48 protein-coding genes and 2 tRNA genes (2 of these 50 running past the window's edge) are annotated in these 57,671 nt (G+C 49.9%); 15 read left to right on the top strand and 35 right to left on the bottom strand.

Going from position 1 to position 57,671, the window contains the following annotated elements; translation table 11 throughout:
- The 12 genes from DEV76_RS15190 to DEV76_RS15135 form a co-directional block, all read right to left on the bottom strand.
- Positions 1 to 922, bottom strand: partial view of a RagB/SusD family nutrient uptake outer membrane protein gene (locus DEV76_RS15190; protein ID WP_109698773.1) — the 5' portion only. Its footprint begins 599 nt before the window's first position; the window shows 922 of its 1,521 coding nt (coding positions 1-922); its start codon is at positions 920 to 922; its stop codon lies off the left edge, out of view.
- A gap of 10 nt (positions 923 to 932) precedes the next feature.
- On the bottom strand, positions 933 to 4,382 hold the full coding sequence (locus DEV76_RS15185; RefSeq protein ID WP_157962909.1) for a SusC/RagA family TonB-linked outer membrane protein: 3,450 nt from the start codon (positions 4,380 to 4,382) through the stop codon (positions 933 to 935).
- A 208-nt stretch (positions 4,383 to 4,590) separates the two neighbouring features.
- The gene (locus tag DEV76_RS15180) at positions 4,591 to 5,745 is read right to left on the bottom strand and encodes a FecR family protein (protein ID WP_109698771.1); all 1,155 of its coding nucleotides are present in this window, start codon (positions 5,743 to 5,745) and stop codon (positions 4,591 to 4,593) included.
- Positions 5,746 to 5,857: 112 nt separating this feature from the next.
- Positions 5,858 to 6,442 carry an RNA polymerase sigma factor gene (locus tag DEV76_RS15175; protein ID WP_109698770.1) on the bottom strand — a complete coding sequence of 195 codons (585 nt, stop codon included), beginning with the start codon at positions 6,440 to 6,442 and terminating at the stop codon, positions 5,858 to 5,860.
- A gap of 124 nt (positions 6,443 to 6,566) precedes the next feature.
- Positions 6,567 to 8,759 carry a S46 family peptidase gene (locus DEV76_RS15170; RefSeq protein ID WP_109698769.1) on the bottom strand — a complete coding sequence of 731 codons (2,193 nt, stop codon included), beginning with the start codon at positions 8,757 to 8,759 and terminating at the stop codon, positions 6,567 to 6,569.
- A 103-nt stretch (positions 8,760 to 8,862) separates the two neighbouring features.
- Entirely contained in the window at positions 8,863 to 10,269 is a 1,407-nt protein-coding gene (lpdA, locus tag DEV76_RS15165; protein WP_109698768.1) for a dihydrolipoyl dehydrogenase, read from the bottom strand.
- 158 nt (positions 10,270 to 10,427) lie between these two features.
- Positions 10,428 to 11,096: a LolA family protein gene (locus DEV76_RS15160; protein WP_109698767.1), complete on the bottom strand. Its 669-nt coding sequence runs from the start codon at positions 11,094 to 11,096 to the stop codon at positions 10,428 to 10,430.
- Positions 11,097 to 11,188: 92 nt separating this feature from the next.
- Positions 11,189 to 13,816 (bottom strand): DNA translocase FtsK, encoded by a 2,628-nt coding sequence (locus DEV76_RS15155; protein ID WP_109698766.1) that lies wholly within the window; start codon positions 13,814 to 13,816, stop codon positions 11,189 to 11,191.
- Positions 13,817 to 13,858: 42 nt separating this feature from the next.
- Positions 13,859 to 14,938, bottom strand: a complete 1,080-nt coding sequence (locus DEV76_RS15150; protein WP_109698765.1) for an alpha/beta hydrolase family protein — start codon at positions 14,936 to 14,938, stop codon at positions 13,859 to 13,861.
- Positions 14,939 to 15,110: 172 nt separating this feature from the next.
- Positions 15,111 to 15,497, bottom strand: a complete 387-nt coding sequence (locus DEV76_RS15145) for a DUF423 domain-containing protein (protein ID WP_109698764.1) — start codon at positions 15,495 to 15,497, stop codon at positions 15,111 to 15,113.
- Positions 15,490 to 15,996: a shikimate kinase gene (locus tag DEV76_RS15140; RefSeq protein ID WP_109698763.1), complete on the bottom strand. Its 507-nt coding sequence runs from the start codon at positions 15,994 to 15,996 to the stop codon at positions 15,490 to 15,492. The genes DEV76_RS15145 and DEV76_RS15140 overlap by 8 nt, the downstream gene beginning before the upstream one ends.
- Positions 15,993 to 16,634, bottom strand: coding sequence for a 4'-phosphopantetheinyl transferase family protein (locus DEV76_RS15135; RefSeq protein ID WP_109698762.1), 642 nt, complete (start codon positions 16,632 to 16,634; stop codon positions 15,993 to 15,995). Before DEV76_RS15135 ends, DEV76_RS15140 begins: the two co-directional genes overlap by 4 nt.
- Positions 16,635 to 16,701: 67 nt before the next feature.
- Between DEV76_RS15135 and dcd the strand changes: the two genes are divergently transcribed.
- The gene (dcd, locus tag DEV76_RS15130) at positions 16,702 to 17,238 is read left to right on the top strand and encodes a dCTP deaminase (protein ID WP_109698761.1); all 537 of its coding nucleotides are present in this window, start codon (positions 16,702 to 16,704) and stop codon (positions 17,236 to 17,238) included.
- A 475-nt stretch (positions 17,239 to 17,713) separates the two neighbouring features.
- Here the strand turns inward: dcd and DEV76_RS15125 are convergent, their stop codons facing one another.
- The 4 genes from DEV76_RS15125 to DEV76_RS15110 all read right to left on the bottom strand — a co-directional run bounded on the left by DEV76_RS15125 (position 17,714) and on the right by DEV76_RS15110 (position 21,226).
- A complete protein-coding gene (locus tag DEV76_RS15125) occupies positions 17,714 to 18,946 on the bottom strand; it encodes a serine hydrolase domain-containing protein (RefSeq protein WP_198652083.1) in 1,233 nt (410 codons plus the stop codon).
- Positions 18,947 to 18,997: 51 nt separating this feature from the next.
- A complete protein-coding gene (locus tag DEV76_RS15120) occupies positions 18,998 to 19,183 on the bottom strand; it encodes a hypothetical protein (protein ID WP_109698760.1) in 186 nt (61 codons plus the stop codon).
- Positions 19,184 to 19,345: 162 nt separating this feature from the next.
- Positions 19,346 to 20,575 (bottom strand): peroxiredoxin family protein, encoded by a 1,230-nt coding sequence (locus DEV76_RS15115; RefSeq protein WP_109698759.1) that lies wholly within the window; start codon positions 20,573 to 20,575, stop codon positions 19,346 to 19,348.
- Positions 20,576 to 20,584: 9 nt separating this feature from the next.
- Positions 20,585 to 21,226: a YggS family pyridoxal phosphate-dependent enzyme gene (locus tag DEV76_RS15110; RefSeq protein ID WP_232826958.1), complete on the bottom strand. Its 642-nt coding sequence runs from the start codon at positions 21,224 to 21,226 to the stop codon at positions 20,585 to 20,587.
- A gap of 234 nt (positions 21,227 to 21,460) precedes the next feature.
- Here DEV76_RS15110 and DEV76_RS15105 point away from each other — a divergent pair, with 234 nt between their 5' ends.
- Both DEV76_RS15105 and DEV76_RS15100 read left to right on the top strand, forming a co-directional pair.
- Entirely contained in the window at positions 21,461 to 22,600 is a 1,140-nt protein-coding gene (locus DEV76_RS15105; protein ID WP_109698758.1) for an acyl-CoA dehydrogenase, read from the top strand.
- Between the two features lie 32 nt (positions 22,601 to 22,632).
- Positions 22,633 to 23,580 carry an arginase gene (locus tag DEV76_RS15100; RefSeq protein ID WP_109698757.1) on the top strand — a complete coding sequence of 316 codons (948 nt, stop codon included), beginning with the start codon at positions 22,633 to 22,635 and terminating at the stop codon, positions 23,578 to 23,580.
- Positions 23,581 to 23,647: 67 nt separating this feature from the next.
- On the opposite strand, the gene DEV76_RS15095 is transcribed toward DEV76_RS15100, so the two are convergent.
- Positions 23,648 to 24,730 (bottom strand): DUF3810 domain-containing protein, encoded by a 1,083-nt coding sequence (locus tag DEV76_RS15095; RefSeq protein ID WP_109698756.1) that lies wholly within the window; start codon positions 24,728 to 24,730, stop codon positions 23,648 to 23,650.
- 23 nt (positions 24,731 to 24,753) lie between these two features.
- Between DEV76_RS15095 and DEV76_RS15090 the strand changes: the two genes are divergently transcribed.
- The gene (locus DEV76_RS15090; protein ID WP_109698755.1) at positions 24,754 to 25,641 is read left to right on the top strand and encodes a fructosamine kinase family protein; all 888 of its coding nucleotides are present in this window, start codon (positions 24,754 to 24,756) and stop codon (positions 25,639 to 25,641) included.
- On the opposite strand, the gene DEV76_RS15085 is transcribed toward DEV76_RS15090, so the two are convergent.
- Complete coding sequence (locus DEV76_RS15085) at positions 25,638 to 28,106, bottom strand: PAS domain S-box protein (RefSeq protein WP_109698754.1); 2,469 nt, start codon at positions 28,104 to 28,106, stop codon at positions 25,638 to 25,640. The genes DEV76_RS15090 and DEV76_RS15085 overlap by 4 nt on opposite strands.
- Positions 28,107 to 28,304: 198 nt before the next feature.
- Between DEV76_RS15085 and DEV76_RS15080 the strand changes: the two genes are divergently transcribed.
- The 3 genes from DEV76_RS15080 to plsX are packed head-to-tail and all read left to right on the top strand — an operon-like array spanning position 28,305 to position 30,080.
- Entirely contained in the window at positions 28,305 to 28,844 is a 540-nt protein-coding gene (locus tag DEV76_RS15080) for a YceD family protein (RefSeq protein WP_109698753.1), read from the top strand.
- Positions 28,845 to 28,874: 30 nt separating this feature from the next.
- On the top strand, positions 28,875 to 29,069 hold the full coding sequence (gene rpmF / locus DEV76_RS15075) for a 50S ribosomal protein L32 (protein WP_109698752.1): 195 nt from the start codon (positions 28,875 to 28,877) through the stop codon (positions 29,067 to 29,069).
- 48 nt (positions 29,070 to 29,117) lie between these two features.
- Positions 29,118 to 30,080 carry a phosphate acyltransferase PlsX gene (gene plsX / locus DEV76_RS15070; RefSeq protein WP_109698751.1) on the top strand — a complete coding sequence of 321 codons (963 nt, stop codon included), beginning with the start codon at positions 29,118 to 29,120 and terminating at the stop codon, positions 30,078 to 30,080.
- 70 nt (positions 30,081 to 30,150) lie between these two features.
- Here plsX and DEV76_RS15065 read toward each other — a convergent pair whose 3' ends face one another.
- From DEV76_RS15065 to mazG, 3 genes are all read right to left on the bottom strand, one after another.
- Positions 30,151 to 30,678: a phosphohydrolase gene (locus DEV76_RS15065; RefSeq protein ID WP_109698750.1), complete on the bottom strand. Its 528-nt coding sequence runs from the start codon at positions 30,676 to 30,678 to the stop codon at positions 30,151 to 30,153.
- Between the two features lie 62 nt (positions 30,679 to 30,740).
- Positions 30,741 to 34,502: a sensor histidine kinase gene (locus DEV76_RS15060; protein ID WP_109698749.1), complete on the bottom strand. Its 3,762-nt coding sequence runs from the start codon at positions 34,500 to 34,502 to the stop codon at positions 30,741 to 30,743.
- A 5-nt stretch (positions 34,503 to 34,507) separates the two neighbouring features.
- Positions 34,508 to 35,272: a nucleoside triphosphate pyrophosphohydrolase gene (gene mazG, locus DEV76_RS15055; protein ID WP_109698748.1), complete on the bottom strand. Its 765-nt coding sequence runs from the start codon at positions 35,270 to 35,272 to the stop codon at positions 34,508 to 34,510.
- Positions 35,273 to 35,431: 159 nt separating this feature from the next.
- Here mazG and DEV76_RS15050 point away from each other — a divergent pair, with 159 nt between their 5' ends.
- Complete coding sequence (locus tag DEV76_RS15050; RefSeq protein WP_109698747.1) at positions 35,432 to 37,690, top strand: Tex family protein; 2,259 nt, start codon at positions 35,432 to 35,434, stop codon at positions 37,688 to 37,690.
- A gap of 51 nt (positions 37,691 to 37,741) precedes the next feature.
- Here DEV76_RS15050 and DEV76_RS15045 read toward each other — a convergent pair whose 3' ends face one another.
- From DEV76_RS15045 to DEV76_RS15025, 5 genes are all read right to left on the bottom strand, one after another.
- The gene (locus DEV76_RS15045; RefSeq protein WP_109698746.1) at positions 37,742 to 38,257 is read right to left on the bottom strand and encodes a hypothetical protein; all 516 of its coding nucleotides are present in this window, start codon (positions 38,255 to 38,257) and stop codon (positions 37,742 to 37,744) included.
- Between the two features lie 11 nt (positions 38,258 to 38,268).
- Entirely contained in the window at positions 38,269 to 38,898 is a 630-nt protein-coding gene (gene can / locus DEV76_RS15040) for a carbonate dehydratase (RefSeq protein ID WP_109698745.1), read from the bottom strand.
- 20 nt (positions 38,899 to 38,918) lie between these two features.
- On the bottom strand, positions 38,919 to 39,698 hold the full coding sequence (locus DEV76_RS15035; RefSeq protein WP_109698744.1) for an enoyl-CoA hydratase-related protein: 780 nt from the start codon (positions 39,696 to 39,698) through the stop codon (positions 38,919 to 38,921).
- Between the two features lie 16 nt (positions 39,699 to 39,714).
- Positions 39,715 to 40,719, bottom strand: a complete 1,005-nt coding sequence (locus DEV76_RS15030) for a DUF3667 domain-containing protein (RefSeq protein ID WP_109698743.1) — start codon at positions 40,717 to 40,719, stop codon at positions 39,715 to 39,717.
- Positions 40,720 to 40,786: 67 nt separating this feature from the next.
- A complete protein-coding gene (locus DEV76_RS15025) occupies positions 40,787 to 41,791 on the bottom strand; it encodes a DUF3667 domain-containing protein (RefSeq protein ID WP_157962907.1) in 1,005 nt (334 codons plus the stop codon).
- Between the two features lie 116 nt (positions 41,792 to 41,907).
- On the opposite strand from DEV76_RS15025, the gene DEV76_RS15020 reads away from it, so the two are divergent.
- The 5 genes from DEV76_RS15020 (at position 41,908) to DEV76_RS15000 (ending at position 45,535) form a co-directional block, all read left to right on the top strand.
- Entirely contained in the window at positions 41,908 to 42,735 is an 828-nt protein-coding gene (locus DEV76_RS15020; RefSeq protein WP_109698741.1) for a hypothetical protein, read from the top strand.
- An 80-nt stretch (positions 42,736 to 42,815) separates the two neighbouring features.
- Positions 42,816 to 42,888, top strand: a tRNA-Gly gene (locus DEV76_RS15015).
- Between the two features lie 93 nt (positions 42,889 to 42,981).
- Positions 42,982 to 43,067, top strand: a tRNA-Leu gene (locus DEV76_RS15010).
- 251 nt (positions 43,068 to 43,318) lie between these two features.
- Complete coding sequence (locus DEV76_RS15005) at positions 43,319 to 44,533, top strand: cytochrome-c peroxidase (protein ID WP_198652082.1); 1,215 nt, start codon at positions 43,319 to 43,321, stop codon at positions 44,531 to 44,533.
- 207 nt (positions 44,534 to 44,740) lie between these two features.
- Positions 44,741 to 45,535: an alpha-1,2-fucosyltransferase gene (locus DEV76_RS15000; RefSeq protein ID WP_109698739.1), complete on the top strand. Its 795-nt coding sequence runs from the start codon at positions 44,741 to 44,743 to the stop codon at positions 45,533 to 45,535.
- A gap of 115 nt (positions 45,536 to 45,650) precedes the next feature.
- Here the strand turns inward: DEV76_RS15000 and DEV76_RS25940 are convergent, their stop codons facing one another.
- Entirely contained in the window at positions 45,651 to 46,325 is a 675-nt protein-coding gene (locus tag DEV76_RS25940; RefSeq protein WP_157962906.1) for an RICIN domain-containing protein, read from the bottom strand.
- Positions 46,326 to 47,108: 783 nt separating this feature from the next.
- On the opposite strand from DEV76_RS25940, the gene DEV76_RS14990 reads away from it, so the two are divergent.
- Complete coding sequence (locus tag DEV76_RS14990) at positions 47,109 to 47,885, top strand: hypothetical protein (protein ID WP_109698737.1); 777 nt, start codon at positions 47,109 to 47,111, stop codon at positions 47,883 to 47,885.
- A gap of 373 nt (positions 47,886 to 48,258) precedes the next feature.
- Here the strand turns inward: DEV76_RS14990 and DEV76_RS14985 are convergent, their stop codons facing one another.
- The 4 genes from DEV76_RS14985 to DEV76_RS14970 all read right to left on the bottom strand — a co-directional run bounded on the left by DEV76_RS14985 (position 48,259) and on the right by DEV76_RS14970 (position 52,367).
- Positions 48,259 to 48,813: a dihydrofolate reductase family protein gene (locus DEV76_RS14985; protein ID WP_109698736.1), complete on the bottom strand. Its 555-nt coding sequence runs from the start codon at positions 48,811 to 48,813 to the stop codon at positions 48,259 to 48,261.
- A 26-nt stretch (positions 48,814 to 48,839) separates the two neighbouring features.
- Positions 48,840 to 49,181, bottom strand: coding sequence for an iron chaperone (locus DEV76_RS14980; protein WP_109698735.1), 342 nt, complete (start codon positions 49,179 to 49,181; stop codon positions 48,840 to 48,842).
- A 50-nt stretch (positions 49,182 to 49,231) separates the two neighbouring features.
- Positions 49,232 to 50,329 carry an acyltransferase family protein gene (locus DEV76_RS14975; protein ID WP_109698734.1) on the bottom strand — a complete coding sequence of 366 codons (1,098 nt, stop codon included), beginning with the start codon at positions 50,327 to 50,329 and terminating at the stop codon, positions 49,232 to 49,234.
- 172 nt (positions 50,330 to 50,501) lie between these two features.
- A complete protein-coding gene (locus DEV76_RS14970; protein ID WP_109698733.1) occupies positions 50,502 to 52,367 on the bottom strand; it encodes a TonB-dependent receptor plug domain-containing protein in 1,866 nt (621 codons plus the stop codon).
- Positions 52,368 to 52,513: 146 nt separating this feature from the next.
- Between DEV76_RS14970 and DEV76_RS14965 the strand changes: the two genes are divergently transcribed.
- On the top strand, positions 52,514 to 53,929 hold the full coding sequence (locus DEV76_RS14965; RefSeq protein ID WP_198652081.1) for an aminotransferase-like domain-containing protein: 1,416 nt from the start codon (positions 52,514 to 52,516) through the stop codon (positions 53,927 to 53,929).
- 8 nt (positions 53,930 to 53,937) lie between these two features.
- Here the strand turns inward: DEV76_RS14965 and DEV76_RS14960 are convergent, their stop codons facing one another.
- The 4 genes from DEV76_RS14960 to DEV76_RS14945 form a co-directional block, all read right to left on the bottom strand.
- On the bottom strand, positions 53,938 to 55,038 hold the full coding sequence (locus tag DEV76_RS14960) for a Fic family protein (protein WP_109698731.1): 1,101 nt from the start codon (positions 55,036 to 55,038) through the stop codon (positions 53,938 to 53,940).
- Positions 55,039 to 55,497: 459 nt separating this feature from the next.
- On the bottom strand, positions 55,498 to 55,947 hold the full coding sequence (locus DEV76_RS14955; protein ID WP_109698730.1) for an SRPBCC family protein: 450 nt from the start codon (positions 55,945 to 55,947) through the stop codon (positions 55,498 to 55,500).
- A 164-nt stretch (positions 55,948 to 56,111) separates the two neighbouring features.
- Positions 56,112 to 56,516 (bottom strand): DUF3592 domain-containing protein, encoded by a 405-nt coding sequence (locus DEV76_RS14950; RefSeq protein ID WP_109698729.1) that lies wholly within the window; start codon positions 56,514 to 56,516, stop codon positions 56,112 to 56,114.
- A 119-nt stretch (positions 56,517 to 56,635) separates the two neighbouring features.
- Positions 56,636 to 57,671 carry the 3' portion of a tetratricopeptide repeat protein gene (locus DEV76_RS14945; RefSeq protein ID WP_109698728.1) on the bottom strand. Its footprint extends 698 nt past the window's final position, so only the last 1,036 of its 1,734 coding nucleotides appear in the window; its start codon lies off the right edge, out of view; the stop codon is at positions 56,636 to 56,638.

The raw sequence follows: 57,671 nt of genomic DNA, 5'->3' as shown, positions 1-57,671 counted from the left end.
ACCTGTACAGTAATATCTCACGGCTGTTAACGGCTTCAAGGAAGTTATCAGGTGCCTTGATGGTACTGCTGATGGTGTTGGCCGGGTTAGTCCAGCTGAAATCATTGAAATTGTAGATTACCTTATCCGGCCCCCCGCTTGCCGTGGCTCCCGTCCAGGCGAGGTTGGCATAATGAGCTGCACTGTCGTACTTACGGGTCCAGAGGTGATAGTAGGCCAGCATGGCCTGTACTGCGGTCTTATTCGCACGCGAAGGCCAGTTTGTAGCCACCGGAGCATCCGCGAGGGCAGCGTGGAGGTCTTTCCCGGCAAGCCGGAATACTTCTTCCTGCGTGGAGAGGTCTACCATCGGCGCATTGATGTCCGAATTGGTGACATACGGAATGGTACGGGCGTTGTTGGCTGCTCCGGGTTTGTAAACCGGGCCATACAGGAGGTTGTGCAGGAAATACTGGAAGCCTCTGCCTGCGAGGGCCTGCGCCAGTACGGTGCGGGCATACTGCCCGTCTTCCGCCCCAATAGATTTCAGGCTCCCGATACCATCGATCACATTGTTATAATAGGAAGCCGCGCGGTAGGTGCCCCAATCCCAGAAGTAATCCGAAGTGTTGGGGTTGCGGTAAGGCTTGCGGAAGGTATAAGCATAAAACCGGTCGATGTTGGGATGGTTATTGGCTTTATAGGCTACTTTCCCCATTCCTTCAGACAACTCGAGGTTATCGTTCAGATAACCGGCCATGCTGCCGCCGTTATTATCCAGGAAGATGTATTGCACCGTCCAGGTATGGTCGAGCAGATGATCGAAATCCGCTACTTCGGAAGGGATCAGTTTCCCTTTGGGCTTTACGTCGAGATATTTGTTGCAGGCGGTTGTTGCCAGGCCTGCGAATATGATAATGATATAGAATCGAATCTTTGTCATGCTGCCGGTTTTAAAGTGTGAACATGATGCCTACATACAATTCAGGACGCAGCGGCAGCGAGGTGAAGCCCTGCTCCGTAAAGGCGCCTGTTCCGCCGGAAGTATTGATCTCCGAAATCTCAGGATCGCGGCGGTCGCTGTTGGCAGTGATCATCACCAGGTTGCGCGACTGGAAATACACCTTGCTGTCTTTGATACCTGCGCGCTTCAGGATAGACTGTGGTAATGTATACGCGAAAGTAACATCGCGGAGCTTGGCGAAATTGGCGCTTTCCACCAGCACATCGCTGTAGGGGAAGTAGAACATATCCATATTCCAGGCAGTGAGCTTAGGATAGATGGTATGTGCTTCGTCGCCGGGTTTGCGCCAGCGTTCTGCCACATGCTTGTTGATGTAGTTGGAACCTGTAAAGGCATCTCTCCGCAATACGTTACCCGTGCGGGCAATAATCATGAATGAGAAGTCGAAGTTTTTGTAGGAGAAGGTATTCGTCATACTCATCACATACGGTGGCCGCAGGGTACCTGCGTATACGAGATCGCCTACTTTGGCATTTCCTCCCCCTGTTTTCTTCCCTTCACTGTCGTAGAACTGTGCCACACCGTTATTATCGAGCCCTGCATATCGGTACGCATACAGTGCATCCAGCGGGTCGCCTTCTTTACGGATAGCTGCGTTGGTAAGACTGGAAGGATATATGTATGCCACATTATATTCCTTCACGGTATTCTTGTTATACGCGAAAATAAACTGACTGTTCCAGATGAAATCCTTCTTCTTCACCACATCTCCTTCCAGTGAAATCTCAAATCCCTGGTTGAGGATCTTACCGGCATTCTTCACCTGGCTGGTGAAGCCTTTTGTGGGGTCCATGGCGTCGGAAGCAAGTACATCGGTACTCAACTTACGATAGTAGTCCAACGTGAGGCGCAGGCGGTTATTGAAAGCGCCAATATCAGTACCGGCATTGAACACATTCGTTTTTTCCCAGCGCAAACTGTTGTTGGGCGGAGAAGAAATGTTGTAGTTCACATCACCGGTAAGGATAGAAAATGAGGTGGGCGCGATGATGAGGAAGGGCCCACTGGTGAGGGAGATGTTCCCGTTTACACCATATGAACCACGGATATTGAGTTTATTGATCCAGGCTACGTCGAAGAATTTCTCTTTGCCGAGCTTGTAAGTACCGCCCGCGCTCCATAAGGGTTTGTAACGGAATTTGGGATCGGTGCCGAAGAAGTTGGTCTGGTCCAGCCTGATAGAACCACTCAGGATAAAACGCCCGTCGTATTCATACGATCCGTTGGCATACCAGCTTACGAAGCGGTTATCACCGAAGCTGATGGAACCGATGGAAGCAGAGGGCCTGTTGCCACCCAGCATATCACTGTTATACAACCCGGCATTGTAATCCGCATGGTTGAATGTGGCGAAAGTACCTGCCTGATCATTGTATCCGAAGCGGGTGGGATAAGTATTGTTATCGGTTTTAGCCTGACTGATCTCCATACCTGCAATGGCCGCCACATAGTGCTTCAGGCCAATGTTGCGGTTGTAGCCCAGCTGACCGCGCAACATGTAGTACTGCGTAGCACCACGGCTTTCATTCACCATGGCGCCATCCGGAATATAATGTTTGGCAGGATTGGCGATGGAAGTGGCATCGCTGAAGCCGAGGCGCATGCGGTAAGAATTCTTGTCGTAAACCGAGCGGGAATTGGTATACCCTCTGGACCAGTTACCACCCAGCTCAGCGGTAAGGCCATTTATAATCGTGGCCTGCACATTACCGCCGAAGCGTACAAGGAGGTTCTGCGTATTGGTGGTCTCCAGCATGAGATCCTCGAGGGGATTATAATACAATGGCTTAAGGCCGGGGATCAATGCATAACGCTCATCACGCTTCACGTTGCGGGTGAAGAGCTGTGAGGGATTACCATCTGCATCCACTACCGGACTGTAAGGCTGTACCAGCGATGTGGAAGTAAAGGCGAACAGATCGCTCCACTGCCGCACGGGCGCTTTGGTAGTAGCATAGTTCACGTTTGTGAAGAGGCTCACACCGAGGTTCTTCACCGGCCGCCAGTCGTTCTTGAAATCAAGGATCAGGCGGTTATCGCTGTTGCCGATGGTATTGTTATCGTTGGTAATGTAACGCAGGGCTGCATTGAGTGAATTCTTTTCATTACCGCCGGAAAGCGAAATATTATGCTGCTGGTTGAACTGATGGCGGAAGTAATTTTCTTCCAGCAGTTTGCCGGCATCGGTATTCTTCAGCTGGTTAATGCGGTCATCCACTTCTTTCTCCGTTTTCCAGCCCTGGTTCTTCGCCAGCAGGAGGTAATTCACTTCGCTGAGCGACCCGTAGGTATTGTAGGTATTGAGGTACGAGGAGGGATCCTGGTTAAAGAGGTCGGTTTCTGCATCGATGTAATCTGCAGGCGTAGCGCGGTTCAGGTAGCTTACCTGTGGTTTCAGGGTGATGCCGGTAGAACCCCTGTATTGTACGCGCATCGAACCAGGACGGCCCTTGCGGGTGGTGATCACGATCACCCCGTTGCTGGAACGCGCACCATAGATAGAAGCTGCCACTGCATCTTTCAATACGGTGATGCTCTCGATATTGTCGATGTTGATACTTTCGAGATCGCCCTGTGTGGGATACCCGTCTACTACCAGCAGGGGTTTCCTTTCGGCGGTGATGGTGGATACGCCGCGGATCTCCACATTCCCTTCCTTCGAAATTACCACACCGGCAGCCTGGCCTTCGAGGGCAGCCCTGAGATCAGGCCGCAGTTTGGCTTCGAGGCGGGCGGGGGAAATGAAGGAGAAGGAGCCGGTGGCTCTTTCAGCAGAAATAGTCTGATAGCCGGTGTTCACCACCTGTACGGCCTCCAGCTTACTGGATTCCGGCTGCAGGCGTATGTTCACAGCTGTACGGCCGCCCAATGCTACTTCCTGCCGGGTAAACCCTATGAAGGTGAATTCCAGCACGGCACCGGGGGCTACGCCTGTCAGCTGAAACTCCCCGTTCTCATTGGTGAGCGCACCACGTACGGAGCCTTTCACTTTTACAGATACCCCGGCCAGCGGTGCCCCACCGGCATCGGTAACCCGGCCGGTAATGGTAACGGCTATTTCTACCGGTGCTACTGCCCTTATCCTCGGCATAGCGAGGAGGATAACTGTCTTGTCTTCAATGGTAAAGTTGAGTCCCTGAGGTTCCAGTACCTGTTCAAGAACATCTCTTACAGGAAGGTCATTTACATTAACGGTAACGGGTACCGTGCGCGACATCAGATCGTTGTTGTAGAAAACTATATACCCCGACTGCCGCTGGATGGCTTTAAAAACATCCGTCAGTGGCGCATTGCGGACTGCCAGCGTTACTCTTTGAGAGCTCGCCGTAGCGCTTACATGCAGGAAGCCGGTCAGTAAGAAAATGGTTGATAATTTCATAGCTCTCCACAAAACTTTGTGTTGGTACAAAGCATCAAAAAAAAGCATAGATTTGACTTTGGTGATAAAAATTGGTTAAGCGTCAATTGTATCGCCCCCAGGCCGGTGATGTTAGCGCATCTCCGGTCTTTTTTATTTCGGGCAAATGGTTGGTGTCTGTAATTACTCTGTCAATAAGCAAATCAATTTTAAAGTGTGATATAATTATTTACTGAATGACGGTTATTACCCGCCCTTCTACCCTGAATTTTACCTGGTAATTCTCCAGTATACGGAGTACGCTGGTGAGTGGCAGGCTCCGCTGCATTCCGCCTCCGAAGCGGAGTTTCGATACATCCGTTTCATAGCGCACTTTCACATCATACCAGCGTTCCAGTTCTTTCATCACCGTTTCAATATCCGCATCGCTGAAGTTGAAGAATCCGTTCTTCCATGCTACTGCCTGATCGGTATCACAGGGCCGTATGCGTATCTGTCCGTTCAGTTGCACTGCCTGCTGCCCGGGTGCCAGCTTCTTCATATTTACAGCCACAGCGCCTTCCAGCAGCGTTACCGCAGAGGCTGCTCCGTCATAGGCGGAGATGTTGAAGTGCGTGCCCAGTACCTGTACGTCTATCCCGCTTGCCGTTTTCACCATAAAGGGTTTCGATGCATCTTTCGCTACTTCGAAATAAGCTTCCCCGGTCAGTTCCACCTTACGTTCCTTTCCGATGAATGCGGTAGGGAAACGTAATTCGGATGCGGCATTGAGCCAAACGTTGGTACCGTCGGGCAGAGTAAGCCGGAACTGTCCTCCCCTTGGTGTTACAAGGGTGTTCCAGGCAGCCACGGTGGATGGTTCATCTCCCGTATAGGCTACCTGCCCGTTCTGCAGTTTACGTATCTGGGTACCGCCCTGTTGTGCCAGCTTACCATCGGCTGCAGCGTCGAGGTCTATAACCTGTCCGCTTGCGAGGGTCAGTGAAGCCCGGTTGCCACCGGGAAGTACATCATTCTTATACCGCCCTTCCATGGATACGGTTGCTGCGGGCATGTGCTCCTTATGCAGGTACATCCAGACCCCTGCTGCAACTATCCCTGCTACTGCTGCGGCGGCGGCCCATTTCCACCAGTAGCGCCTCACGGGTACTACCGGTGTTCCGGTATCTGCTTCAAGGATACGCTGCCGCACCGTTTCCCAACGTGCAGGATCGTATTCCCCGCTGCCACCGGCCGATGCTTCCATCATATCCGATAGCAGGCTTATGAAAAGAGCTTCATTACTTTCATCCTGCAACAATTTGCTGAGTTCCTCCGTTTCCGCCGTTGACATACGGCCATGGAGATGCAGACCAAGTAAATGCCTTAGTTTATCTTCCTGCATAAAATCGTAAGTTCATTTGTGGAATAGTGCCAGTCGCTCAGGGGCTAACAGCCCCGCTACTATATAAGAATCCGCCGGAAAGAGAAAGGACCTATCGGCCCGAAAAAATATTTTATTGCCAGATCAGCAGCAACAGGGTAATCAGCTGACCATGGCGCCCCAGGTAACTGCGGATATCTTTCAAAGCCAATACCAGCGTGTTCTTTACCGAATTAGGAGAAAGCCCCAATTCTTCCGCTATCTCCGGGATCGTCATCCCCTCCTGGCGGCTCATGGTAAAGATGCGCCTGCGTTGCGGTGGCAACTTCGATACTGCTTCCGTGATGAGGCGCCGCGTATCCCGCATAGAAATCTCGGCGGTCAGATTATCGTCTCCCTCCTCTCCCGATCCTGTATCTGCGCGCAAACGCATCTCCCGCGCTTCCTTCTTAAGCCAGGTATAACACTCGTTGGCCACCACTTTATACAGCCATGCCTTCGGGTGCTCTACGTCAGGCAGTTTATCGCGGCTGAGCCAGAGGCGAAGGAAAGAGGCCTGTACCACTTCTTCTGCGGCAGCCTGTTGCTTTACCATGCGGAGTATGAAAGGATAGAGTGCCGGAACGGAATGCCGGAAAAGTATGCCGAACGCTTCTTCGTCTCCATCACTGATCCGGTTAAACAGTTGGTTGATGTTAATAGGCAATAGTTCGTCCATGTATGCGCTGTGTCATCCGGTTTTGTGCTGTCAGATAAAAGTACAGAAAATGAAGTATTGTTTTCCGCAGGTACAAAAAAAAGCCGGTCAGCTATTGACCGGCTTTCCTTTTTAATATTATGCGTTACGCCGCCTTCTTGCGGACTGGCGCTACTTTCGCTTTCTTTGGATGCACCAGCTTCATCTCTTCGATGAGGTGTTTTGCACCTGCAAATTTATCAACTACGAATAATACGTAGCGGATATCCACCATGATATTACGACAGATGGATGCGTCGTAATTAATATCACTCATAGTGCCTTCCCAGGTACGGTCGAAGTTCAGGCCGATGAGGTTGCCATAAGCATCCAGGGCCGGACTGCCGGAATTGCCGCCGGTAGTATGGTTGGAGGCGATGAAGCATACCGGCATTTTCCCATTTTGTCCGTACTGACCGTAATCCTTGCTGGCATACAGTTCACGGAGCTTTTCGGGTACGTCGAATTCATAATCGCCCGGTTTGTATTTCTCCATCACACCGTCCAGCGTGGTCATGAAATCGTATTCCACGGCATCGCGGGGCGCATAGCCGCCTACTTTACCGTAGGTGAGGCGCAGCGTGCTGTTAGCATCGGGGTAAAAGCGGCGGTCTTTCAGCACATCCATCTGCGCCTGCATATAACGGCGCTGGAGGCGGTTAATATCCGGCACTATCGCATCGTATGGCTTGCTCACCAGTTCGGAATAGCCATTGCGCAGGGCAATGAGGAAGCGTGTGGCGGGGTCTTTCCAGAGATCCGCTTCCACTGTGGCATACGGCCTGTCTAAGAACGCCTTTAGCGCCGCGTAGCTGGTAAGGGCCGATTTGCTGTAGAGGTGATTAGCGGTGGTACGCCCGTCTTTATTCGTTTCCATCCATATCTGGTAACCTTCGCCACCGATCTTGTTGGAGGGCACTTCCTTAAAATAAAGATCAAACAGCGCAGCGGCCACATCCCGGTCTACGTCGTTATTATAATTCTTAAAACCGGATGCTGCCGTGGCAAGGAACCTGTCGCGCAGGGCGGGATACTTATCCTCGCCTTTGTTACGCGTATCCTGTATCATATTCACGAGGCTATTGGCCAGGGTGAGCATTTCCACATTGCGGACCAGTTCCGTGTAATAATCGCGGGCTACGGCGTAAGGCGCCAGGTCTGTATATAACTGGTTGAGCGAATCCAGCAGGGTACCATATTCGGAATTTGCACCTGCCAGCTGCCGGAAGCGGGCTTCGTATGCCAGTTTACGCTCAACACCTTTCGTTTGGCGTACTCCCTGCATCTCCCCGATCCATTTCTTCCATGCGTTGGCTGTAGATGCCTGTTTGGCGGCGTACTGGATCTTTATCTGTTCGTCTTTACGCATGTACCCGTCGATCACTTTGAGGGCCGCATCCCGTATGCCTACGCGGGCAGGATCCTGTCCTTCCACGAGAAGTTTCATGGCATTGGAGGGCAGGTACTCGCTGGTGCGGCCGGGGAAACCGAATACCATGGTAAAATCGTTTTCCGCCACACCGTCGAGCGATATGGGCAGGAAGTGTTTCGGGCTCAGGGGCACGTTTTCAGTGCTGTAATCGGCCGGTTTATTGTCTTTACCTGCATATACGCGGAAGATGGAGAAGTCGCCCGTATGACGGGGCCACATCCAGTTATCGGTATCTGCACCGAACTTACCGATGGAAGAAGGCGGGGCTCCTACGAGGCGGACGTCTTTATAAGTCTCGGTTACGAACAGGAAATACTGGTTGGCTTCGAAGAAGGGCTTGATGAGCACTTCCTGCCAGGATTCCTTTACCGCGCCGGATTTAATACCGTTAAGGTTTTTATCGATGGCCGACTGGCGCTCTTTTTCACTAAGTGAAGCGCTTACGCCTGCCAGGGCCTGTTTGGTCACATCTTCGATGCGGACGATAAATGTAGCTGTAAGGCCCGGGTTGGGCAGTTCTTCGCGGAGGTTACGCGCCCAGAATCCCCTGTCGAGGTAATTATTCTGGAGGGTGGTATGCTTCTGAATTGCGTCGAAACCGCAGTGGTGGTTAGTGAGCAGCAGCCCTTTGGAGGAAATGATCTCTCCGGTGCAAAATCCGCCAAAGCTTACGATGGCATCTTTCAGGCTGCCTTTGTTTACATTATAAATGTCGGAAGCGCTGATTTTCAATCCCATTCCTTTCATCTCCTTTTCATTCAGCGAGCCCAGCAGATGGGGGAGCCACATCCCTTCCGTGGCGGAAGCAGTGAAGTTGGCGGCGAGTAAGGCCCCCAGCATTAGGTATAGCCTGATAGTTTGACGCATAAGTTTGATTTGGTGAAACAAAGCGGCAATTTAAGGAAAGCGCGGAACATGAAAAAGGCCGTCCTGTTAAGGGACGGCCTTTATGATATGCGGGAAATGTGCATTAAAGGTGGATCGCCTCGCCGTAAGCCGCTTCAATGGCATCTTTCACCGCTTCAGCCATGGTTGGGTGCGGGTGGATGCTGTTCAGCACTTCCTGATAAGTAGTTTCCAGGGTGCGTGCGGTAACGGTTTGAACGATGGCTTCAGTTACGTTGGCACCAATCATATGGGTACCCAGCCATTCGCCGTATTTAGCGTCGAAGATCACTTTTACGAAACCTTCGGTAGCGCCTGCGCCTACTGCCTTGCCGGAAGCGGAATAAGGGAATTTACCCACTTTCACTTCGTAGCCTGCTTCTTTTGCCTGCTTTTCGGTATAACCTACTGAAGCGATCTCAGGTGCGCAATAAGTACAGCCCGGTACGTTGTTGTAATCAACAGGCGTAGGCTTATGATGGAATTTCTTCTCGTTGTAAGCAATGGCTTCCACAGCAATGATGGCTTCGCGGGAAGCAACGTGTGCCAGGGCCTGACCGGGAACGATGTCTCCGATAGCGTATACACCGGCTACGTTGGTAGCGTAGTATTTGTCTACCAGCACTTTACCCTTGTCGGTTTTAACACCGAGGGTTTCCAGTCCGATGTTTTCGATGTTGGCGGAGATACCTACAGCGCTCAATACCACGTCTGCTTCCAGTGAAATTTCGCCGGTGGCGGTTTTCACCTTGGCTTTAACGCCGGTTTTGGTAGCTTCCACTGCCTCTACGGAAGAATTGGTCATAACTTCAATGCCTTTCTTCTTGTAGATTTTCTCCAGTTCTTTGGAAATATCTTCGTCTTCTACCGGAACGATGCGCGGCATGAATTCAACGATAGTCACTTTTGTGCCCATGGTAGCATAGAAGTAGGCAAATTCAACGCCGATGGCGCCGGAACCTACCACGATCATGCTTTTAGGCTGGGTGGGGAGGTTCATGGCCTCGCGGTAACCGATGATGGTTTTACCGTCGATCTTCAGGTTGGGGAGCTCGCGGGAGCGGGCACCGGTAGCCAGAATAATATGTTTTGCTTCGTGCACAGTAGCTTTACCGTCTTTATCGGTTACTTCCACCTGGCCTTTTGCTTTCAGTTTGCCATTGCCGAGGAGCACGTCGATTTTGTTCTTCTTCATGAGGAACTGAACGCCCTTGCTCATTTTGTCAGCCGCTCCACGGGAGCGTTTAATCACCGCGGGAAAATCAGCCTTCGCTTCGCCTACGGTCACGCCGTAATCTTTGGAATGCTGGATATATTCCATTACCTGCGCAGATTTCAACAATGCCTTGGTTGGGATACATCCCCAGTTCAAACAGATACCGCCTAAATTCTCACGTTCTACTACCGCTGTTTTGAAACCCAGTTGTGAAGCCCGGATAGCCGCCACGTATCCACCGGGACCACTACCAATTACGATTACGTCGTATGCCATATTGCTTGATTTTTAAAATAAACGTGGCAAATGTAGTAAAAAAAAGGAAAGGTAGCTATGATTCCACGGCAGACATGACAATGCCGGGATACATCATTTGCCCGGGCATAAAAAAGGCCCCCCTTCCGGAGAGCCTTCCAAATATCTGTAAGCCGCTGTTAGCGAAGATCTACCACTTCCACACCGGGGTGTTTCTTTGCGTCGAAAGTGAACATATCATCGGTTACCGTACCATTGGGCTGGAAACTGCTGATTTCGTATGTATAGCGGTTGCCGTTTTTCTCAAAAACCTTCATACGTGCCAGCGTCTGGGTTTTCTTGTCCACATCCAGCAGTACTTTAAAGAAGGTTTTGGATTTATCGGTCGGCGTCAGCTCAATATTCTGCAATACTTTACCTTTTTCGCTGGTTTCCCCGTTCAGTTTGTACAGGAAATCCTTGTCGTAGAAGTTCGTGAAGATCTTCGCGGGGGTCATGCCCTGGCTGCTCTGGTCCACATTGTTAATGGTAACCTCATTCACGTCTTTAGCGTAGGTCCAGGAAGTTTTATTATCGCTGATAATTTCCTGGTCGCCCATCACCACCTTATATTTCGCTCCTTTCAGGTAAACTGCTCCTTTCTTGGAATCGGTCACACTGTTGTTGGCGCCTTCCACCTTCAATACAAAATTGGCGATAACAGATTTCAGGGACTTGAATTTTTTGCTCACATTGTCCAGCACCACCTTGGCTTTGGGGTCGCTTTTCCCCTGTTGTGCCATGGCGCCGCTCATCAATCCGCAAAGAATCAGGCCCGTAAATACCGTTTTCTTGATCATTCTGTTCATTTTAAGTTAGTTCTCAGGTAAGATAGACAAATGCTGTGCCGATCCGTTTAATTAGCCCTGTTAAAGAATTGCAAAATTATTACAAATTATGTTTATAACATACTGTTAAGGATCTCTTCGAGGTCTGCTTCTGTTTTCACATTCACTTCCCGGGCCTTGCTTCCCATATTGGGGCCTACGATACCGGCAGCCTCCAGCTGATCCATCAGTCTGCCCGCACGGTTGTACCCCAGCTTCATCCTGCGCTGCAGTAATGAAGTGGAACCCTGCTGGTTCTGCACAATTACACGGGCTGCTTCTTCAAACAGGGGATCGCGGTCGGCAAGACTGAAATCTTTCCCTTCCATGTCTTTCTCATCAATGTATTCCGGCAGCAGGAAGGCATCCGGGTAGCCGCGCTGGCCACCAATGAACTCTGCCACGCTCTCCACTTCAGGTGTATCCACGAAGGCACACTGGAGGCGCACTACTTCCCCGTTAAAGGAAATAAGCATGTCGCCCTGCCCGATGAGCTGCTCGGCACCGCCGGTATCCAGGATGGTCCGGGAGTCGATCTTGGAAGACACCTTGAATGCGATACGCGCCGGGAAGTTGGCTTTAATGGTACCGGTAATGATATTTACAGAGGGGCGCTGTGTGGCAATGATGAGGTGGATACCTACGGCACGGGCCAGCTGTGCCAGTCGTGCGATGGGCATCTCCACTTCTTTACCCGCCGTCATGATCAGATCCGCGAACTCGTCTATCACCAGCACGATGAATGGCAGGTAACGGTGTCCTTTCAGGGGGTTGAGGCGGCGCTGTGTGAACTTGGCATTGTATTCACGTATGTTACGGGTACCGGCTTCCTTCAGCAGGTCGTACCGAACATCCATTTCAATACAAAGCGCGTTCAGTGTATGCACCACTTTTTTGGTATCGGTAATGATCGCGTCTTCCTCTCCCGGCAGTTTGGCCAGGAAGTGCTTCTCGATGAGCTTGTACAGGCTAAGCTCCACCTTCTTGGGATCTACCAGCACAAACTTCAGTTGCGAAGGATGCTTTTTGTACAGGAGGGAAACGAGGAGTGTATTGATACCTACGGACTTACCCTGCCCCGTAGCACCGGCCATCAGCAGGTGAGGCATTTTGGCAAGGTCGGCGATGAAGTTTTCGTTATCGATCTTTTTACCGATCGCGATGGGCAGATCCATCTGGCTGTGCTGGAATTTATCCGATGCCAGCATGTTCCGGAGCGATACGATGGTTTTCTTCACATTAGGCACCTCAATACCGATGGTACCACGCCCCGGAATGGGAGCGATGATACGGATACCCAGTGCAGAAAGGCTCAGGGCAATGTCATCTTCCAGGTTCTTGATCCGGGAGATGCGCACGCCTGCAGCTGGTACAATCTCGTACAGGGTAACGGTAGGCCCTACGGTAGCACTGATCTTCTGGATAGAAATATCGTAGTTCTTGAGAGTGTCGATGATCTGGTTCTTGTTCTTCTCCAGTTCTGATGCGTCCTGCACGATTTTATCCGACCCGTGGTTCTCCAGCATTTCGAGAGAAGGGTATTGATAATCGCGGAGGTCGAGGGTAGGCTCGTAAGGATCTGCCGTTACCGCTTCGCGGACAGGCACCAGCTCTTCCACTTGTTCGTCCGTAGGATCTTCATACACCGGTTTGATCTCGAAAGCTACATCATCCGTTCGCGGCTTTTTAGGCGCGGGTGGCGGTATATCGAGCTGGATGGGTGCCGGCGGTGCTTCAACAACCGGTTCCGGCTCAGGATCAGGTTCGTGAATTGTAAGTTTCAGCTCTTCCAGCGCCAGATCTTCCGGCTCTGGTTCGGGTAGGGGAACTGCCGGAGGAGTGTAGGTTGCAAAGGGCGCAGGTTCTTCTTTCTCGATCAGCTGCAGCTCACCGTCAAACTCCTCTTCTTCTTCCCGGAACACGGGTGCGCCATCACCTTTCAGCCCGTTGTTACGGGTGCTGGCGGCGGGTGCAAACCGGCTGTTATCTTCCTCCCCTTCATCTTCCGCTTCTTCTTCCGGATATGCAGGCACAACGGCTTTGGCAGGTTTGGCCTGCTTTTCGGGCCATTTAAAGTCGAGGTTGAATTTCCAGATGAGCCAGCAAATGCCGGATGTTATGAGCAGCAGGCCTGTACCGGTTTTACCGAGGAAGCCGCTTACCCATTTATTCAGCGCATCGCCCATGGCGCCTCCCCATGGGAAAGCAGATTTACCGGTGAGGAACGCGAAGGTCATGCTGAGAAACAGCAGGCCAAAAAGGATATATTTCACATTGCGCCAGAAACGGAAAACCCGCCGGCCAACAATGAAATTGATGCCTATGATAAAGAAGAAATAAGTAAAGAGGTACGAGGCTATACCAAAGCCTTTAAAGAAAAACCAGTGCGAGGTAAACGCACCCAGTCTTCCCAGCAGGTTGCCCACTTCCACATCGTCGCGGAAGAGTACGGAGGAAGAATAACGGAATACTTTATCCTGATCTTCTTCCCAGGTAAAGAGGTATGATGTGAACGCGATGAAGCAATACAATGCCAGCAGCAGGAAAACCGCGCCCAGCACTTTATGGGTGCGCTCATCCTTCACCAGCTCCCGCACTTTCACCTCCGGTTCCTTGTCCGGCTTAAGGACATCTGGACTGGGTGGTTGCTCTTTCTTCTTTTTTGGTTCTTTCTTCTCTGATTTCAGTTTGTTTCCTGCCATAATCGGAATCAAAATTAACTATTGCGGTGCCAATCGCGGAAATTATTTCCGGAGACCGGTTGTTTGCCGGATCCATTCGGTCATTTCGCCAAGGGCAGCCGGAGATATGGTTTCCGTCAGCGTCCGGTATTCCGTGAGCTGACAGGTTTTACATTGCTGAAAAAGATGATTGAGGCCCGGCAGCTCTTTAACAGTAGCTTTCGGAAGCCCTTCCCTCCATCCTGCAAGATGTACTTTGCTGATTACCTGGATGTCTTTATCGCCATTCAGTACCAGCACCGGACATTTCACTTTGGCAAAATAGGGTTTTGGATCGAAACGGACGATGGAAAGGTATTCATGTGTCAGATATTGTGACGAAACGGTTTGTACGAACCGGTCTTCATCCATCGCCTTTTGCGCCCCGGTGTTCTCCGCATACTGTTTTTTAGCGTTGCTGATGATGCGTGCTTTCAATGCCACGGTATCTTTTTCCTGCACAATTGCATCCATCATGGCACGCTGGTAGCCCAGCTGGGATTGGATAAGACTGTCGCCCGCATTATACTGGCGCAGAATGGCTTCCGTCTGGCTCATGATAAGCTCAGTGCCATCCACACCCGGGCCTGCCATGGATACGAGGAAGGAAACTGCAGGATTTTCTGCCGCCAGGATCAGTCCGATAGCACCGCCCTCGCTATGCCCTACCACTCCTATTTTCCGGGTATCCACATCCGCACGCCCCTTCAGGTATGTGAGAGCAGCTGCTGCATCGCGTGTAAAATCCGAGATATCGCTTCCCTTCATTTGTCCGCGGCTCTCCCCCACCCCACGGTCGTCGTACCGCAGCACGGCAATTCCATGCTTCGCAAAATGGTCTGCAATAACAAGGAAAGGTTTATGCCCCAGCAACTGGCTGTTCCTGTCCTGCGGGCCGCTGCCGGAGATGAGAATTACTGCAGGATACATACCGGGTGCATCCGGCCGGGTAAAGGTGCCTGCCAGCGAGATACTGTCTTTCGTATTGGGGAAATACACATGCTCCACATGATAGGCGTACTTGGGCATTGGTTCCTGCGGGCGCTGCTGGCCCCGGGCGGTAAGCCCTGCAACCATTACGACCCATAGCAGATAGCTGCGCATAATGCTGATTTTAATATTGTAAGCCGGGAATACTTCCCATAGCCGGGGTAAATTAACTTTTTTTCTGACTGTAAACAGAAAACCGAAACCGCTATAATATACAAACAGGGCGCAGCATTGTAATTGCTGCAGCCCTGCCGGTAAGTATTATTATTGTTCAGGTAAACTGTGATTATTTCTTCAGTACGCCAACGAGCAGGCATATCCATCCTGCGATAAACAGGAGGCCGCCGATGGGTGTAATAGCACCAATTCCCCGCAGGCCAACGGTTTCCGTGGCTTTAAGGAATGTGAGCACATACAGGGAACCGGAGAACAGGAGGATGCCGAGAAGGAACAAACGGCCGGCCCATATAAGGGATGGAGATGGCAGATGCGCATACAGAATACCCACGGCCAGCAGTGCGAATACGTGATAGAACTGGTAAGTAACACCGGTCTGGAAGGTGCTTACGGTTTCCGGCGGCACCAGTTCTTTCAGTTTATGAGCGCCGAAAGCGCCGAGTATTACGGAAAGGGCGCCAAGGGCGGCGGCCCATACTAAAAACGATTTATGCATGGTGGATCAGTTTGTCAAAAGTCTCCAAAGATATCTCATCGTCACTGATGATCACCTGACTTTGCTCATAATACGGCTGGCGCTCCAGCAATTTCTTTTCGGTAAAGGCAGCCAGATCTTCCGGTGTAAGGTCCTGGATCAGAGGGCGTTTATGCTGCTTGCGCTGCAGGCGTTCCACCATCAGTCCTACCGATGGGTTCAGCCAGATGGTTTTACCGGATTCGTTCATGAAATCCATGGTATCGGAAAAGCAGGGGGTGCCTCCGCCGCAGGAAATAATAAACCGGTCGTTATCCAGCACCAGCTCCCGCAGCAGTTTGCTTTCCAGCTCACGGAAGTAGGTTTCGCCTTTGGTATTGAAAATATCGGCTACAGGCATGCCTTCCGCTTCCACGATCACATCATCCAGGTCATAAAAAGGCAAGTCCCAATGCGCGGCGAGCTGCTTGCCCCAATAGGATTTTCCGGCTCCCATAAACCCCAAGAGAAAAATTTTCATTGCTGGTTCGGTTGTTTGTTTTCCCCGGCCGTCCAGGCGAGGCATAGGTTATTGTCGATGATGTATTGCAGATCCAGACAGGCCATCCTGTCATCTTTCAAAAAGTCGCAAACGAGCATGCCCGCCTGCTGAAGGGGGAAAGCCTGCAGCTGCATATTGGCTTTAAAATCCAGTCCGCCCAGTCCATACCATTTGTACACTGCCTCCTTGGCCGACCAGCAAACGGTCTGATGCTCCAGCCGGCGGTCGGGGTGGAGGAATTCTCTCTCCCTTCCGGCGAGGAACTTATGGGCTACTTTACCAATTTTAGGCTGCACGTTTTCGATATCGATGCCCACATGTTCGCGGGTGCTCACGATGGCGGCGGCATAATCTCCGCAATGCGAGATGGAAAAATAGTAAGGATTTCCCGGAATATACGGTTTTCTGGTGTCCAGTATACGAATCTCGTGAACGGGGAGGTCCGGGAACAGTTCTACGAGCAGATAGCGCCCCGCAAAATGCTGGAGCCGCTTATGGGGGTGATGGACGCCGGGATCGATAGTAACCCGTTCCCTGAAAAACCTTTCTTCTTCACCAATTTTCCACACTCCCAGCCGGGTGGCCGGATCTATTTGTATCGTTCGTATTAAAGCCATAAATTCGCCGCTTAAACGCGAATTTAACGGGAATTAAGCAACCGGCCTAACCTAAACACCATCACGCATGATCTTGTCTGACAAAAGAATTCTGGAAGAAATAGAAAAGGGCACCATCGTGATCGACCCTTACGACCGGCAATACCTCGGCACCAACTCGTACGACGTACACCTGGGTAAATACCTGGCTACGTATGCCGACCGTGTGCTGGACGCCCGCAGGCATAACGAGATCATTCATTTCGAGATCCCGGAAGAAGGATTTGTGCTGCAGCCCAATACCCTTTACCTGGGTGTAACACTCGAATATACCGAAACCCATGCCCACGTGCCCTTCCTCGAAGGCAAAAGCAGCACCGGCCGCCTGGGTATCGATATCCATGCCACCGCCGGCAAAGGCGATGTAGGCTTCTGCAACACCTGGACGCTGGAGATTTCCTGCGCCCAACCCGTTAGGATCTATGCCGGCATGCCCATCGGGCAGCTTATCTACTTCGTGGTAGAAGGCCAGATCGAAACCCTCTACAACAAGAAAGGCAACGCCAAATACAACGGCCGTACCGTTCGCCCCGTTGAATCCATGATGTGGAAGAACGAGTTCTAGCCTTACGGCACATTACCCAAAAGGGGCTGTTCCAACCGGAACAGCCCCTTTTTTTATGCCCTCCGGCTTCAGCAAGCTGTGCCAAAACTTATTCATTACCCCGGCAACCCGGTTTTCACCGTAAACCTGAAACCTGGTTAACTGGAATTAATAGGCTATGCCTCCTTCCGCATTTAAAGCGGAAGAGCTCATTTTACTTCATAACAACAGCACACTTATCAGGGAGATAAGCCGCCCTTAAGCCGCCTTTAAGCCGCCCATATCCCGCCCATAAGCCGCCCCTATATAGGGGCGGCTTATCTACGGCTTATCCCCGGGTTAAGTACTGCTGAAATACGGAATACCTTCACTACTCCCCCTGCTACAGGACGAGGATAACCATCCCCAGGCTGGCAGTGTCCTGCCAGCAAAAAGGGACCTGCTCAGCAGTGAGCAGGTCCCTTTTATTAGATAAGGTATTGATTTACAGAAGCATTTACTCCATTGCCCCATAAGCAAGGATCCTGAACTTACGGACAAACTCCCCGTACCAGGCGTAGGGGCTCACGTTGGTGAACACCAGCATCACCACCCCTTCCTTAGGGTCAATGGTATATTCGGAGCAATAAGCGCCACCCCATGTGAGGGAACCGGGGCTCGCCTGATCGCCATAGCGGGTATCTTCCGTGATGATCTGCAGGCCCAGCCCGAATTTATCGTTGCGGTCCCAGACAAAGCTGTTCCCGATCTGGTTACGGCCCATCAGGTCCACCGTTTTGCGGGACAGGAGGCGCACATTATTGAAACTACCGCCGTTCAGTACCAGCTGGCAGATTTTGGCGTAATCGGAAACAGTGCTTACCAGCCCGGCCCCGCCGAGGTATAGCGTTTGCTTTCCTGCCACCGGGTAGGTACGGTTGGCTTCGCTGGTATGTACGGTTAGTGGGGCTTCAAGGGTGCCTTTGGCATACAGTTCCACAAGGCGGCCGGCTTTGGCAGGCGGAAGGTAGAAGTAGGTATCGTTCATGCCAAGAGGGGCAAATATCCGCTCGTGGAAGAAGTCTTTCAGGCTTTTGCCGGAGATCACTTCCACAATGCGCCCCGCCACGTCTGTATTGTATCCGTAGGTAAACTGCTCCCCGGGATCGTGCGTAAGGGGGCGTTTGGCCACCTGTTTAATAAGCGCTTCCATGGTAAGACCATTCAGATCGCTGAGATATACGTTAGGCTCTTTCACCGTGGGGTGCTGGTAGGGAATACCTGCGGAATGCGACAGCAGGTGGCGGATGGTAGGCTGTGTTTTAGGCGGGCGCGTACCTCCTTCAGGGGTAAGTACCTGTACGTCTTTAAACTCAGGCAGGAATTTGGAGATGGGATCGTCCAGGAAAAGGTGCCCTTCTTCGTAAAGCATGAGCATGGCCACCGTGGTCACCAGTTTGGTTTGTGAGGCGATGCGGAAAATATCGTCTGTCCGGGCGGGCTTTTTCTTTTCGAGGTTACTGAACCCGAATGCCTTATGGTGAACGATCTGTCCTTTACGGGCAATAAACGTTACGGCATTGGGGGTAAGCCCTTTGGCTACTGCGGCTTCAAAAAAGCTGTCTATCCGCTGCAGGCGGGCTGCAGAAAAGCCAGCGGATGCAGGATTGGTGGCTTTTTGAAAGGTTTGCTGGGCAGTGGTGGAAAGTGTGGCCAGCAACCCTGCCAGCAATATCATGTGTCTTTTCATAAACGTGTAGGCTGTATTAATGCCGTGAAATATAGTAAGAAAGCCCGGGATTTACCAGCCCGGACAATCACCTCCGGCCACCATCTCCGCTTCTTCATACTTTTCCGCGGCCACCATCATTTCTCCCAGTTGCCGGCGTTCGGCCAAAGACAGGTTCTCCTCTCCCCGGTCTATCATTTTCAATATCTCAATCATTACGAACCGGTACTCCGTTCTGCTCTGAATAGTAAATGACATACATGCTGAATTTATTCTTACAAAATTAAGGGCTCTATATGTCGTGCAGGATTCTGGAAGGTGAGAATATCTCAGTATCAGAAGAGCATTTCTCCGATAATCGGAGAAATAAAAAAACCGGGCGCGTTCGCTACCCGGTTTTCTTTTATCGTGTCGGACAAACTACTGAAGCAACCTGTCCATCAAAGCATTGAATTCTTTCTTATACTCTTCGTAATGCTCACCTGTACCCGGCCCGTTAAAGCCCGTATGCACTTCCACTACCTTGCCGCTGCGGTCGAGGTAAATGGTGGTAGGGAAGCCTTTCAGGCCTGTCAGCTGGGGCAGTGTTTTCTCTGTTTTCTCCGGATCTGAGGGAGTAACACCGGTGATCAATACCGGGTAGGTTACATCGAATTTCCGGGCGAAGCCTTCTGCAGCTTTCTTCGATTTCTCAAAATCGGTAGTGCGCTCGTAAGTCAGCATCACGATCTCTACACCGCGGTCTTTATTCTTCTTATACCAGTCGCTCAGGTAAGCGGTTTCATCCATACAGTTGGGGCACCAGGAGCCTGAGATCTGAACGATCACGGCTTTATTTTTGAAGCGCTCATCTTTAATGGAAACCGGCTTGCCACTGAGGTCGGGGAATTTGAAATCCAGGGTGGCGCCCGGCTCTTTCACTGTATTCAGTGTGGTAGCATCCTGCAGACGGGCGCTGCTGTCTTTCCGGGCGCTGAACTGCTGCTTTGCCGTGATGCCGGCGAGGAAGGTACCATTGCTTAAAGTAGAGTCGTTTTCAACCAGCGCGGTGAAAAGGTAGGCATGCGAGCCGTCGAAGGTGGATAATTTAAGCGTATCACCGTCTACCACTCCCTGCAGATACCGGTAATCGCCGGAAGGAGTCAGGAAGGTACCGGTAACCTGGCTGCCGGATTGTACGAACTCACCGATCGCGAAGGAGCTGTCTTTCCCCGGTGCATCGTAGAACCAGGTGGGCCAGCGGCCTGTAACATTGCGGGTGGCGGGTTTGGAAACGGCAAAGCGTTCCGACTTGCCGGGCTGTGCATAGAAATCGATGTCTACATCCTTATCCGCGAGGTGGCGTATCCATTTACCCTGCAGGCTGCCGTTTAAGTATACGGCGGCTTTGAATTCGGAGTCAAAGAAAGGCATGCGGATGAACACCGAATCCCCTTCCACTTTTACTTCATCCACCTTCATCCTTTCCCCGGCATTGGTTACATATATAACCGGTGCGCCGGCACTGTCTGCCACATCGAAGTTAAAAATGATCTGCCCTCCATCCTGCCGGGTGAGTTGTGCCTGCCAGGGGCCTGTTTTCAGTCCGGCCTGTTTGGTGGTGCCGCAGGCCGCCAGTGCGGTGGCTGCTATCAGTAAGATTCTTTTCATAAGATTGGTTTATGCGTAATTCCTGGCGCCGAAAAGCAGGCTGCCGATGCGGACGAGCGTGCTCCCTTCTTCCAGGGCTATTGTATAATCTCCGCTCATGCCCATGGAAAGTTCGCGGAAGGTGCCTGCACCGGGGAAGAACTTCGCTTCCATGGCGGTCAGCAATTCCTTCATCCGCCGGAACTCGCCACGTACCTGGTCCAGATCGTCTGTATTGCTCGCCATGCCCATGAGGCCTGCGATGCGTACGTTGGTGAGTGTGGCAGCCTGTTCCAGTACTGCGGTCAGCTCTTCTTCGTTCAGGCCGAACTTCGTTTCTTCGGTAGCGATGTGTACCTGTAAAAGGCAATCGATTACACGGTTGTGCTTCGCGGCCTGTTTATTTACTTCCGCGAGGAGTTTGAAACTGTCGATCCCATGGATCATGCTCACAAACGGGGCGATGTATTTTACTTTATTGCTTTGAAGGTGGCCGATGAAGTGCCACTGAATGTCTTTGGGAAGGAGGCCTTCCTTCTCCACCATTTCCTGCACGTAATTTTCGCCGAATATCCGCTGGCCGGCATCGTAGAGGGCCTGTATAGATTCGGCAGGTTTGGTTTTTGATACTGCTACCAGCTGTGCCTGAAAGGGTTGGATCTGTTCCAGCACATGGCGGTAGTTAATTAAATTCACTCCCATCATCCTACAAAAATAATAGACTTTTCTGGATTAAAGACAGGTTGCATTAGGATTTCCCCAATAAACGGGGGGAGTTATTATGAAAATATTCAATAATCCAGCGGATTAACCTGCAGGCATTTAATTCTGATGCGGTGATTTTTTTGAATGCCTATTTTAAGATAGGTTTGTAAGCACCAACAATCTTTTCAAAAATCAATTGACATGCATTTTCAGTTAACGGAAGAACATCTGATGATACAGAAAGCGGCGAGGGATTTTGCGGTGAATGAGCTTTTACCCGGCGTAATAGAGCGCGATGAGCAGCAGAAATTTCCGGCGGAACAAATCAAGAAACTCGGAGAACTGGGTTTCCTCGGTATGATGGTAAGTCCTGAATACGGCGGTGCCGGCCTCGACACTGTTTCGTATGTGCTGGCAATGGAAGAAATATCCAAGATAGACGCGAGCGCTTCCGTGGTAATGAGCGTGAATAACTCCCTCGTTTGCTGGGGACTGGAAACATTCGGATCGGAAGAACAGAAACAGAAATACCTGGTGCCCCTTGCTAAAGGCGAGATCATCGGGGCTTTCCTGCTGAGCGAACCGGAAGCAGGGTCAGACGCTACTTCGCAACGTACCCTCGGTGAAGATAAAGGCGATCACTATCTGGTGAACGGTACCAAAAACTGGATCACCAATGCCAATTCTGCCAGCGTATACCTGGTAATGGTACAAACGCATCCCGATCTGGGAAGCAAAGGCATCAACTGCCTTATCATTGAAAAAAACACGCCGGGAATTACACTCGGTGCTAAAGAAAATAAACTCGGCATCCGTGGCAGCGATACGCACAGCGTTATGTTCCAGGATGTGAAAGTGCCGAAGGAAAACCGGATCGGGGAAGACGGGTTCGGGTTTAAATTTGCCATGAAAACGTTGGGCGGCGGCCGTATCGGTATTGCCTCCCAGGCACTGGGCATCGCCAGCGGTGCATTTGAACTGGCATTGAAGTACAGCAAGGAAAGGAAAGCCTTCGGGAAAGAGATCTCCCAGCACCAGGCTATCCAGTTTAAGCTGGCGGATATGGCTACCAAAATTGAAGCAGCCCGCCTCCTCTGCCTCCGTGCAGCATGGGAAAAAGATAACCACCTCGACTATACCCTCAGCGGCTCCATGGCCAAGGTATTTGCTTCTGAAACCGCCATGTGGGTAGCTACAGAAGCAGTTCAGGTACACGGCGGTTACGGTTATGTAAAAGAATACCACGTAGAGCGGCTTATGCGCGACGCTAAAATAACACAGATCTATGAAGGCACGTCTGAAGTTCAGCGCATCGTGATCGGGAGGACTATCCTCGGCTGATCCCGCTTCAGCGGCCCACACCAAAACATTGTATGAAAAATATCAAGATCATTGAAGTCAAATCCGAAATTGGCGCAGGCACACGTGGCGCCAGCTTGGGGGTAGACGCGATCAAGATTGCAGCCCTCGATTTCATGAGCAACTTCTTCGTCCATTTCCCTACGGAAGAAGTTGAGACGGAAAATAAACTACTGTTCGAGCCAATCGAATCTCCATTCGCCAAGCGCATCAAGGGCACTATCAACATGTATGAGCGCGTGAGCAAATCTGTTTGCGACACTATTAAGGCCAACTGGTTCCCCGTAGTGCTTTCCGGCGATCACAGCACCGCAGGTGCCACCATTGCCGGGTTGAAACTCGCAAGGCCCAAAGCCAAGCTGGGTGTTATCTGGATCGATGCGCATGCCGATCTGCACACTCCTTACACCACCCCCTCCGGCAATATGCATGGCATGCCCCTCGCCGCTTCCATCGCGGAAGATAATATCGAGAACAAGGTGCATGAGGTAGACGATAATACAGCCAAACTCTGGGGCCAGCTCAAAAACCTCGGTAAGATTGCACCGAAAGTGCTGCCGGAAGACATTGTGTTTATTTCACTGCGGGATTATGAAAAGGAGGAAGATCACCTTATCCGTAAATACGGCATGAAAGTGATCACCACCAACGAGGTGCGCCGTAAAGGCCCCGAGGCAGTGGCACGCAGCGTTTTCCGTTACCTGCACGATTGCGAATACATCTATGTTTCATTTGATGTGGACAGCCTCGACGCTTCTATTTCCCGCGGCACCGGCACCCCGGTGAGCAATGGACTGCGGGAGCGGGAAGCGGAAGACCTTATTTCCAAATTCATGCAGCACCGGAAGATCTGCTGCTTTGAGATCACGGAAGTAAACCCCACGCTCGACCGGGAGAACCTCATGGCCGAAATCGCTTTTAACATCCTCCAGCGCAGTGTAAATGTGCTGATGATGAACTGATACTTTTTGTCTGAAATGCAAAAGCGCCCTCCGATGCGGAGGGCGCTTTTGTTTTATACGGGTAAGGTCATTTGCGGATCTGGTAGTAATCGATGAGCCAGCCCACCACTTCGCTGTAGCTCCTGATACCGTGGCGCTGGTTATTGGCTTTGAGGTACTGGTCGTAGAAGATGGCCGAGTAATCGTCTGCCGGACCTTCATATTCGCGGTAAAAATCAATGGCCCGCTGTGCATCGGCCCGGATGCCGGGATGGGTTTTGTTCCACAGGAGGCGTGCCAGCGGAGGGTCTCTCCTCGCAATGCGGCGTATGGTGTAGAGCAGCATCTCGTAATTGGCGGCATAGCGGAACCGGGGATCATTATACCGGCTGGCGGCAAGGTACCCAACGAAGTTGGCATCTTCCTCCGGCGCAAAGCCTAACTGGTGCGCTATTTCATGACAGGTTACATAAGGCACCTGGAAAGCGGGCACCGTGGCATTTACCTGCGCCTCGTTGGTGAAGGGGTTCAGATAGCCGGTAACGCCCAGGTAGTTAAGATAATGCCCGAACATGGATTTCTTCACGGAGGGGTTGCGGTACCGCAGGATGGGGAAATCGGCAGACAGGGCGCCGTATGCCTTTGAAGCATCTGCGAATACCTGCCGGGGCAAGGTATCGGGCGGGGAAGGCAGGGCTTCCAGTTCCGCCTTATCGCGGTTGGTGAGGCGCACCAGTGTGTCGGCCAGCAGGTAAAGGTCTGCTTTCGTATACGGCTGCACGCCATAGCCAAGGTCTTTCACCATGGTAGTACGCTGATAATGAGCACCCCAGAAAAGGAGGAAGATGAAATAGAGCCAGCAGAGCGACGCCACTGCACGGAGAAGCCCGTGGAACAAGGCTTTCCACTGCCCGCGGATGAGCCGCCATAAGGTTTTTATCAAAAAAATAATACCGATTATTACCCAAACGCAGTAAATTACATCGCCTATGCTACCCGTCATGCTACCGAACACTTTTCTTAACAACGTACTGATGAAATCGTACCACCTATGAAAGTAGATCCCTGCCAGCCATCCGTCTGCAGCCACCGCCCAGGTGAGAAAGAGGATGCCCGTCAGCCCGAGCGCTATTGAAATCAGTGGTTTTCCGAACCGGTATTCTTTTTCCATTTTAAGTTTAAGCAGAAGGAATCATGTTAGATTTTACCATACAACAGGAACTTGAAAAGTCCCTTACCAAACAACTGCAACTGTCCGTGAAATTACAGATTATTCACGCAGAGCGGTTACACGGGGGCGATATCAATGAAACTTTCCGGATAGATACCTCCCAGGGCCGCTTCTTCCTGAAGCTGAACGATGCCGTAAAGCATCCGGGAATGTTTGACCGGGAGCTGAGCGGACTGGAGGAACTTCGGGAAGCCGATGTTATTTCCGTACCCCGCCCTGTTTGCAATGGTATAGCCGGTAACCGTGCCTACCTGGTAGCAGAATTTGTGGAGAAAGGCGCCGCAGCACCGGATTTCTGGGAGAATTTCGCGGCTTCCATGGCAAGGCTGCATCAGCAAACCCGCCCCTGGTTCGGGCTGAATAACCCTAATTATATCGGTTCCCTCAAACAATACAATACACCCTATTCCAGCTGGGCAGTTTTCTATGCCATGAACAGGCTCATGCCCCTTGCTAAAATGGCGTACGACAATCACCGGCTGGATGCAGCGCTTATGCAGCGTATGGAGAAGGTATGCCGCAAACTGCCGGAGCTGTTCCCCGACGAGGCACCTGCTTTATTGCATGGCGACCTCTGGAGTGGTAACTTCCTGGTGGCGCAAAACGGCCGTGCCTGCATCTTTGACCCGGCAGTGTATTACGGCCACCGGGAGATGGATATGGCGATGACGCGCCTCTTCGGCGGGTTCGACACACGGTTCTATTACACCTATCAGGCCATTCACCCGCTGGAGCAAGGCTGGCAGGAACGTTTGCCCCTTTGCCAGTTATATCCCCTGCTGGTGCATCTGAATCTTTTCGGAGGAAGTTATTATTCCGATGTGAAGGAAGCGCTGGAGCAGTTTAACTAGATCTGTCCCCCACCGGCCATAAATGCCTGCATTTTCTGCAATTCTTCTTCTACAACGGGGAAAAACCCGTTCACTTCATCCACGATCTCACCGAGGAGCGCGGGGATGCTGTCAAGGTTTTCGTTGTGGCGCAGCAGGTTTTCCATGGTTTCCAGTTTGGTAGTAATCCAGGTAAGCCCTACCATGGAGAAGTTGGGCTTGATCTTGTGCACCTGGAAACGGAGGGTTTCCCAATCATTCGCATCTGCCACTTTCCGGATCTTGGTAAGCTCATCCCGGATCGTGAGTACGTATATATCGAACAGATCGATAGCGTACCCGATGTTGCTTTCGTAAAGGGTATTCAGGTATTTCACATCCAGCGAGGGATGGAATTCGTATCCACTAATATTTTGCACTTCCATAATGATTTCGGTTTCGTCTTCATTGAGGTACTTGTTAAGCACCTGCAACAATTGGTCGGGGGTATAAGGCTTGGTGAGGATCTCCGTGATCCCGATATTCCTGGCCATAGCCAGTGTGCTTGGCATGGCAGTGGCCGTGGTAGCGATAACGGGCGTGGCTACGTTGGGCCTTCCTTCATCTTCCCGGATCTTACGTGCCAGCTCAAAGCCATCCATTCCCGGTATGCGGATATCCATCAGTACCAGGTCGTATTGCCGGGACTCCAGGAAATATAAAGCATCCGGTCCGTTGGTGGCCAGCTGGTGGTTGATCTTGTACTTTTCGAGCAAACTGAGGATGTACTTCAGGTTCATGGGATTGTCTTCCACCACCAGTACTCTCGCCTGCCCGAAATCGATGCGGGAATACTTGTTTTCCGGATCCTGCCCGCCCGGCCTCACCAGCGGCCTGCGGGTGTCAATGAACGGCAGGGTAAAGGTGAAGCAGGTGGTGTATTCCCCGCTTTTATCCACGGCTATGCGGCCGCCCTGTAATTCTACCAGCTGTTTGGCGATGGCAAGGCCGAGGCCGGTACCGCCATATCGCTCACGGATGTCTTTTTCCGCCTGTTTATAGTTCTGGAAGATCAGTTCCAGCTTATCCGCCTGAATGCCTATGCCGGTGTCACAAACCTGGAAGCGGAGCCATAGCGCGTTGCCCTGAATATCTTCCAGGTTCACCTTGATGGCAATTTCTCCCTCCTTGGTGAACTTTTCTGCATTCCCTAACAAGTTCATGAGAATCTGGTTCAAAATCATATCGTCCCCGATAAGAAGGGAATCGATGCGTTTGTCCAGCTCCACGGTAACCTGCACGGGTCTTTGGCCCAGTTTCATCTGGAAGGTATGCTTCATGCTCTGGATGAGCTCACGGAGGTCAAATTCGCGGGGATGCACTTCCTGCTTGCCGGCTTCTATCTTGGAGATATCGAGGATATCGGTAATAAGGCCGTGGAGGATGCCGGAAGAGTGCTTGAGTATTTTGATGTATTCCTTCTGTTCGTCGTTCAGCGCGGTTTCTTCGAGGAGGTGGGCCATGCCGATGATGGCATTGAGGGGCGTCCTGATCTCGTGGCTCATATTGGCCAGGAACTCTTTTTGGGTGCGCTGGGCTTCTTCGGCGGCCTGTTTGGCCAGTTCGAGTTCGCGCTGCAGGTGTTTCTGGGGGGTAATGTCCATATGGATACCCACCCCTCCAATGGCTTTGCCTTCCCGGTCGTAGATGTTCCCGGAGCTGGCGATCACCCATTTGCGGCTGCCGTCTTTCAGGACGATCTCCATATCATATAATAAGGCCACCTTCTTTTCCACCCGGTAACGGCGGAGGTTGCGGGCATATTCACGGTTCTCTTCAGGTACAAAGATGTCGGTGATATTATACCCGATCAGTTCCTCTTCGCTGTAGCCCGAGAGGCGGCAGAAGCTTTCGTATACTTTGACGATGTTGCCTTCGAGGTCTGTTTCGCAGAGGGCGGCGTTGAGGTTATCGAGGATTACGCGGTATTTTTCATCTACTAGTTTGAGTTCTTCGTGTGCCTGTCGGTGCCGGGTAACGTCCACTATCTGCCAGATGGATCCGGCGAAGCGGGGGCCGTCGAATACGGGAATGTAGGATATTTCGAAGATGCGGCCGTCGCGGAAGGGAAGTTCCCAGCCGAAGAAGGGTTTTCTTTTCCGGCGCAACTCTTTCATTTTCAATTCAAATGGCGCTGGAGCGGCTACATCCCGGGAAAAGCGGGCAATCATGGCCCGGAAGGTAAGGTCCAGTTGGTTACCTTTGTACTTGCCGGCATGGAAGTATTCCATAAATACGTCGTTCCCCCATACAAACCGGTGCCTTTCGTCTGTGACAACTACACCGGCGTTGGTGCTGCGGAGGAAAACTGCGATGGAAAGTGCGAATATAGGAGGGGTGCCCCCGGGTGGCGGGGGTGCAGTAAGTGTGTTCCGTGGCTGTTTCCGGCCTATTCTGCCTTTTTCTGACATGTCATCGGGGGAATAGGGGGAAGTGTAGGATTTCATGAGGCATTTGCAAAAAATGGTGATGCTGAGCGCAGTATGAAGTTACACAAAAATGATGCAACTAACTAACTGTAAATATCTGACATTTTTATATATTTTGATATATAATACAAGCCTGAGAATCAACAAAAGTAGGAAATTTTTGCTTTTGGAAATATTTGTTTACCTTTGCATCCCTCTAAAAGGGAGGATTTTGATATGAAGCATCTCCGCGAATTTGACATAGCATTTGTAGGTCTGACGCCCGGGGTGCATACATTCCAATATCAGATCGATGACAGTTTCTTTGAAAAGCTGGGTGCTGAGCCTGACTTCTCAAACTGTCACGCCACGGTAACCCTCCAGTTGGACAAGAAGCCGGGATTTTTCCTGTTGAAGTTTGAGGTGGGTGGTAAGCTGACGGTTATATGTGACCGTTGCGGCCAGCCTTTTGAGCTTCAGCTCTGGGACGATTTCAACCAGGTGGTAAAGCTTGTTGACAATCCGGAGGAGATGAATACTGATGAAGATCCGGACGTGACTTACATCAGCCGTACGGAGAGCCATTTATATGTGGCCGACTTCATTTACGAGTTCATCAACCTGAGTATTCCCATGCAGCGTATCCATCCGGACGATGCGGAAGGAAAAAGCGGGTGCGATCCGAAGGTGCTCGATATGTTGGAAAAGATGAAACAACAGGACGGGGAACAGACAAATCCGATCTGGAAAGGATTGGAAAAGTTCAGAGATAATTAAAAACGTATTCAATTTTAAAAATTAAATAAGATGCCGAATCCTAAACGCAGACACTCGCAACAAAGATCAGCAAAGAGAAGAACACATTACAAGGCATTTGCTGAAACTTTAAGCACAGACAGCGCTACCGGCGAAGTGCACCTGAGACACCGTGCTCATTGGGTAGAGAACAAACTGTTCTACAAAGGAAAAGTTGTTTTGGAAAAACAAGCTGCTGCTAAATAATAATTTTTACTAATTTTACCCCCGAGAACACAAGACAAAACACAGTTCATGAGAATCGGGCTTGATATGATGGGAGGCGACTATGCCCCCGCAGAAGCAGTAAAAGGAGTTAAGTTATTTTTAAGCAAAGCATCTGATGCGCATCTGATGTTGATTGGTGACGAGCAGGTCTTAACACCCCTCCTCACAGAAGCAGCATTAGACCAGTCAAGATATACCGTTGTTCATTCATCCCAGGTAATCGGGATGAATGAACATCCTACCAAAGCTTTAAAGGAAAAGCCGCATTCTTCCATCTCAATCGGCTTCCATCTCCTTCAAAACAAAAAGATTGACGCTTTCATCAGCGCCGGCAACACCGGAGCCATGATGGTTGGCGCCATTTACTCAATTAAACTGGTTGAAGGCATTCAGCGGCCCACCATTTCCACCCTCGTTCCCCGGGAAGACGGTTCTACCGGTCTCCTGCTCGATGTGGGCATCAACGCCGACTGTAAACCCGAAAACCTCGTTCAGTTCGCCATCCTCGGCTCACTCTACTCCAAGTACATCCTGGGTAAAGACAAACCGAAAATAGGCCTCCTCAACATCGGGGAAGAAGAAGGCAAAGGCAATCTCCTCGCCCAGGCCACCTACCCCCTCCTCAAGGAAAACTCCCACATCAATTTCGTCGGTAACGTAGAAGGCCGCGATGTTTTCAAAGACACTGCAGACGTAATCGTTTGTGAAGGCTTCACCGGTAACGTAGTCCTCAAAATGGCCGAATCATTCCATGATATTGCCCACAGGCGTAATATCAAGGATGAATACATCGACCGTTTCGACTTCGAACAATACGGCGGCACTCCCGTTCTGGGCGTTGCAGAACCCGTTATCATCGGCCACGGCATCTCCGGAGAACGCGCTTTCTCCAACATGATCGTTCTGGCAGAACAAATGATCCAGTCCAAACTGATGGAAAAAATCAGGGAAAGCTTCGTAACCACCCCCTCTCCCGAGGCAGAAGCTTAAGCTTATACCAACAACTGACACACAAATTATTCGAAAGGGCCGGCCGCAAGCCGGCCTTTTTTCTTTGTCCTCATCTCCTGAACATAGGCAATGGCCGTAATGGATGCCGCAGAAAATGCCGGAAGGCCCGCTTTATAAGAAACATATGAAACCCCAGGAAAGGATAGGCATCCCTCATGGCCGTAAGCGCCGGCCGGGAAATGCCAAAGGTTTTCAGCTGCATCGAAACATCCACCAGATCCCCCTGCCGGAAATACTCTACCGCCGGCCAGTGCTCATCTTTGAAACGGCTCACTTTATGATGCCACAGGATCATCGCCTCCACTTCACCGGCCAGTCCGCCCATCCCCTGCGCCTCCATATATGCGCGGCACTCCCGCACTGAGGGCTCCAGGTAATCAAACGTTCCATCCGTCCAGATACCGATATCATGGAAGGCCGCAGCAAGGGCATAGCGGATTTCCCTCACAGGTTCAGCATCCAGCTGCCGGCAGGCAAGGTATACCCGCTGGGCATGGTTGCGGTACCGGGAGTAATCTTTTCCCAGTTGCGCCCGGTAACGGTCCAGAATATCGTCGATCAGCGGATGTGGATGCATGCTGCAAAGAAAGACCTTTACCAGCTAAGCGGGATGTATATTTAAAGGGATTGCCGGCAGGATCACACAGTTTGATCTGCCACAAGCGGCAGCCTTACAAAGAAGGTGGTGCCTACACCGGGAGAAGTCTTAAACCATATCTCTCCGCCCGCCTGCTCCACGATGTTTTTACTCATGGCCAGGCCCAGCCCGGTACCGGAAGATTTGGTAGTGAAGTTGGGCACAAAGATCTTCTCCTGTGCTTCCGGAGGTATGCCTGTACCATTGTCGATCACTTCCACAACCACCCAATGCAGTCCTTCTTCCTTCAGGCTGATGGCTACATGCCCCTCCTGCCCTTCCGGAATAGCCTGGATGGCGTTTTGAAGCAGGTTGGTAAACACCCGGTTGATCTGTGTTTTATCGGCATCAATGAGATACGGCTTATCCTGCCGCCCGAAGTAAATGTGGCACTCCGGACTGCTCATATACAACGAAGTGAGCGATTGCAGCACTTCACTGAGCGAGAATACTTCATTGTTAACTTTCGTGATATGCGCAAACGCCGCGAAATCAGAAGCGATATTAGACAGGTGTTCGATCTGCTCCACCAGCGTATTGGCTACATTCCGGGAGAGGGCTTTCACATCCGGGGAATCATTGGCAATAGCCCGCTGCAGGTATTGGATGCTGAGCTTCATGGGGGTAAGCGGGTTCTTGATCTCATGGGCCACCTGCCGCGCCATCTCCCTCCACGCTCCTTCCCTTTCGCTCTTCGCCAGCATGGCCGCACTCACTTCCAGCTTCTGCACCATTTTGTTGTATTCATTCACCAGCAGCCCGATCTCATCATCGTTATCCCAGCGGATGGCCTCATTATGCTGCCCCAGGTTCACACTCCGCAGCTTCTCCGTAATCAGGGAGAAGGATTTGGTGATGGTATTGGATATCAGCAACACCAGCAAACCCGCCAGCAGGAAAATAAACGCGTTGATAGTAATAAGGGCCACCAGGAAAGTGGAGATCTGCTGCCGCAATTCGTTTTCCGTTGCGAAGTAAGGCACATTCAGGAATGCAAATACTTCGCCCTGGCTCCGCATAGGTACGTAACTGCTGATATAACTCATCCGCCCGATTTTCTCTTCCTGAATAAACTGGATACGGCTGCGCTGCGACAGCTGGTACAGCGCCATGGGATTGATTCCGGGAGATAATAATCCTTTCTCTATCATCAGCGGCTGCGTAGTCAGCTGCAGCCGGCCTTCGGTATCATAAATATTGATGTCCACATTATGCTCTCTTGCAATATCGCCTACCGCGGCAGACAGCCGTGAAGAAAAGATCGAATCATAGATCATCCCCATTTCATCGAACTGGCGGTGGGTGTAAAACACTTCCTCCATATCCTTCCCGATGCTTTGCACCGTTTCACTCAGCTTCTGCGCATTCTCAGCGCGGTAGCGGTTAATGAAGAACAGGATGGTGGCAAGGCCCAATGCAAGGAAAGAGAACACAACTGCGGAGAGAATTGTTGTCTGCACCTTCGTACGGATACTCAGGTTCAGCAAGGTCCGCATATTCGACATCTGGAGGCGTGCTTTCACCAGCAGGTCTACCAGACTGTATATAGCTATAATAAGCAGGAAAAGGCAGAACATGTACGCGAAGAGGGTGATGAACTCCAGGAAGTTCCTTGTTTTCTTCGCCACCAGCACCAGCTTATCTTTCGAGGCCCTGTAATATAACAGTGAGTGGTCGTAATCATCTTCATACACTACATCTGCCAGGGGCATTTCTGCCGCTCCAAGTCGTGTTTTGAAAGAATAGTTTCCGCTATTGGTCACCAGCACGCCCTTATCATACACCGCCCAGGAATACTGATCGGTATTCTCCTGTCCGTCGAGGCGGTTACCGTCGATAAGCAGTTCAGGGTACAGCCTGTCGGGCTGTGCAATTTCCGGTTCTGATCTTACTTCAAAGAATAGGTAGCCGGCAGGGGCGCCTTCGGTACCGAAATACTCTTTCTTACCGATATAACTGTAATCGCGGAAGCTGCGCTCGTCGTAGTAGAGATCTTCGCCCAGCACATGAGAAAGCGTATTGCCCATGATACGGTTCTGCAGATCATTGAACGGCACGCCTTCGTTGTTGTAAAGCATTTCGCCTTCAGCATCGTAGGTATAGAACAGTACATTGAAGCGGCTCAGGTAGCGGGCAAAGTATTTTTCACGAAGTGTTGCATCTAATGTGCGGCGCCCGTCGCGCGAGGGCTGCAGGAAGAAGCGGCGTGCTTCGGCATCCTCGCCAAGGCGGTCACCTACATCATTGAGCAGTGTTTCGAGGTAGGGGTCGCGCTGCTTGGAGAGGTTCTCCGCTACCCGCATACGGGTGCTCAGCTCTTTCTGGTTGTTGTAATATACCAGCACCGCCGCCGTGGTAAGTGTCATCATCAGCATCCACATAATAAATGGCAGGGATGCGGAATTATTACTGAAGCGGGTTTCGAGCCAGTCGAGGATAGCCACATACACCAGCAGCCATACCATCAGCACCACGGAGGCACTGAAATCGGGCAGGTTAAAGCGGAAGGCCAGCCATACAAGCCCTACGAGAGCCAGCGAAGTGTATTTGGTTTTATATTGAAAATCAGTAAGCTGGTTGAGCAGGTAATTGACGATCTGGGAAAAGAAAAGGAAGCTGATAGCGATGAAACCAAGACTGATACTCCCGATCACGCTGTACTCGTTCAGGGAAAAGAAGTTCGTTACGTCGTACGATATCTTGGAGTCGATTACAAGGCTCCGGATGAGATCGAGCAGGAACTGCCCGGCGATGAACATACCCAGCCCAGCCGCTGCTATAATAAGCCAGCCCTGCCATTTCTTGCGGAGCACGGGCGGGTGGATGGTACGCACCTGCTGGCGGAAGAAAAGTATCAGCCAGAAGGTGAGCAATACGTTGAGGGAAAGGTCGCCCAGTGATTTAAACACATCGTCTTTCGCATAGATCGTTGGCTGAAACAGGTTGAGCGTGCCCAGGTCTATGGGGAAAGGATATAAATATGTGAGTACCCTGAACAGCAGGATCACGGCAAACAGGAAGAGGAACCCCCAGATAGGCGTGAGCTTTTTGGCCATCAGGGTGGCAAACAGGTTGATAAAGATGAAAACGCATATAACACCCAGCAGGAGCAATATCACACTGGCCAGGCTGGGAGCTGCGTCTGACTTGGCAGGGTCGTAATGGAGGAAGAACAGTATCTGCTTATGGGTATCCAGTACCGGAAGGCCCGGTGCTTTGGGCTGTATGGTATATTCCGGCCCGATGGCGGGACGGCCATAGAAAGCGGAGCCGAGGTAATCGTTATTGATGGCAAATTCTTCTTTAACCGGCAGCAGCCCTACCAGCCATCTGCCCGGTGCCGCGCGGTGGTTGATGATTACATACCAGCCATTGGCCATTTTCCGGAAGCCCGTGCCTTCCCGGGCGCCATCCGGTGCGGGAGGCTCCACGGTATTGGTGCTCCAGAATCGCAGGCGCATCCCTGCATCAGTAGAATCGTAGGCAAATACATGGTAGCTTTCGCTGTAGGTGGCTTCGAGGGTTTCACGGCTGTAATCGCCGCGGAAAAGACTATTAACAACCGCCGTGTCGGATGCCAGCTCCCGGAAGTCGGTCTCCCGGCTGTGAACGTCACTTTCCAGGCTGCGTTGTACACCATGGGGGGAAGAATAGTAGCTCCAGTAGTTATTGAACAGGAACGAGAACGTGAACAGCCAGGCTGCAATGATGAGCAGGTAGCCGTTCCGCAGAAAGAAGAGCCGTATTTCCTTGGTATCCAGCATATCTTTTATTCGCCTTCCTTGATTTTATTCCACAGTCCGTCCATTTCGGCCAGGTCCATATCGGTGAGCTTACGGCCTTGTGATCCGGCCATTTCTTCCATTTTACGGAAGCGGGCAATGAATTTCTTGTTGGTACGCTCCAGCGCGTTTTCCGCATCTACTCCCAGGAAGCGGCTGTAATTAACGAGGGCGAACATCAGATCGCCAAACTCGGCTTCAATACGGTCCTGGTTATTTTCTTCCAGTGTTTCCTTCAGTTCTGCAGTTTCCTCTTCCACTTTGGCCCATACCTGCTCACGGTTCTCCCATTCAAAGCCTACCTGCCGGGCTTTGTCCTGCAGGCGCATGGCTTTTACGAGGGCAGGCAGGGAACGGGGTACCCCGCTGAGAACGGATTCCTTCCCTTCCTTCATCTTCAGCTTTTCCCAGTTCTGCTTCACTTCATCCTCATTTTCCACCTTCACATCTCCATATATATGGGGATGGCGGGAAATCAGCTTCTCACAAACACCATTGATAACGTCGGTTATATTGAATTGCTGTTTTTCGGAACCTATTTTGGCATAGAACACGATATGGAGGAGCAGGTCGCCCAGCTCTTCCTTAATACCTTTATAGTCTTCGTCGGTAATAGCATCTGCCAGTTCGTACAGTTCCTCGATGGAAAGCTGGCGTAAAGTGAGCATGGTTTGCTTCCTGTCCCAGGGGCATTTCTCCCGCAGGTCGTCCATTATCTGCAATAATCTGTTAAAAGCTTGGTCCGGCTGCATAACAATAAATGTGAATGTTCCGCTGCTAAGAAACGGAAAAATAATGGAAAATAAGGATTTGGGGGGTGGAGGGGCTGGGTGGTGTTAATTTCTTTTTCTTGGTTGCACAGGCAATTTCTTTAGATTTGCGGCCTTAGAAAAATCACAAAACGAATTGATATGAATCCGAAACACGTGGCGCTCATTTCTGCCGAACTGAACATTTCGATGGGGCAGGCTGAGAATACCATGCGCCTGTTGGCCGAAGGCTCCACCGTTCCCTTTATCAGCCGTTACCGGAAAGAACAGACCGGGAGCCTGGACGAGGTGCAGATCGGGAAGGTAGAGGATATGGGCAAGCGCTACCAGGAAGTAGATGACCGCCGCGCCACCATAATCAAAACCATTACCGAGCTGGGTAAACTGACGCCTGAGCTGGAAGAGAAGATCAACTCCACCTGGGTACTCGCCGAGCTGGAAGATATCTACCTCCCCTACAAGCCCAAGCGCAAGACCCGCGCCACCCAGGCCATTGAGAAAGGTCTCGAACCCCTCGCCGAAACGCTCCTCCTCCAGCAGGATGGTGATATCGACGAAGCAGCTAAGGCTTTCATCAACGAACAGGTAGCCAGCTCAGAAGAAGCCCTCAAAGGCGCCCGCGACATCATCGCCGAAAGAATCAACGAAAACGCAGAGCTGCGCGATAAACTCCGTAAGCTCTTCACACATACCGCCAAGTTCAGCTCCAAAGTCATCGAAGGCAAGGAAGCTGATGGCGTTAAGTATAAAGACTACTTCGATTTCAACGAAGAACTCACTTCCATCCCCTCTCACCGCGTACTGGCCATCCTCCGTGCAGAAGCGGAAGGCATCCTCTTCGGTAACATTGCCCCGGATGAGGAAGAAGCTAAAGAGATCGTTCACAGGCAATTCGTAACCGGTACCGGTCCTGCCAGTCAGCAGGTGGCTAAAGCTGCAGATGATGCGTACAAGCGCCTCCTCCGCCCTTCCCTCGAGAACGAATCGCGCTCCTCTGCAAAGGATAAAGCCGATACCGAAGCCATTGAAGTATTCGCTGAGAATCTCCGGCAGCTGCTCCTCGCCGCTCCCCTGGGCCCAAAAGCCGTGATTGCCGTAGACCCCGGATACCGTACCGGCTGTAAAACCGTAGCGCTCGACAACCAGGGTAACCTCCTGGCATACGACGTGATGTTCCCCCTCGAAAAGAACTACAAAGCACAGGATGCTGAGCAACTGCTTAAAAGCTGGGTGAAGAAATATGACGCTGCCGCCATCGCCGTAGGTAATGGTACCGCAGGTCGCGAAACGGAAGAGTTCATTAAAAAGCTCGACTTCGAAAAGAAAGTGAATGTATTCATGGTTAACGAAAGCGGCGCTTCTGTGTATTCCGCTTCCGAAGTTGCCCGTGAAGAGTTCCCCGACCACGACGTTACCGTTCGTGGTGCCGTATCCATCGGCCGCAGGCTCATCGATCCCCTCGCCGAACTGGTGAAGATCGATCCTAAAGCCATCGGCGTAGGCCAGTACCAGCACGATGTGAACCAGAGCCACCTCAAACAGAGCCTCGACCGTGTGGTGGTTAGCTGCGTGAACAACGTAGGCGTTAACCTCAACACTGCTTCCAAACACCTGCTGGCATATATCTCCGGCCTCGGCCCTTCTCTAGCTGAGAACATCGTGAAATACCGCAAAGAAAACGGTGCGTTTAAAAACCGCCAGGAGCTGAAGAAGGTTTCCCGCCTCGGTGATAAAGCTTTCGAACAGTGCGCAGGCTTCCTCCGTATCGAACATGGTGATAACCCGCTGGATAACTCAGCCGTTCACCCCGAGCGGTATAAACTGGTAGAAGCCATCGCGGCCAAACAGCAATGCAGCGTGGAAGAACTGATGGGTAAAAACGATCTGCGCAAGCAAATCAATATCAAGGATTTCATTACCGAAGAAGTTGGACAGGTAACCCTGGAAGACATTCTGAAGGAACTGGCCAAGCCCAGCCGCGACCCGCGCGATGAGATCGCTATCTTCGAATATGCGGAAGGCATCAAATCCATGGACGATGTGAAGCCCGGTATGGTGCTCCCCGGTGTGGTAACCAACATCACCGCCTTCGGTGCATTCGTAGACATCGGCGTAAAACAGGATGGCCTCGTACATATCTCTCACCTGAGCAACAAATTCATCAGCAACCCCAACGAAGCGGTGAAGCTCAACCAGAAAGTAACGGTAACGGTACTGGAGATAGATATTGCGCGCAAACGCATTTCCCTGTCCATGAAAGATAACGCGCCCCAGGCTGGTAACAATAACGGTGGCGGCCATGGCGGCGGTGGACAGCGTAAAGAGCGCAAACCTGCGAAGGAAGAGCCTCTGAACGACTTTCAGGCCAAACTGCTGGCGCTGAAGTCCAAATTCAAGTAAGCAAATACACTGCTCATAAAAAAGCCCCCTGGATGATCCGGGGGGCTTTTTCTATTCTGGTGTTTCGAATTTCATCATCCATTGCAGGAGCTTTTCGGGATAGGCGGAGTCTCCCTTTTCTCCATATAGTTTTACGACCTTGTTCCGTGCGATGCCTATATAGATCACATCCTTATTCATGTCGATGGCAATGGCCGCTTCTTCGATGGAGCAATTATGCGGTTTACAGCCTTCGTTGAACAGGATACCGTTATCTACTTCAATGGGCGGCATGGTGCCATAACGCGTGGTAAAGTCTTTCTCTTCTGTTCCCAGCATGGCTTTCAGCCGATCTTTCAGGGGCTGTTGCTGCAGGAGCTTCACATCCGAGGCGTATTTGCCATTATACTGCTCAAAGGTTTTCCAGGACTCTACCAATGCAGGTGTTACGGCGGTGTCGGTGATAGTGATCATAGTGTCTGTCGGAGTCATGACAAGTGAATCAGGCACCGTTTTCTCCGTAGTGCCGGCAGCTTTAGGCTGACAGGCAACGGCTAACGCCAATACTGCGAGGATAGCATATTTCATATAGCACCGGTTTACATGTTATATTCATACAACGGATCGATGTGGGTGCCGGGCTCCATGTCGAATACGGGGTTGATGAGGCCATCTTTCAAACCATACACCCAGCCGTGCAGGCAGGGTCTTTTATGCTTGTGCCAGGCCTCCTGGACGGTGATGGTTTTAGCGAGGTTCATCACCTGTTCCTTTACGTTCAGTTCTATGAGGCGGTCTACCTGCTGGTCGAAAGTTTCCAGAGCATCTACTTCCTCTTTATGAAAACGGTATACGTCCTTAATATGCTTGAGCCAGGGGTTGATAATACCCAGGTTTTGGTTGCCCATGGCAGCTTTCACACCACCACAGCCATAGTGCCCTACCACGAGGATATGCTCCACTTCGAGAACCTTCACGGCATATTCGAGTACTGTGAGGAGGTTCATATCGGTATGCACCACCATGTTAGCAACGTTGCGGTGCACGAAGATCTCACCCGGTTCGGTATTGGTGATTCTGTCTGCAGGCACGCGGCTGTCGGAACAACCGATCCAGAGGAACTTAGGGGCTTGCTGATCCTGCAGGCGGTGGAAGAAGTCCTTATCCTGCTGCACCATGTTCGCAGCCCATTCCCTGTTGTTTTGCAGTAATTGCTCAAAAACTTGCATACTCGTTTGTTTTTATATGGTTACTTACCGGTAAAGACGGGGGCTCTCTTTTCCATAAAAGCCTGCATCCCTTCCTTCTGATCGTCTGAGGCGAAGAGGAGGTAAAAATTCTTTCTTTCAAAATGCAGCCCTTCTTCCAGGGTGCTGTCGAATGCGCGGAGTACGGATTCCTTTGCCATTTTCACTGCCAGTGGGCTTTGCTGCGCTATTCCATCCGCGAGGCGGAAGGCTTCTTCCAGGAATAATTCTACCGGCGCTATGCGGTTGATAAGGCCTGCTGCGAGGGCTTCTTCCGCGGAGATGAATCTGCCTGTCAATACCATTTCCATGGCGAGCGCTTTGCCTACGGCACGGGTAAGGCGCTGTGTACCGCCTGCGCCGGGCATTACGCCGATCTTAATCTCCGGCTGTCCGAATTTAGCAGTTTCACTGGCAACGATCATATCACAGAGCATGGCCAGTTCGCAACCACCGCCAAGTGCAAAGCCGCTGACTGCAGCAATGATGGGTTTGCGGATCTTTTTGATACCGTCCCAGATCGTGAACTGGTCGATATTATACATATCTACTGCCGTGCGGCCCGCCATCTGCTTGATATCGGCCCCGGCGGCAAAGGCTTTGTCGTTACCGCTGAGAACGATGCAGCGCACACTGTCGTCGGCATCCAGCTGCTGGAGGGCATCCCTCAATTCCTGCATGAGCTGGAGGTTAAGGGCATTGAGCTCTTTGGGCCGGTTTAACTGTACGTGTGCGATATGGGGCCGGGCCTGCGGCGATACGATAATAAATTCGGGGGTCATTGGTGTATGATTTTGATTATGTTATTGCGAAAATAATCAAAACGAAGACAAGTCCCACAATGGCTGTCCCCAACACATACCCCAGCAATATGCCCAGCGATTTCAGCAAAGCTTTCCCGAAGGTGACGCCATAGGCATTGCGGAGGGAGAAGAGGAAATATACATAGATCGGTATCAGCAGCCAGGCGTACAATGCGTCGTAATGCAGGAACATATTGACCAGCATGGCTACGATGCCCAGCATGAAGATGAGGGTATGAATGTGAATGGAGAAGATGGCATGATCCCCGTATACCCAGGTCTTCCTTGGGAAGAACCATTTCAGCAGCAGAGCAAAAAACGGCAGAAGGAGGAACATGAGCTTGGGGTAATGGTGGGCGATCTTGTCTTCCAGCGCATTCTCCATATTCTCTCCATACTTCTCCCGCATCTCAAGCGTGCGGAGGGTCACTTTGCGGTCGCCCCAGTCATCCCGAAGGTGAGGCGGCAGGGATTGCTGGATGGAGTCGTACACCCGTGCGGCATTGTGAATGGTATCCATCGCCAGGAGCTTCAGGTTTTCAGCTGTGGCCCGCATTCTGGCCGTGTCTTCAGGATCTACCTTGCCCAGCCGGATAGAATCCAGCATACGATCTGCCGTTTTGCGGATCTTGCCGAACTTTACATTGCTTTTGTCCTTGGCCCCTACTTCATACGGACTATCCGCATGGTTCACAACCCCGATCAGCAGGAAGAACACGAATGATGTGAAAACGTACAGGCGTATGGGATTCACGAAGGTCATCCGCTTTCCTGAAATATATTCTTTGGTGAGCTTTCCCGGGTAGAAAAAGAGGTATTTCAGTGAAAGGAGCAGCTTGGAATCATAATGGGTGATATCCTGGAAGAAATGGCTGACCAGATGCCCGAAGGATTCTTTGGTATCGACATTTTCCTGGCCGCAATGGCTGCAGAAACGGTCCGGCACTTGGTGCCCGCAATTGAGACAGGTATTGTCCTGCCGGAGATGTTGTGTTTTCACGGTTTCGTTGGTGACAGGTTAAGGCGGAGTAAATATAGCCAAATTGAAATTATCATGCAGCCTGCGTTTATACGGTTGCCACCATGAGTATGATAAAGGCCACTCCCACAATAAGGGTTCCCAGCAGGTAGCCCGCCACTACACCCAGCGACCGCCAGAAAGCAGTTCCGAAGCGTACCTGGTAAGCGTTCCGCAACGCGAACACGAAGTACAGGTATACAGGGATCAGCAGCCACGCATATAACTCCGAGGAATGCAGTAACAGGTTGATGAGCATGGCCAATATGCCCAGCATAAAGATGAAAGTATGAATGTGGATGGAAAAGATGGCATGGTCTGCATACACCCAGTTCTTCCTCCGGAAGAACCACTTTAACAACAGCGCGAAGAACGGCAGGAGGAGGAACATGAGTTTGGGGTAGTGATGAATGAGCTTATCGTTAAGCGCCTTGCCCATATTTCCGCCGTATTTATCGCGTAATTCAAGCACCCTGAGCTGCATCTTCCTTTCCCACCAGGGCTCCCGTAAATGGGGCGGTAATGCGTTTTGAATGGAATCGTATTGAAATGCCGCATTCCGGATGGTATCGGTCCCCATGATCCGCAGGATGTCTGCCTCGGTACGTACGGCAAAGGTATCATCCGGAGCAACCTTTCCCGCCCTCAGCGAATCGAAGAGCATTTGTGAAACAATGTAAATAGAATCCAGTCTGGCCTTTTGCTGCACCTCCATGTTGCGCTCATACGGGTTCTCATGCTGCCCGGTGAGCCCCATCATGAGGAAAAACACAAAAGAGGTAAATACATACAGCCGGATGGGGTTCACGTACGTCAGCCGTTTGCCGTTGATATAGTCCCGGGTAAGGCGGCCCGGGTAGAAGAAGAGGTATTTGAGGGTAAGGAGGAGTTTGGAATCATAATGCGTGATATCCTGGAAGAAGTGGCTCACCAGGTGCCCGAAGGACTCTTTGGTATCCACGTTCTCCTGGCTGCAATGGCCGCAGAAACGGTCCGGTACATGGTGTCCGCAGTTGAGGCAGGTCTTATTCTGCCTGAGATGTTGTGTTTTCACGGTAGTATACGTCAGGTTAAAGTATAATAAATATAAAGAATTTGAATTTATCCTGTCCACATACGTTTTGCAAAGCCGGGAACGTTTGTACATTTGCGAACACTGATTAACGAGATATGCGCATCCTTACTACCATATGCCTTACCCTGGCCCTGGGTATTGCCCGCGGGCAACATTATTACCAGGATATCATCAGCACGGGTCAAACCGCTGCCACCATGGCCCAGTTCAAGGCCAATAAGGTGACCGGCCAGATCGTGCGCTCACTGGATGCCAACCAGGAAACCGACAACGATTTCATTTGCGTGCGCACTACCCAGGCCCCCTACCGCACCCTGAAGGCCGTTACCCAGAGCCGTAACAGCGGCAGGTCTGTACTCACCAGTACCTTCAGCACCAGCGGCCGCCTCACCAAAACGGTAGACAGTACCGAACACACCATTTCCACCGTACAATACAAATACACCGAAAAAGGATGGCTGGAAGATGTAGAATCCGGCGTGCGCGGAAGGGAAGATAAGTACCGCCTGCAGGAAAAGCACCGTTACGAATACGACAGCACCGGCCGCCTGCTGCGCATGATACTCCGTAAAGGCAATGCCGATTCCATTATCGTTGCCTTTAAAACCGATAAAGATGGCCGCGTAATTGAAGAAATGGAACCCGGCCGTCAGCGTATCTACTACAACTACGATGCACAAGGCAAACTGACGGACGTACTCCGCTATTACCCTGCCCGCAAACGCATGCTACCCGATTATTCTTTTGAATACGGAGCCGATGGAAAACTCGCTGCAATGACGGTGGTAACACCCGAAACCGGCGACTACCTGATATGGAAATACAGTTATGATGAAAAAGGACTGGCACAGCGTGAAGACTGCTATGGTAAAGGGTTAGAGCTGTTGGGGCGGATTGCTTACAAGTATGAATTTTCAGAATAATTGAAAAAAAAGTTTGCAGAATAAAAACAAATCCTATCTTTGCAATCCCAACGAAAAAAGTTCTTATAATAACAATCACTGCGGAAGTAGCTCATTTGGTAGAGCACGACCTTGCCAAGGTCGGGGTGGCCGGTTCGAGCCCGGTCTTCCGCTCAGAGATCAGAAGTTCCAAACTGTTGCAAAGCGGTTTGGAATTTTTGTTTAAAGTTATTTGTGAATGATTCTTTACATTTACAAATACAGGATACCCGGGTGGTGGAATTGGTAGACACGCCGGACTTAAAATCCTGTTCGCTGCAAGGCGAGTGACGGTTCGACTCCGTTCCCGGGTACAATACCAAAAGATATAAAGGCTTCCGAAAGGAGGCCTTTGTTGTTTTCAGAAATTTGCATGCAGATTGCTTGAACCGGGAAACATTTTTCTTATCATTTTAGCCTATTAATTTCGCTTTGGTTTTTGATTCAGACAATGCGTCTAATTCCGATATGAATGGCTTGAATATATCCACCCCAACCATCATTAAAACAACCCACATAAATTAAAAGATATTTTCCTCGTCTTTTATTATCTTAACGGAAATTAATGATAAGCACACCTATGCGTCCCGGTATTACCCATACCATACTACTCTTACTGGCTGGTATTGTTACCATCAATGCCTGCCATTCGCCCGACAAACCGGCCGCCCAATCCCCTGTTGCCGCAAAGCAAGAACTACCAGGACTGGGCACTATCGACGCATTACCTGTTACTTACCGCTCTCCTGCCAATAATCCTACCACACCTGAAAAAGTAGAGCTGGGGAGGTTATTGTTTTATGATCCGATATTGTCTGGTGGTAGAGATGTAGCCTGTGCCACCTGCCATCATCCTGATTTCGGTTACGCGGAAAGCATCGATCTGTCTATCGGCGTAAACGGGAAAGGACTGGGCGAAAAGAGAAGTTTCAATAAGGAAAACAACATCCCTTTCACTAAACGCAATTCTCAATCACTCCTCAACACAGCGTTCAATGGCATTGGCTCAGACGGAAAGTATACACCTGAAGAAGCCCCTATGTTCTGGGACCTCCGTGCCAAAAGCCTCGAAGAGCAGGCTGCCATGCCTATTAAGACCTTTGAAGAAATGCGCGGACATAGTTTCAGTGAAGAAAGCATTACGGAAGAAGTGGTAAAACGTGTGAACGGCATTGTCCAATACAAGCGGCTTTTTAAAATGGCGTTCCCGGAAAGTAACGCGGTCACACTCACTGATATCACCAAAGCGCTCGGAGCTTTCCAGCGCTCGCTAACTGCATCTAACTCCCGGTTCGACCAGTTCATGCGTGGCGACCGCTCCGCCCTTTCAGACAGGGAGCAGGAAGGCATGCAGCTTTTTATTACATCCGGCTGTGCACGTTGCCATAGCGGACCTATGCTGTCTGATTTTAAAACGCATGTACTGGGAGCGCCCGACAATGAAAAATTGCCCGTATCTGATTCCGGCATGCTGGGCGGTTATGGCTTCCGCACGCCTACACTCCGCAACCTGCGGTTCACCAGGCCTTACATGCACAGCGGTAAATTTCAAACCCTGAATGAAGTATTGTTTTTCTACGAAGACCTGCATGGCAAACCGCTGCGCAACCAACACGTCAACCGCACACAACTCGATCCCCTTGCCGCTGCGGTTCGTGTGGAGTTTAAAGACATCAATACCATTGTGGAATTCCTGAACACGCTAAACGATCCTAACTACGACAAAAAGGTGCCTGCTTCCGTACCGAGCGGTTTACCCGTAGGCGGTTATATCAGATAAGCCATCGATTTGCAGACGATTCTACAATATTCCCGAACATCATTATGAAAACCTGTCAGATTCATTTTTGAATTATTCAAAACAGGCCAATCAAACCTTTGTATTAGTACACCTGATGGGGATTAGCCAAGTTTATTGAACATTTAAGGGAAACAAATATTATTTTTGAAGGATATTGTTAAACCAATTCCCTTACTAAAATTGCATATGATCACACTTCTACGGCTATTTGGTCAAACCAGCAATAATTATATCCAGCATATCCATATCGATGCTTTCTGCAGGGCTAACGGATTGAAGTACCGCAGTCCGCGAATGAGCAAATATTATGAAACATACCCCAACCTCAGGTCTGCAGATTATGGAAATTCCGTATTGGGCATGAAAATTCAGAAAGCGCTTTCTTTCAAATCCACCTATCATTTCGATATAGAAAATAACCAGGAAGTATATGAGCGTGATTTGCTGGCAGGCAACAATATGTATTGCGAAGGCTGGTTCTTCCGCTCCCCGGATGAAGTAATCAGCAGGTACATTCCTGTTTACAAAGAACTTTTCCGTCCTGGATTTGATACCCGCCCTCTCGATGATAAGTACCTCCAGGCACCGAACGGTGAAGTGAAGATTGCGGTACATATCCGGCGGGGAGATTATAAAGAATGGCTCGGCGGAAAGTACTACTTCGAAGATGAAGTCTATATTGATAAAATTCAGCAATTGCTTACATTGCTGAACCGGCCGGCTGAAATAATCCTCTTCACGAATGAATCAAACCTAAACCTTTCAGGCTACCAGTCGAAGTTCGGAAATGTGGTGCTGTCTGGCAATTCCGTTGCTGAGGATCATTACCTGATGTCACAATGCGACTACATCCTCGGCCCTTTCAGCACATTTACATTATGGGCAAGTTTCATCGGCGAAACGAAATTCCATCATATCTTCAGGAAAGACGAAACAATCAGCCTTCAACAGTTCCGCGTCTGCCGTGGGAACTGGTGGTAAACAAAAACTGGTTTGAAAGTAACATGTCCCGACATATATATATACGCCAAAGCGATCTACAGTCGGCTGTAAAACGCTTTGGCGCAAACCCAGGAAATCTCTAATAGAGAAATGATTAGTTAACAGAGGTAAAAACTATACCCCACTTCTGCGTTTCTGAATCTGTATTGATGGGATTTAGTCCTACCCATTGTCCATTAGGACCTGGGATGTTGTTATATACATCCATGCAGGTAGTGCTGGTCGGCCATGTCTTGATCACGCTGATCCAGAAACCGAGATTAGAAGATCCTGTAGTAATGTATAATTTAACGGGAGTGTTATACACATATGCCCGGTTGTCGGAACCGAAACCTAAATGCTGCCCGGTTTGAACATTCCAAATGTGATAATAACGCTGGCCATATTCATCCACTTCGGCCTTGATCCTCCATTTCTGATTATTCGCTTCAAAATAATCCCAAACTTGAACATGGGTACCACCTGTAGCCTGGTCGAGTACCTGGTTGAAAACTACGAAGCCCGGAACATTCATTTCATAATACCGGTAGGGAACAAGAAAAACCGCGTTTTCCTGACCAATTGCTAACTGAGACGGATTACACCAACTAGGGTTAAAAATGGTTCTTTTTCCGTTAGTTAAAGTCTTAGCTGTATCGTATGGAACGATCAATTGCTTTTTGATTTTTTGCTCCTGCGGGATAGGCTGTTCAGATAATTCGCTATTCTTCTTGCAGGAAAAAAGTAGCGCTACTACCGCCAAAATAGGGAGGAATAATTGTTTCTTCATCTTAAATTCATTTGTGAAATAATGGCCAACTGACGGCCAATTCGGGTTAAAATTTGATTTCCTGGGTTCTAATGTATTTAGTGGGTTTTCAGTTCTTCAGTATGTATATTAAATAAGTAGAAAAGACAATTACACTGGATAAATTTTAAGATCATTAGCTTTCAATAGAGCTTACCAAATTAAGCAACCGGTGGCCAAAATGAAATCTGTTAAATAGCTTATAGTGATAATTTGTGGGCAGAACACTACAGTGGGGGCGGGTTTCAACAAACATAGGTATTAGGTATATTGTATTCGGTAATAAATAAATTACTTGCTTCTAGTTAAACTTGAAATTAGCTTTTTTTTATCGAAACTCAAAAAAAAGAGCGCTGTTCTTTTATGAAAATCAAAAACTTCTGCACATTATCCTTACTCACAAACCTTTCCAAATCCGAATAACCCCTGCATGGTATATCTGTAAAAATATAGTCCTGCACATGTGCTAAACATCAACAGGATGATATGAACCTTTAACCGGCATACTGTATGGCAGCCATAGCGCTTCAATTACCTGTTATTTGAAGTACTTACCTAAATCAGCATACAACTCCCCAGGCATTACAATTTTTCGAAATCATCTAATCCTCATAAACTCTCCTTTCGAAATTATCCAACCCCACTTCCATTGCTATTGCACAAAGTTCAATGTGCGATAAGGCTGCATTAAATATCCTCTAACACAGCACTACCACCCTGCCGGTACATCTTACGTATATTTCAGTACAACAAATTTTTTTAGTAATGGCAATTTTAGATTCCATGATTCCATTTACCGGTAGAATCGGTAATGTCATTTCCTACAAGCGCGACGGTAAGCACTGTTTGCGCTCTGCACCCACGCATGTCAGGCAAACGGATAATACCCGCCGGGCAGCTAAGTATTTCGGTGCGGCCAGCCGTAAAGGCGCCCTCATCAGGAGTGCTATTTCTCCCGAGCTGGACATTTACCCCGACAGCTACCTTGTGAACCGGCTGAACAGCTACATCATGAAGGCGGGGAGGAACAACCACGCCGGCCTGGTGAACTTCCGGTTCAATGGTTACACGGGGCTTGACAAGCTGCTTACACAGCCGCCGGTGTTCTCTAAAGACGGTACCTTACGCATCCCGGCGCAGCGCCTGGAGGCCTACAGCAATCTCTACGGTTCCGCTAAACAGCTGGAAGTAAAACTGATCGCCACCCGGATCGACTTTGCTACCCGCAGCATTACCGGCTCCGAAGCAGTGACGATCACCATCGACCTGGAGCAGCCTTTCAACGGTGCCGAAATGTCCATAGACGTACCAGGTAAGGGAACGCTGCTGGTGGTGGTGCAGGCAAGGCAATTTGTAAAAGACGGTGATATCCGTGACCGCAAGTGGTATGCCGCCGATATTGTGGCGGTTGTGGAGCAACAGCAGTCTGAAGCATCCCTTGCAAAACCCAAATCCCATAAGAAACTAACGGGCATACCTGCGATGCCTTCCCGCAAAGCCACTGCTAATCAAAACAGGCAGGCGGTCAATAAACGGGAATAGCCTCACGCCATTACTGGATTTTTTGTTGTAAGAAGCTCATAATCAAACACTACGGAACCCCAATCTACACGGCAGGCCACTCCTCCGCCAGCCATTGCCATGGGCTGCAGGCGCCCAATCTTCACTTTACATGCCTGTTACATGCTCCTACTCACCTGCAACACAGTTCCACATCACCACCACATCACCTCCGCATCAAGTCCACGTTATCGACGTACTTAACTCGTATTTAAGCGGTACTTACTCCCAAGATGACTAAGAGTTACTGTCTTCTAACTTAATACATACCAGCTTGAATATGCTTACAGTAACATTTCTGTATCTATTTATTAGCGTATCCTGAAGGGAGGAGAACAACTTTATGAACTATACATTACCCCTGCTTTATGTACTTTAATGCCACAGAACCTGATGGCAGTACCTTCGACTCCACTAATTGTAAACGCTGCTGCTCGGGCATTTTCATTGTATCAAATAAGCGCCTTCCTTCCCCGGCTAAGTAAGGATGAATCACAAAGTGAAATTCATCCACCAATCCCTGTTCAATTAACTGCGATGGCAGATCTACCCCACCTATCGATATATCCTTTCCCGGTTGCTGCTTCAGTTTCAAAATTTCTTCAGCGGGGTTTGAGCGAATAATCTTTGTTCTATCATCTGCACTTTTCAGTGTTTTGGAAAATACAATTCTGTCGAGGGCATCGAATGCCTTTGCAAAATTATTCACCGTTTCGGGACCGGATTGCTCTTTTGCCATATCAGGCCAGAAAGGAACCATGAGTTCATACGTTTTACGTCCATACACAATCAGGTCAGCTTCCTTCAAAAGTTCTGTAAAATAAACATGAATATCCGCGCCGCCATTACCTTTGGTATGCTCGCAGCAACCATCGGCAGTAAGGTTAATTCCGTAGACAACTTTTCTCATTGGAGTGGTTTTAGGTAATAAAAGATTTATTTCATTTCTATCCCGGCTTTAAACCGGATTATAGATTTTACGAGGTCAATCGGTAAAGGTTTATTGTGCGGGAAATGCAGGGTATCCTTAGTGCCTTTTGCCCTGAAAGGAGCAATCTGATCTTCGAGCCGGCTCAATCCATAGACCGGGTAAAACCCAATATGATTTTTATAGGCAGCAAAATACAAGTGATCTTTCCCCACTTTAAATGCCGGCATTTTATACCGGATGCTTTCTTCTGTATTTGGATGAAACCCTAAAAAGATTTGCCGCAGGGCATTCAGCCGATCCCTGATATCAGGATCAAAAGCAGCAATATATTGCGTTACGTCGTTCATACATACAGCATTTATCTGATCAGAACTCCATCGCACATAAGGCAAACAGATTATTTCTCTGCAATCCTTTTATTCCGCCTGTCACTTAAATACTTCCTTACAGGAATATCGTACACTACCATCACAAGATAGGCAAATCCCACCAGCAGTACCACCCCGGAAATGATAACGAATGTCAGTTCCATAGTACCCGGTTTATGGCTGTTGTAATAGTTCCCAAACATCCATAACGCGGCATAATGCGTCATATATAGCGGATAAGAGATCTTACCGGAGAATACGCAGAACTTCTTTAAGCCGGGTTTTAACACAGCACCCGCGCCTAATGCTATCAGCAATGGGAAATACAACAGCACTACTAAAGGTTCGGTAATCCAGTTCCACGTAGAGAAAGGCATGATAAAGGCGAGAGAAAGTAATACTGATAAACCTATAAATCCGAGATTGTTTTTGATGATCCAGTTGGAACGATAGATGAGTAATCCTGCAAGGAAAGAATAGGATATGCGGGCGCCCCCATCCCAATAGGTGGGCCCGCTCCAGCCACCCAATAAGTTACCAGCGCGGAAAGACACAAGGCAAATAGCCACCGCCGAGAGGATGGTTAATACAATCAGGTAACTGCGTTTGAGCCTGCAAAGCACCAGTGCGTAAACGATATTGGCGATATACTCCCAAAACAGGGACCACGACGGTGCGTTAAGTCCGAACAGATTGAATCCCCTGTCTTCCATAACCGGGAAAGGAATAAGTAATGCTGAACTCAAAAACAGGAGGATGACCATTCCGGTATTATACAATTCAGGATGCCCGCCAAACGGATCAAACAGAAATGCCAGCAAACCTAACACTGATCCCGCTATGATCAGCGGATGGAGCCTGATAACCCTCGATTTAAAGAATTCCAGCAATCCCATTTTAGCCAAACGATCGTCGTAGGCATATCCAATCACGAATCCTGAAAGACAAAAGAAGAAATCCACCGCCAGGAAACCATGCCCGATAAAGTTCTGGCTGGGATCGAGGTACACCCATTCCATAAAATGGAAAATCACGACAGCAAGAGCAGCAATCCCCCTTAATCCGTCGAGAATTTCGAAATGCTGTTTCGTTTGCAGAATTGTAGCGGTGGGTTTGTTCGTATCCATTGATGGTTCCGGTCTGGTTGTTGTGCAGTTGCCAAGTTATCTAAAAATGTAACAATTGGCAAGGGATAAAGGGATGCTCCTCATAATAAGTATGAATCGAACAGGCATATTATAAAATCAAAAAAGCCGCCAGCACCCTACATGCTGACGGCCCATTACATCAAACGTTCTCCTATAAATTCGTATACTTCACCCCAAGACTAAACCAGCGGGCTGGTAAGGGAATTGCTCCAATCTCATTGTATTTGGAATTGAAAATATTCTGCGCATCCACCATCACTGTAAAGTGCTGGATACGCTGGCTGATCCTAAAATCATTGATGAAATATGACTTACCGGAGATCCTGTCGTTATAACGGGTAGCTACGAGTACAGAGAAGCCACTATAGCTAAACTCAACGGTATTAGTCACCTGGTGCTTCAATGAAGAAATCAGATACTTTGAATACAGTGCTTTCGCTCCCTCAGATTCGGAATCCAGGTAAGTATAAGCCAGATGGATGTTGAACTTAGCCTTTTCAGAAACCGCTACACGGTAATCAGACCGCACGTTGAAACCCTTCGTGCGAAGATCTCCCACGTTATTACTTTGCCACGGCTCCGTGGTCACCATCCGCGTCCAGTCTATGAAGCTGCTGATGTTCCTGTAAAAGTAGCTGGCGTTAACCGTCAGATTACGGTGCAGGAACTTAAAGCCCAGTTCCCCCTGAAGGGCATCCTCCGGACTCAGATCAGGATTACCGATATTCCCGGGGCGCTGATTCAGGAAAAGGTCCGTAAACGATGGAATCCTTTGACTGGTTCCCACGTTCCCCGTGATCCGGAATGCCTTGCTGATAGCATAGCTCGCATCCAGACCGGGATAGATCTGCCACTTATAATCCGAATTGTAATTCACATAAGTACCCGCATTCACATCGAGCTTATTATCCAGCAGATACACCCGGTACTGTGCATAAAGCCCCAGATTCTCGCGGCGGTGGTCCCCGATATTGGAAGAATTAATATCTTCCCTTCTTCCTTCCACACCAAATCCCAGTTCGCCTGTATGGAGCCTGTAAGTTGAATTCAGCTCCGCAGCCAGTGAATTGGTATAGTGACGGCTCTTGCCTGCATTGGGATTGGTAACACCAAAATACCGGTAATCGTCATCGTTATAACGATAGCTTACCCGAGACATGAGCGAAAACCTGTCGGATAGCGTATGCTTCGACTGGATAGACGCTATAACTGTTTTCATGGCCTCCGTCGAGTTTTTATCACCCGGAGCAGCGTAGAAACCGTTGGCGCCAAACCCATTGTCGATATAGCCTGCGGATGTGAGGATTTCGTTGGCATTGTTGATCTGGTAGTTACCCTGGTAAAACAGCTTTTTGTTTTCAAATTGCGTGTTATACCGGTATCCATTGCTTTTATCATAAGAACCGAAAAGAGAATGCTGATGTTTGGCTTTACTGATCACACCTCCCAGCTGAATGCCGGTACCGTAGAACATCTCTCCTGTTCCCGCAGTGTCTTTCTCAAAATTAGACCCGCCAAAGGCACTCACCAGGAAGCCCGATTGTTCCGGCTTCTTTGTGATGATATTCACCGCACCGGTTAAGCTGTTAATCCCATAGATCCTTGCCGCAGGGCCGCGGATCACCTCTATCCTTTCAATTGCCTCTACTGGAATAGGCAGGTTCAGCATATTATGGGCGGTCTGGTTGTCGATGATCTTTGTCCCGTTCACCAGTACAACGGTCTGCTCAAAGCTGCCACCGTCGATACTGATATCGGCCTGACTGCCGAAGGGGCCCCGCTGCCGGATATCCACCCCATTGGCATATTGCAGGATCTCTTGCAGGCTGCGGGCGGGTAATTTGGCAATGGTAGCCTTGTCTATCACGTAAACATTCCTGTTTTGCCTGGATATAGGGGTGCTGAAGCGGTTTTCATTAATCACCACTTCCTGGATGCTGATGACAGAATCCCGCCTTTGCTGTGCATAGGTTTGAAGGGATAATACCGTCAGCAGAACTACATAGAAAATCCTCATTTACTGTAAAATTTCCGCAAAAATAGTACCTTGCCGTACCACTATAGTAGGCCAGTTTTAATAAAATGGGTAGTCCGGTTAATATTCCTTTCCAACGCTATATTCAGCTGAATCATAGCCTCCCGACCGCAATCTATCTCCAGATTGTGTTTGAGTTCATTAAAGCCATCCAGACGGGGCTGCTTCCCGAAGGCACGAAGCTCCCGGGTACACGCATCCTTTGCAAGGAGCTGTCCATCAACCGGAACACCCTCGTAAAAGCCTTACATGACCTTGAGGCACAAGGATATATAGAGATACTGCCCAATAAGGGCATCTTCATCCTGTCGGACCAAAAACAAAAAAACAAGGTAAAAGCGCCCTCCCCGAAAGGTAAACCTTCAGAGCAGGGCACAACCGGCTTCCCCTTTAAACGTTCCTCCATACTGGAAAACCCTGTAGAAGTCAGTGACCTGAACTACCAGTTTAATGACGGTATGCCCGACCTCCGCCTCGTACATACCGATGTACTGGCCCGGCTGTATGTATCCAAACTGAAAAGACGGAAAAACACCCGTACATGGGAACAGATCCAGCTGCAATCGCACCTGCAGTTCAAAGCCCATTTCTCCAATTTCCTCAATCTCACCCGGGGCCTGCGGATAGCCAGCAGTAACCTCCTCACCACCAGTAATCACGAAATCAGCCTGTATCTCGTTACCAAATTGCTGATTTCTCCGGGAGATAAAGTAGTGGTTGCCACACCCAGCTATTACCGCTCCAACATGACGCTTTCCGACAGCGGCGCACAGATCATTACTATCCCCGTTGATGAGCACGGCATTAAAACCGACAGCCTGAAAACGCTCTGCCAGTCCCAAAAGATCAGGGTGTTGTATCTAACTTCCAACTTCCACTACCCCACCACCATTTGCCTCAGTGCCAAACGGAGAATCGAAGTACTGGAACTGGCGGCAACTTATGGCTTTGTAATACTGGAAGATGATTATGACTTTGATTTCCATTACGACAACAACCCCGTATTGCCCCTGGCGGCATTAGACAACCACGAGCGGGTGGTATACATCGGATCATTCGGCAGATCGCTTCCAACGGGTTTCGGATACGGATTCATCTCTGCACCGGAAGCCTTTATTCAGGAGCTCGAAAAGCATCAGAACATACTGGAACCGGGGATCGATGTTATAAAGGAACAGGTGCTTACCGACTGGCTGCAGGAAGGCGAAGTACACCGCTTATCCAAGAAGAACAGGAAAATTTACAAAGAGCGGCGGGACTATTTCGTGCGATTGCTGAAGCAAAAACTAAAAGGCAGAATCAGGTTCCAGATACCGCTTCGCGGATTGGCAGTTTGGGTGGAATGGCTGGATGATTTCAATCTGGTGCGGTTACAAAGAGAATGTAAAGCGAATGGATTATTTCTGCCTACAACTTTATTATATCAAACCAAAACCCTTACAGCCACGCGGCTGGGGTTCGGGCACATGAATGAAGAAGAGATGGAAAAAGCCGTTGAACTGTTGAGTATTTCTTTGGAAAGGGTGCTTCATAAAGAGGAATAGTAATATTATCACTCTTCCAGCACATAGCTGGTACTTCTGCCCCCTGCCGCTTCTTTACCCAATAAACCCCGTTCTAATAGGTCCTGTAAATCACGCACCGCTGTATCCTGCGACACCTTTGTAATTTTCGCCCATTTGCTGGAAGTCACTTTTCCTTCAATCCCATCCAGCATTTTATGCAACATTAGTCGCTGCCTTTCATTGAGGTCTTGCGCGTTAGAACGTTCCCAGAATTTGGATTTCCTTATCACATCAGCCAGTGTAGCATGAGTAGTTCCTAACGCACGCTGTAAACATTGCAGGAACCATAATATCCATTCCGTAACATCCAGCGTTCCTTTTTGCGTCTCTTCCAGAATCCTGTAGTATCCTTCCCGTTCATTCCTGATCTGGGCAGACATGCTGTAGAAACGCCGTTTACTTTTATCCGCACGCGCCAGCAGCATATCCATGATAGCACGGGCAATACGGCCGTTCCCGTCATCAAACGGGTGAATGGTAACAAACCAAAGATGTCCGATTGCTGCTTTCATTACCGGATCCAGATTCTCTTCTGTATTAAACCAGTGAATAAAGGCATCCATCTCCTTTTGCAACTGATCCGCATCCGGCGCCTGAAAGTGAATGGTTTCCCTTCCCATTGGCCCGGATACAACCTGCATTGGATTGTCATTTGTATTATCTCTCCACGCTCCCACAACGATCCTGTGCATACCGCTCCAGCCAGTTGGAAACAATGCAGCATGCCAGCCGAATAGCCGCTCTTCAGTCAGCTCTTTCTCATGGTTCTGTGTGGCATCCAGCATCATTTCAACTGCACCATCGATATTTCTGTCTACCGGAACCAACCCGGCTACATTTATTCCTAAACGGCGTGCTATGGATGAACGGACCTGTTGAGGATCCAGCATTTCACCTTCAATTTCGCTGGATTTTAATACATCTTGTGTGAGATTCTTCAAGGTAGCTTCATCCTGCAAATTGAAGCCTAACCCTTCCATACGTCCCAGTAACAATCCCTGTTGATGACGTACTTCTGCCAGAAGAGGCGATATCTCCTCATGATCCCATTGAAAATCAGGCCACTCTTTTCTCAGGTAAATAAACATTCTACGCACAATTTGCGGTGAATATAGCAATTATTTACAGCAGCAACAACTATTCACCGCACATTATGCGTAGATTAAGCCCCTTATTCTTCGCACAATATGCGCAGAATAAGAAAAATGCTTGTGTCGGAGGTCATGAAAATGAATTGTAGTTTTTGGTGTTAGTTCATATAAACTTATGTTTCAAGTTCATCAGAAATAAAGACAATGAGGAAAGAAACAGGAGCTCCAACAACGAATCAACGAGCACCAAAGGACACAACAGCGCTGTATTGAACAAGCAGGACAGCGACTTCGGGAACTCCGGGCCAGCAACAGATCATTTGGCCAGCAGCGATCGCCACACTTCCCTTCGTCCGGAAACAACGGATAGCCGGCTAAAAATAATGGCAATAGTATATATAAACAAAAGCGGGAAGGATTTACACCCTTCCCGCTTCTTCTTTTATTACAATATTATCATGCATCCGGAATCTCAGGCTCCACGAGCTTCGTGAGTTTCTCGAGCGACTCCTGCCAGCCGAGGTAACACATCTCCACGGGAATCACATCCGGAATACCTTCCTGCGTAATATTGATTTCTGTACCTGCCACCGTCTTACGGAGCTTCACGGTAGTGATCATTTCGCCGGGGAGGTTGGGATCGTCGAACGTATCGGTATATTTCAGCGCTTCGTTGGGCTTTACCTCGAGGTAACTGCCGCCAAAAGAATGACTGTGACCTGTAGAGAAGTTATGAAACGACATCCGGAATGTGCCACCCACCTTCACCGTCATATCATGCACGGTGCAAAGAAAACCATAGGGAGGCAGCCAGGAAGCAATTGCATTGGCCTCCGTAAATGCGCGGTACACTTTTTCAGGTGTAGACTTAATGACTCTGTGTAAAGAAACTGTATTGCCTGACATAAGATCAATTTTTTGCTTCCTACTCTTATGGCTTTTCGGATTCGCCCGTTTTTTAGCTGTGGTTGCTGCTCCACCTGTATTGTTCCGTTGACAATACAAAAGTGGCCCGAAAACGGGACTTGTAAAGTGGGGAGATACGACAAATCTGGGGCTATTTGCGACCCTTACCGCAAAAACTGCTGTGTCAGGTGATACCCACCGCCTATCACCAGCATAGGCATTGCGATTGCCAGGAGTACTACTGATAACCCGAACGACCGGAAATAAGTCAATACAACTGCCTGCTCAGGATTATCCGCCTTATAGGCCACATTTGCCTGATCCCCTATTACCCATCCAGCCGGAGAGCTGCTCCCTGTAGGACGCAATATCACTTCCCTGCCGGAATAGGTACGGAACCTGAATACAGGCCGGTAAGTATCCCCATCAGAACCTCTTACCGTTTCAATCTCTATAACTTCCGCAATAGCCCTGTCGCTTTCACGGATAAACTGTACTTTTTGCCTGAAGAAATACAACCCGGCAATCAGGAGCCCCGCTCCGATAAACAATGGAATATTATACCACATACAATGGATTTATTTACTGCAATATAAGTCACCGGTACCCTCCATCAAAATCCCCTGTTGCTGTCATAAAAAAAGCCGCATGCTACTGCATACGGCTTACAGGATATTAACTAAAGTACCTACTCAGTTATACTCGAAGAAGAGCTGATCTTCACATCCGCATACTTCCATGCTTCATCAAAATCCACATGCACCTTATCAGCCTCCGCGTTCTTCTGCTGTTGCGTTAATGCTTTATGTAATCCAATCAATGCCCAGCCATTCTTCCGCCACGTACGGAGGTCATCCCTGTACACTTGTTCCGCCTCTTTCAGCTTACCGGCTTTCAGCAGCACCGCACCGAGGTGATGCCGTACAGAGAAGAACCAGTCGGGCGGCTCGTTGTAATTGAGCTTATCCTCATTGGCCACCGCATCCTTTAACAGCGCTATAGACTGATCTGTTTTACCCTCCTGCACTGCAATACCGGCAGCAAGTACCTGTGAAGCGATCACTACCAGATCTGCTGTAGTGTTGATGTTCCAGATAGTGATGTCTTTCATGGTAGTGTCCTTCGACAATAGGGCCAGGCTATCCATGGCTTTTTTTGCATTGGCTACATCATGCTTACCTAAGTAAGCCATGCCCCTGGCGTAGTGCCATATGGCGCGGGGGTAAACAAGATCTCCATCCGGAGCGGGGATGGCCATAATGGTATCCCACATCGATAATTTAACAGCTATATAGTAAGGGATGGTATAGTAGTGCTGCAGGGTTCCCCAGCCGGGCATGCGCATCACCTGCTCAGAAGTATGCTGCTGCAATTGATTCGCAGTTTTCCATGCCAGTTTGGAATTACCTTCCAGCGTAGCTGTGGCCGCGAGGAAATGATAATTGTGAGGGAAATACCCCAGCGGGTAAGCCCCCTGGGCGTGGCAGGCTGTGGTATACGCACTGTCCTGCTCCACGGCACGGATATTAGAAATGGAACCGAGATGATAATCGCCCGTATTGATGTAAATATGGGATGGCATATGCAGGAGATGCCCTGCCCCGGGCACAAGCGTATCCAATAAGTAAGCGCTGGGCAGTGCCTTTTCGGGTGTGGCAGATGCTTCCAGCGCATGGATGTAAAAGTGGTGTGCGCCGGGGTGCCTGGGGTGGAGCTTCATGAGG

The organism is Chitinophaga deserti (genome assembly GCF_003149455.1).
GTDB classification, from domain to species: domain Bacteria; phylum Bacteroidota; class Bacteroidia; order Chitinophagales; family Chitinophagaceae; genus Chitinophaga; species Chitinophaga deserti.
The sequence above is the reverse complement of the archived record's forward strand: the minus strand, read 5'-3'. Positions and strand labels throughout refer to the sequence as shown.

Coding starts and splice junctions, on each gene's coding strand:
- DEV76_RS15185 (WP_157962909.1), bottom strand. CDS start 4,382: ATGAAATTATCAACCATTTTCTTACTGACCGGCTTCCTGCATGTAAGC.
- DEV76_RS15180 (WP_109698771.1), bottom strand. CDS start 5,745: ATGCAGGAAGATAAACTAAGGCATTTACTTGGTCTGCATCTCCATGGC.
- DEV76_RS15175 (WP_109698770.1), bottom strand. CDS start 6,442: ATGGACGAACTATTGCCTATTAACATCAACCAACTGTTTAACCGGATC.
- DEV76_RS15170 (WP_109698769.1), bottom strand. CDS start 8,759: ATGCGTCAAACTATCAGGCTATACCTAATGCTGGGGGCCTTACTCGCC.
- lpdA (WP_109698768.1), bottom strand. CDS start 10,269: ATGGCATACGACGTAATCGTAATTGGTAGTGGTCCCGGTGGATACGTG.
- DEV76_RS15160 (WP_109698767.1), bottom strand. CDS start 11,096: ATGAACAGAATGATCAAGAAAACGGTATTTACGGGCCTGATTCTTTGC.
- DEV76_RS15155 (WP_109698766.1), bottom strand. CDS start 13,816: ATGGCAGGAAACAAACTGAAATCAGAGAAGAAAGAACCAAAAAAGAAG.
- DEV76_RS15150 (WP_109698765.1), bottom strand. CDS start 14,938: ATGCGCAGCTATCTGCTATGGGTCGTAATGGTTGCAGGGCTTACCGCC.
- DEV76_RS15145 (WP_109698764.1), bottom strand. CDS start 15,497: ATGCATAAATCGTTTTTAGTATGGGCCGCCGCCCTTGGCGCCCTTTCC.
- DEV76_RS15140 (WP_109698763.1), bottom strand. CDS start 15,996: ATGAAAATTTTTCTCTTGGGGTTTATGGGAGCCGGAAAATCCTATTGG.
- DEV76_RS15135 (WP_109698762.1), bottom strand. CDS start 16,634: ATGGCTTTAATACGAACGATACAAATAGATCCGGCCACCCGGCTGGGA.
- dcd (WP_109698761.1), top strand. CDS start 16,702: ATGATCTTGTCTGACAAAAGAATTCTGGAAGAAATAGAAAAGGGCACC.
- DEV76_RS15125 (WP_198652083.1), bottom strand. CDS start 18,946: ATGAAAAGACACATGATATTGCTGGCAGGGTTGCTGGCCACACTTTCC.
- DEV76_RS15120 (WP_109698760.1), bottom strand. CDS start 19,183: ATGTCATTTACTATTCAGAGCAGAACGGAGTACCGGTTCGTAATGATT.
- DEV76_RS15115 (WP_109698759.1), bottom strand. CDS start 20,575: ATGAAAAGAATCTTACTGATAGCAGCCACCGCACTGGCGGCCTGCGGC.
- DEV76_RS15105 (WP_109698758.1), top strand. CDS start 21,461: ATGCATTTTCAGTTAACGGAAGAACATCTGATGATACAGAAAGCGGCG.
- DEV76_RS15100 (WP_109698757.1), top strand. CDS start 22,633: ATGAAAAATATCAAGATCATTGAAGTCAAATCCGAAATTGGCGCAGGC.
- DEV76_RS15095 (WP_109698756.1), bottom strand. CDS start 24,730: ATGGAAAAAGAATACCGGTTCGGAAAACCACTGATTTCAATAGCGCTC.
- DEV76_RS15090 (WP_109698755.1), top strand. CDS start 24,754: ATGTTAGATTTTACCATACAACAGGAACTTGAAAAGTCCCTTACCAAA.
- DEV76_RS15085 (WP_109698754.1), bottom strand. CDS start 28,106: ATGAAATCCTACACTTCCCCCTATTCCCCCGATGACATGTCAGAAAAA.
- DEV76_RS15080 (WP_109698753.1), top strand. CDS start 28,305: ATGAAGCATCTCCGCGAATTTGACATAGCATTTGTAGGTCTGACGCCC.
- rpmF (WP_109698752.1), top strand. CDS start 28,875: ATGCCGAATCCTAAACGCAGACACTCGCAACAAAGATCAGCAAAGAGA.
- plsX (WP_109698751.1), top strand. CDS start 29,118: ATGAGAATCGGGCTTGATATGATGGGAGGCGACTATGCCCCCGCAGAA.
- DEV76_RS15065 (WP_109698750.1), bottom strand. CDS start 30,678: ATGCATCCACATCCGCTGATCGACGATATTCTGGACCGTTACCGGGCG.
- DEV76_RS15060 (WP_109698749.1), bottom strand. CDS start 34,502: ATGCTGGATACCAAGGAAATACGGCTCTTCTTTCTGCGGAACGGCTAC.
- mazG (WP_109698748.1), bottom strand. CDS start 35,272: ATGCAGCCGGACCAAGCTTTTAACAGATTATTGCAGATAATGGACGAC.
- DEV76_RS15050 (WP_109698747.1), top strand. CDS start 35,432: ATGAATCCGAAACACGTGGCGCTCATTTCTGCCGAACTGAACATTTCG.
- DEV76_RS15045 (WP_109698746.1), bottom strand. CDS start 38,257: ATGAAATATGCTATCCTCGCAGTATTGGCGTTAGCCGTTGCCTGTCAG.
- can (WP_109698745.1), bottom strand. CDS start 38,898: ATGCAAGTTTTTGAGCAATTACTGCAAAACAACAGGGAATGGGCTGCG.
- DEV76_RS15035 (WP_109698744.1), bottom strand. CDS start 39,698: ATGACCCCCGAATTTATTATCGTATCGCCGCAGGCCCGGCCCCATATC.
- DEV76_RS15020 (WP_109698741.1), top strand. CDS start 41,908: ATGCGCATCCTTACTACCATATGCCTTACCCTGGCCCTGGGTATTGCC.
- DEV76_RS15005 (WP_198652082.1), top strand. CDS start 43,319: ATGATAAGCACACCTATGCGTCCCGGTATTACCCATACCATACTACTC.
- DEV76_RS15000 (WP_109698739.1), top strand. CDS start 44,741: ATGATCACACTTCTACGGCTATTTGGTCAAACCAGCAATAATTATATC.
- DEV76_RS25940 (WP_157962906.1), bottom strand. CDS start 46,325: ATGAAGAAACAATTATTCCTCCCTATTTTGGCGGTAGTAGCGCTACTT.
- DEV76_RS14990 (WP_109698737.1), top strand. CDS start 47,109: ATGGCAATTTTAGATTCCATGATTCCATTTACCGGTAGAATCGGTAAT.
- DEV76_RS14985 (WP_109698736.1), bottom strand. CDS start 48,813: ATGAGAAAAGTTGTCTACGGAATTAACCTTACTGCCGATGGTTGCTGC.
- DEV76_RS14980 (WP_109698735.1), bottom strand. CDS start 49,181: ATGAACGACGTAACGCAATATATTGCTGCTTTTGATCCTGATATCAGG.
- DEV76_RS14975 (WP_109698734.1), bottom strand. CDS start 50,329: ATGGATACGAACAAACCCACCGCTACAATTCTGCAAACGAAACAGCAT.
- DEV76_RS14970 (WP_109698733.1), bottom strand. CDS start 52,367: ATGAGGATTTTCTATGTAGTTCTGCTGACGGTATTATCCCTTCAAACC.
- DEV76_RS14960 (WP_109698731.1), bottom strand. CDS start 55,038: ATGTTTATTTACCTGAGAAAAGAGTGGCCTGATTTTCAATGGGATCAT.
- DEV76_RS14955 (WP_109698730.1), bottom strand. CDS start 55,947: ATGTCAGGCAATACAGTTTCTTTACACAGAGTCATTAAGTCTACACCT.
- DEV76_RS14950 (WP_109698729.1), bottom strand. CDS start 56,516: ATGTGGTATAATATTCCATTGTTTATCGGAGCGGGGCTCCTGATTGCC.